Here is a 57,515-nt window from a genome sequence, read left to right on the forward strand (position 1 = left end):
CGAAAATGAAACCAGAAATTCGGCTCAAACCGCTCAAAAAGGACGTTGAATTGCATTGGGCTTGCACAATGCGAAAACCTCGCGGCGAAAGCCTTGTGATTGGAGCGAGGCCGCTTCAGCTCGAGTGTATTTCAGCGGCCTGCTAAGTGGTTCTATTTTGAATATTGAAATGGCTCCACATTGTAGAACCGTGGCGGTCTATAGTTATCGCAGGCAGTGGAAAAAATTTCCGGGCGTCGCAAGGCGTTCGGCAGCAACAGGGTTTTTCCGAAGGAGACACGGAAGATGAAATCCGATCAGGTGATCGTCAGCTTTCGCGGCGTTCGAAAGACGTACGACGGCGAAACGCTCGTCGTCAAATCGCTCGATCTCGACATCTATCAGGGCGAATTTCTCACGCTGCTCGGGCCGTCCGGCTCAGGCAAGACGACCTGCCTCATGATGCTCGCGGGCTTCGAGTTCCCGACCGGCGGCGAGATCTGGCTCGACGGCAAGCTGCTCAACAAGGTTCCGCCGCACAAGCGCGACATCGGCATGGTGTTTCAGAACTACGCGCTCTTTCCGCATCTGTCGGTGCAGCAGAACGTGGAATATCCGCTGACCGTGCGCAAGATGTCCGCCGAGGAACGCGCGCATCGCGTGAACAACGCACTCAAGATGGTGCGCATGGAAAGCTTCGCGAAGCGTTATCCGGCGCAGCTTTCCGGCGGCCAGCAGCAGCGCATCGCGCTCGCCCGCGCGCTCGTGTTCGAGCCCAAGCTCGTGCTGATGGACGAGCCGCTCGGCGCGCTCGACAAGCAGTTGCGCGAGCACATGCAGATCGAACTCAAGGCGCTGCACGAAAAGCTCGGCGTCACCTTCGTCTACGTCACGCACGATCAGGGCGAAGCGCTCACCATGTCGGACCGCGTCGCCGTATTTGACAAGGGCATCGTGCAGCAGCTCGACACCGTCGATCACCTGTACGAAGCGCCGTGCAACGAGTTCGTCGCGAACTTTATCGGCGACAGCAACCGGCTGCGCGGCACCGTGGAACAGATTCAGGGCGATTTCTGCGAGATCCGCCTGGCCGACGGCACGCGCGTCTCCGGGCTCAATGTCGCGAACGCGAAGCCGGGTGCGGCGGCCATCGCGTGCATTCGGCCTGAGCGCATGAAGCTCACGCAAGGCAACGGCCACGCGAACGGCAACATCAACGCGCTGTCCGGCGAAGCGAAAAGCCTCATCTATTTCGGCGATCACGTGCGCATGCGCTGCGGCGTGCGCGAGCAGGACGAATGCTTCGTCAAGGTGCCGCTCGGCACCGCTGCGCTCGATGGCTTCACGCCCGGCGCGCCCATCGCGCTTGAGTTCGCGCCCGAACATCTGCGCGTATTCGCCTGAGCTTCCAACCGTAGTCCACTGACAAAACCAAGTCGAAGAAGAGAGGAAACCATCATGAAGAAGTTCGCACTGTGTTCCGTGGCGGCTGCGCTCGCATGCGCGTCGGCGATGTCGGGCGCGGCGGAGATCACCGTCGTCAATTTCGGCGGCGCGAACGGCGACGCGCAGAAAGTCGCGTTCAATCAGCCGTTCGAGCAGTCGTCGAAGAACAAGGTCACCGCCGTCGAATACAACGGCGAGCAGGCCAAGGTCAAGGCGATGGTCGAAGCGAAGCACGTGAACTGGGACGTGGTCGAAGTCGAATCGGGCGATCTCGGCCGCGGCTGCGACGAAGGTCTCTATGAAAAGCTCGACTGGTCGAAGATCGCGAAGAAGTCCGATCTCGTGCCGGAATCGCCGCAAACCTGCGGCGTCGGTTTCTTCGTGTGGTCGACGGCGCTCGCCTACAACGGCGACAAGCTGAAGAGCGCGCCGGCAGGCTGGGCGGACTTCTGGGACACGAAGAAATTCCCCGGCAAGCGCGGCATGCGCAAGGGCGCGCGCTACAACCTCGAATTCGCGCTGATGGCCGACGGCGTCGCGCCGAAGGACGTCTACAAGGTGCTCGGCACGAAGGCGGGCGCGGACCGCGCGTTCAAGAAGCTCGACGAGCTGAAGCCGAATATCCAGTGGTGGGAAGCCGGCGCGCAACCGCCGCAGTTTCTCGTCGCGGGCGATGTCGTGATGTCCACCGCGTATAACGGCCGGATCGACGCGGCGCGCAAGGAAGGCAAGAACCTGAAGGTCGTGTGGAACGGCAGCATCTACGACCTCGACTACTGGGCGATTCCGAAGGGCTCGCCGAACAAGGACGTGGCGCAGCAGTTCATCGCGTATTCGGTGTCGCAGAAGCCGCAGGAAACCTACGCGAAGAACATCGCGTACGGCCCGGTGAACAAGGCCGCGATCTCCGCGCTCGACGCGAAGATCAAGGCCGACATGCCGAATTCGCCGGAGAACGCGAAGAACGCGGTGCTTCAGGACATGGCGTTCTGGACCGATCACGGCGACGAACTCGAGCAGCGTTTCACCGCGTGGGCGTCGAAGTAAGCACTGGGCAGGTCGACGGTCGCGCTTCGCTGCGAAGCGCGGCCGCAAAGAAGGAGACACAAGCGTGAACACCATGACGATCCCCGCGGAAGAATCGCGCGAATCGAGCGCCCGTCTGAAGCGCGAACTGAAGATCGCCGATGCGAAAAAACGCGCCATGGCGCTCGCGCTGATCGCGCCGCTCGCCATTTTCCTGTTTCTGATTTTCGTTGTGCCGATCGGCGCGCTGCTCACGCGCGCCATCGAAAATCCCGAAGTGGCGAACGCGCTGCCGCACACCGGCGCCGCGCTCGCGAAATGGGACCGCAAGACGCCGCCATCGGACGAAGCCTACGCCGCGCTCGCACAAGACCTGACAGCGATCTCCGACGGCGAATCGATGGGCGCCCTCGCCCGCCGGCTCAACACCGAGATTCCGGGCTACCGCTCGCTGGTCGCGAAAACCGCGCGCGCGATGCCGCTCGCCGGCGACGACGGCAAGCCGCTGCCCGCCGCGCAGGTCAAATCGAAGATCATCGAAATCGACGAACGCTGGAACGATCCTGCTTATTGGCAGGCAATCGCGAAAAACGCGGGCCGTTATTCGCCGTTTTATATCCTCGCGTCGCTCGATCACAAGCAGGACGGCTTCGGCAGTATCGTCCATTCGGACCCGGATCAATCGATCTATCTCAACGTTTTCGGCCGCACTTTCGTGATCGGCGTCGGCGTGACGCTGTTCGCCTTGCTGCTCGGCTATCCGCTCGCCTACTGGATCTCGACGCTGCCCGAGCGCCGCGCCAACCTCGTCATGGTGCTCGTGCTGATTCCGTTCTGGACGTCGGTGCTGGTGCGCGTCGCCGCGTGGATCGTGCTGCTGCAAAGCGAGGGGCTCGTGAACACGGCGCTGATCGGCGTGGGGCTGATCGGCTCGCCGCTCGCGCTGCTGTTCAACCGCGTGGGCGTCTACATATCGATGACGCACATTCTGCTGCCCTTCATGATCCTGCCGCTCTACAGCGTCATGAAATCCGTGCCGCCTACGTTTCAGCGCGCGGCCGTGTCGCTCGGCAGCCATCCGTTCGCCGCGTTCTGGCGCGTGTACGTGCCGCAGACGTATCCCGGCATCGGCGCGGGCGTGCTGCTCGTGTTCATTCTCGCGATCGGCTACTACATCACACCGGCGCTGCTCGGCGGCCCGAACGATCAGATGGTCAGCTATTACATCGCCTATTTCACCAACGTGACGATCAACTGGGGCATGGCCTGCGCGCTCGGTGCGCTGCTGCTCGCCGCGACGCTGCTGCTCTACATCGTCTACGGACGCTTCACGCGCTCGAACGTGAGCCTGGGGTAAAGAAAGATGAAACTCGCCAAACCGATGTTCGCGCCGCACACGTCCGCCATCGAGCGCATCTGGTATTTCGCGTTGCGCATCCTTTGCGTGCTGACGTTGCTGTATCTGATCCTGCCCGTGCTCGCGATCGTGCCGCTGTCGTTTTCGTCGAGCACGTTCCTCGTCTACCCCATTCCGGGCTGGTCGATGCGCTGGTATCACAACCTCGTCATGTCCGACGAGTGGCGCATGGCGGCAAAGAACAGCTTTATCGTTGCGCCGTCCGCGACGCTCGTCGCGGCGATCCTCGGCACGCTCGCGGCCGTCGGGCTCACGAAGGCGAATTTCATCGGCAAAAGCGTGCTGATGGCCGTGCTCATCTCGCCGATGATCGTGCCGGTGATCGTCGTGGGCGTCGGCATGTATCTGTTCTTCGCGCCGCTCGGCATCGCCAATACGTATTTCGGGCTGATTCTGGCGCACGCGGCGCTCGGCGTGCCCTTCGTGGTGACGACCGTCGGCGCGACGTTGCAGAACTTCAATCACAATCTCGTGCGCGCGAGTCAGTCGCTCGGCGCGAGCCCGCTCAGGACGTTCTTTCGCGTGACGCTGCNGGTCATCGCGCCGGGCGTGATTTCGGGTGCGCTGTTCGCGTTCGCCACGTCGTTCGATGAAGTCGTCGTCACGCTGTTTCTCGCCGGCGCCGATCAGACGACGCTGCCCCGGCAGATGTTTACCGGTATCCGCGAAAACATCAGCCCGACGATCGCGGCGCTCGCGACGATTCTCATCGTGTTCTCGACGAGTCTCCTGCTCGCGCTGGAGTGGTTGCGAGGCCGGGCGGCGGCGCGCGCGGTCGCGTAGTTTGAACCGACAAATCGCGAAAATCAGGAACAAATCCCTTGAGAACGCGGGTGATTGCGGTCAAAAGCGCGATCCCCGCCACGCCGCAACGACCTTACGAATGGCTTGACCGCCCGCCCATCAAGGCGCAGCCGAGGGGTTTGTGTGTTGCCGCCCGATTATTCGCGCGAACGGGATAGTGTATTCACTGATGCAGTATTTATCGGAATATGCTTAATGACGTACGTTCTAGGTCGAGTCAAAGCCTGGAACAATGCCATGACAGCTTTTTCGAAAAGAGCGGACCCGTGGTCACAGACGGTTCACCTGCTCGAGGCGATGCCCGTAGACATCGCCCGCACCGCACCATCCCAGAAAACCGCGCGCGCCGAGAGCGCGTTTCTCGAACGTTTGACCCGCGACTGGAATCGCACGCATCCGCATCATTCGGATGACCGGCTGCCGTTCCCGCAAGCCATCGTGCGCGTGATCGAGCGTCCGAGCAGCGCAACCGCGCTCGTCTACTGGTCCGATCCCGGCACGTGCCACTACGGCTATCAGGGCTGGCGCGCGACGACGGCGACGGCCGAAGGCGTCTGCTCGCTGTCAGGGATGCCGATTCATCGCGGCGACCAGATTTATCGGCCGTCGCAGCGCGATCCGAAGCCGCAAAATGCGTCGGCGATGATTCTCGCTGCCGCAATGCCTCAGAACGCCGAGGAAATGGAAGTCGACCTGCACGACTGACGGCATCGCGACAAGCAAATGGCGGCGGGACCGATGACGGTCCCGCCGCTCGCGTTCGGGCGCTCAATAACCGACTGTGATGCGCTGCCTGATATGCGCGTCGCGGTCGAATTGGTCGAGGAAGGCGATCGCGTAGTCGTCGAAGGAAATCCAGCTTCGGCCACTGTTGTCGACGAGCAGTTCATCCACGCCGATGCGGAATTTCTGGGTGCGCGCGCCCGGCACGAATTCGGCGGACGGAGAAACGAAGGTCCAGTCGATGTCGCGCTCGCGGCGTAAGGCATCGAGGAACGCCGCGCCCGCCGTGGCTTCCGGCTTGTAGGCGTCCGGAAAATCCGGCAAATCCAGCACGCGCTGACCGGGCGCCGCGTACAAACTGCCCGCGCCGCCCACGACCAGCAAGCGCCGCACGCCCGCGCGCTTCACCGGCTCGACGATCGCGGGCTCGGATACCGTGGCAAAGCGCGTTGCGCTGAACACGGCATCGTGGCCGGCGAGCGCGGCCGCGAGCGCGTCGGAATCCAGTACATCGACGTTTTGCGCACTGACGCCCTCGCGCGCCCCGAGCGCGGATGTGTCGCGCGCGATTGCGGTGACCGTGTGTCCGCGCCGCAACGCTTCTTCGAGCAGACGGCTGCCGACATGTCCCGTTGCCCCGATGATCGCAATCCTGCTCATTGGCAATCTCTCCTTTTCGTTCACGACTTTCCTGGCGATATCGACCGATCGTCCGGTTCATGATAAAGGGAAATAAACCGTGCCACAGCCGCCGCTTTCCATACAGTTTCTTTCCTGACAGGACGCAATCAGAGAATTCATTGGCGCACGGCAATTATTAAAAGCATACGTGGCATCGTATTGTCATGCAATTTTCGGGCCGATTTTCCGGCTTTGCAGCAATGTCGACATGCCTTTGTCATATTGAAAGAGCGCTTCCGAACGCGCGCGACGCCATTAAACTAGAGGCCCCGCACTCTTTCGAGTTGCGCGACAGCGGCGATTACCGGCGCGCCGCGCGCAGCAATTTCGGAGCGAGTTTTGAAAATCAAAGTCGCCAAAATGTCATGACATTGGTTTATATTGCAGTTCCTCGCCGCTCCATTACCGGAAGGAGTTAATCGTGAAGAATCCGCAATTGCAGGGTGCCATCGAAGGACGCGACAATCCGGCAGGCGAAACCGCCTACGAACCGATTCCGGTTCGCGCTGTCCCCAAGGAGTCCGCCGACGAACCCGGCTACTCCGATTCGCTGGACATTCCGCTCAATTACGGCATTGTGATGGACGCTGTTAGGGACGCCGTACGCGCGAATCCCTGAACGTTCAGGACATCATCTAAAGCGCCTCGATCGAGGCGCTTTTTTTTCGTCCATACGATTACCTTGCGACCGTTGCCTGCGAAAGGCAAATGCCTGCCCCAAGGCCGCTTTAATCAGATGAAACAAGGATTTAGGCGGATCGGCATTCGGACTGTTCCACCAAAAGTCAATCGGTGTGAATCAGAGCCAACGCCCCGCTGCTCTGCATTAACAGGATGGTACACTGCGCCTCCGTCAAGGCCCGGCGAGCCGCGCCCGAATGTTAAGACAAAAACGGTTGTCCAGATTTCGTCCATACAGCCACGCATCGAAAGCCCGAATTGGGCCGCCTGCAGTGTCCTGTTCGCCTGATTCGACGCAAAATCTCCTGCTAGTCTTTCCACTGGCGAAAATAATCGCATTGAAGTAAGTTCAGACGTGTAATAGCGCCTGGACAAGCGCCCGCATCGATGATCTCGGGTCGATAAATCCCGGCGCGGACGTACATTCGACCGATCAACCAGGCGCTGTGTCTCACGCGCTCCCGAACAAAACATGGCCGCTATTTTCGATTACCTGTTGGACAGTCAGATTTCCCGGCAGTGGCGTGGCCTTCTGGCCGCTCTCGCGGACGAGTTCGAAGCGCAGATCGGGCGCAATGAACTGCGCCAGTTGATGCACCGCGTAGGCAGCCGCTTCGCCGAAGCCCGGCCGCTGCCGGCCTGCGATTCGACGGCGGCCCTCGCCGACGCGCTGAACGCAGTGTGGCGCGACACCGACTGGGGCTTCGTCGAACTCTCTGACGAGCGCGACTATCTGAGCATCGTGCATTACTGCGCGCCGCTGCCCGCCTTCGGCGAAAGCGCCCTCGCGTGGACGCCCGCGTTCCTGGAAGGCGCGTATCAACAGTGGCTCGCCGCGCTCGGCGCGCAAGGACTCGCGATCCAGCAGGCGAGCGAGTTCGGCGACGACGCAGCCGTCGAATTCAGGCTCGCGCGCGTCGCGGCCTGAATCGGCTTCAGAAGTTTGCGACCGCCGCCTCGATGCGGCGGCACCGAGCGCCCCGGCGGGCGCCTCAACAACAAGCAGCACCGGCCAGGCATCAGGAATCGGCACGACGAGGAAGCGGCATCATGAATACTTCGCGCGACATCGAGAAGCTCTTCGATCATTTCGGCGGCAATGCAGGTGATTATCAGGAGATCGGCCGGGAGAACGAGGCCAGGACGGCCCGCACCCGCTGGCCGCTGCTCGCCACGCTCGATTTTGCCCAGCCCGCCATTCCCGAGATCGCACCGCGCCGCGACGTGCAGTTGAACGCGACGCGGCCGCATCCGGACGAGCCATCGGCCCAGCCGGCCGACAAGCCCACGCCGATTCATCGCGGCCGGCAGCCGCTGTTCACGCGGCCGCATCGCCGTACGATTCCGGCGGTCAATCCGCCTGCCGCCGAGTCGTTGAGCGCGTTGCGCTTTTCGGTGCTCGGTGAAGCGGCTTCGACCGAAACCGGAACGATTCCGGATTCGGCGAGCGTGCCCAAGGCAAGCGTGCCGCCGGTTCACACGCCGGTCGCGCCCGTCGAATCGAAACCCGTGGCGAACGACGCCAGCACGGCCGCTGCACAAGCCTCACGTCCGGCGGCCACGTTCGGATCGAGCCTTCTGGCGCGTCGCGCGCCCGCGCACGTTCCGCCGATGACGCCCGCTCCCCCGGCGCCCGCACCCGCGCCCGCCGCGCAGCAATCGATCCTCGGCAAGCTTTTCAAACCGCAAGCGCAGCACGCCCCGAGCGCGTCCGCGAACTCGCTCGACGCCATGTTCGAGCGCCTGCGCCACGCCCGTCCGCAAGCCGACGAACCCACGAACACGCCAGCTCGCGCGAGCCGCCTCTCACGCTCATGAAAGTCATCACGGTAGTTTCCGCGAAAGGCGGCGTCGGCAAGACAACGCTCGCCGCCAATCTGGCCTCGGTGCTCGCCGCGCGCCACCGTCGCGTGATCGTGCTCGATCTCGACCCGCAGAACGCGCTGCGCCTGCACTTCGGCATTCCGCTCGACAGCATCGACGGCATTTCGCGCGCGACGCTCGCCGGCGATCCGTGGCAAACCGTGATGTTCGACGGCGTCGACGGCGTGACCGTGCTGCCCTACGGCGCGGTGATCGAGGACGACCGCCGCCGCTTCGAGGCGCTCGTCGACAACGATCCCGCGTGGCTCGCGCATGCGCTGCAGTCGCTCGCGCTCGATGCCAACGACATCGTGATCGTCGACACGCCGCCGGGCTCGTCCGTCTACACGCGCACCGCGCTGACGGCGGCGAACTTCGCGCTGAACGTGGTGCTGGCCGATGCCGCGTCCTACGCCGCGATCCCCGGCATGGAGCGCATGATCGACGCCTACGCCGCGCCGCGCGCCGACTTCGCGGGTCAGGGTTACGTCGTGAATCAGGTCGATCAGTCGCGCCAGTTGAGCAAGGACGTGCTGAAAGTGCTGCGCAACATGCTCGGCACGAAGCTGTTCCCGGGCGTGATCCATCAGGACGAGGGCGTCTCCGAATCGCTCGCGTGCGACACGACGCTCATTCACTACGACCCGCTCTCGCAAGCCGCCGCCGATCTGCGCGCGTGCGGCGAGTGGCTGCTCTCGGCCGTCGATGCGATGGCCGCGTCGCCGAGGAAACTCGCATGAGTTCCGCCAAGATTCCCTCGCCCGAAACCGAGGTGAGCGTCGCAACCTCGCGTCTCGAACGTTTCGTCGATGCAGGCATCTGGGGCAGCCGGATCGTCGTGGTCCTGCTCACGCTCTTCGCCGTGTTCGCGCTGTACTTCGTCGTCACGGTGCCGCTCGCGTTCGGCCAGCAACTCGCTTTCGCGACGATCTGCTTCGTCTGCGCGCTCGGCTTTCGCCGCCTGCAAGGCCAGTACGCGACGCTCGTCATGATCATGCTGTCCGTGGTCGCGTCGGGCCGTTACATGTTCTGGCGTCTCACCGAAACGACCTACTGGGAACGTCCGCTCGACGCCGCCTGGGGGCTTCTGCTCGTCGCCGCCGAAGTCTATGCGGCCCTCGTGCTGTTGCTCGGCTACTTCCAGACCGCCTGGCCGCTGAAGCGCAAGCCGCTGCCGCTGCCGGCGGACCGCAGCCAGTGGCCGACCGTCGACGTCTTCATCCCGACGTACAACGAGCCGCTCTCGGTCGTGAAGCCGACGATCTACGCGGCGCTCGCGCTCGACTATCCGAGCGACAAACTCGCGATCCACGTGCTCGACGACGGCCGCCGTCCCGAGTTCAAGACGTTCTGCGAGGAAGTGGGCGTCAACTGGACGATCCGCACGCACAATCGTCACGCGAAGGCGGGCAACATCAACGAGGCGCTGAAGATCACCAAGGGCGAATTCCTCGCGATCTTCGACTGCGATCACATTCCCACGCGCTCCTTCCTGCAGATCTGCCTCGGCTGGTTCGTGCGCGACAAGCTGCTGTCGATGTTGCAGACGCCGCACCACTTTTTCTCGCCCGATCCGTTCGAGCGCAATCTCGGCACGTTCCGCAAGGTGCCGAACGAAGGCGAGCTGTTCTACGGCCTCGTGCAGGACGGCAACGACCTCTGGAACGCCACGTTCTTCTGCGGCTCGTGCGCGGTGCTGCGCCGCTCGATGGTCGAAGAGATCGGCGGCATCGCGGTCGAAACGGTCACGGAAGACGCGCATACCGCGCTCAAGCTGCATCGGCTGGGCTATACGACGGCGTATCTGGCGATTCCGCAAGCGGCGGGTCTCGCCACCGAAAGTCTCTCCGGTCACATCGGGCAGCGCATCCGCTGGGCGCGCGGCATGACGCAGATTTTTCGCATCGACAATCCGCTCACCGGCCGTGGCCTCAAGATCGGCCAGCGGCTGTGTTATCTCAACGGCATGCTGCACTTCTTCTACGGCGTGCCGCGTCTCGTGTTCCTGACCGCGCCGCTGTCGTATCTCTTCTTCGGCGCGCATGTGATCGAAGCGGCGGCGAGCACCATCGCGATCTTCGCGCTGCCGCATATGATGCACGCGAGCATCACCAATTCGCGCATGCAGCGCAGCTTCCGCCATTCGTTCTGGGCCGAAGTGTATGAATCGGTGCTCGCGTCGTACATCACCGCGCCGACGCTGCTCGCCGTCATCAACCCGAAGCTCGGCAAGTTCAACGTGACGGCCAAGGGCGGGCAGATCGCGAAGGACTATTTCGACTGGTACATCTCGCGGCCGTATCTGTTCCTGCTGCTCTTGAATCTGCTCGGCTTCGTCGCGGGTATCGTGCATATCGTCATCAACTGGCATATCCGCAGCGAAGTGAACACGACCATCCTCAACCTCTGCTGGACGGTCTACAACATGCTGATCCTGGGCGCATCGGTGGCGGCGGCGAGCGAGCGCAAGCAGGTGCGGGCGACGCATCGCGTGACGATGAAAATGCCCGTCATGCTCAAGTTCTCGACCGGCCGCACGCTCGCCTGCGAGACCATCGACTATTCGGAAGGCGGCGTCGGCGTCGCGCTGCCGAGCAAGATCGAAGTGCCGATGCACGAGCGCGTGACCGTCTCGCTCTTTCGGGGCGACGAGGAATATGCGTTCCCGGCGACGGTCGGTTATACCGAGCCGGGGCGCGTCGGCCTGCGCTTTTCGCAGCTCACGCGCGAACAGGAATACGACTTCGTCAAGACGACTTTCGCGCGCGCGGACGCCTGGACCGGATGGTCGGAGGGACGCCGTCCGGATACGCCGCTGCGCGGCCTGTCGCACGTGCTGCTGGTGGGCTCGCGCGGCATCGGGGGATTGTTCGAGCACTTGTACAGCGACCTTCGGACCTGGATGACCAAGCGCCCAGTCGACGTGAAGAAGCTGAAAACCAAAGACCAATAAAAATGGGCATCGGTATGTCGAAGTTGCGCGTTGAAAAAGAAACGGGCGAGCGCGCGCCACGTTTTTGCGAAAGACCCTTTGCACGCGCGCTGGCCGTCTTCGTGGCCTTGCAGACGGCGCTCGCGGCGCCGTTCGCGTCCATCGCGGCAGCGGCCACCGCCGACGGTCCCGCACCGCAGGCCACCGGCGTCGGCGCCGTGCCCGCGCCGAGCCCCGCCGTCGTCTACAACCCGGCAGCGATCCAGCAACCGCCGCTCGCGATGCCCGTGCCCGCGTTCTCCGGCAAGCCCGAGAAGCCGCTCACGTCGCGCATTCCGACGACCGCCGATCCCGGCACGCTCGTGCCCGACGGCCGCCGTCAGACGCTGACTTTCGCCGATTACGGCGCGCTCGATCCGCTGCAATTGCGCGGCACCGACGGCCAGAACGGCATCGCGTTTTCGGTGCGCGGCGACGAAGTCGTGACCGGCGCGATCCTGCATCTGATCTACAGCTATTCGCCGTCGCTGCTGCCGTCGATATCGCAACTGAAGGTGCTCATCAACGGCGAAGTGGCCGCGACGCTGCCCGTGCCGAAAGAGCAGGCCGGCACGCTGGTCGCGCGCGATGTGGCGATCGATCCGCGCTTCATCACCGAGTTCAATCACCTCAACGTGCAGTTGATCGGCCACTACACGCAGCAGTGCGAGGACCCGTCGAACTCGACGCTCTGGGCGACCGTCAGCAACGCGAGCTCGCTCGATCTCACGTATGCGTCGATCGCGAACAAGCCCGATCTCGCCGCGCTGCCGCAGCCGTTCTTCGATCGCCGCGACGTGCGCCGCCTCGAACTGCCCTTCGTGTTCGCCGGCAAGCCGAGCCTGCCGACGCTCGAAGCGGCCGGCACGGTCGCGTCGTACTTCGGCTCGCTCGCGGGCTATCGCGGCGCGATCTTCCCGGCGCAGACCGACAACGTGCCGCTCTCCGGCAATGCCATCGTGTTCGCCGTGGGCGATGCGAAGATCGCGGGCGTCGACATTCCGCCAGTTTCCGGTCCGACGATCGCGCTCGTCGAACGCGATGCGAACGCGCGCGGGCGGCTGCTCCTCGTGCTTGGCCGCGACGACAACGAGCTGAAGATCGCCGCGAAGGCGCTGGGCGTCGGCCAGAACACGCTGTCCGGCACGAGCGCGACGATCACGCAGTTCAACGACCTGCAGCCGCGCCGCCCGTACGATGCGCCGAACTGGCTGCCGACCGACCGCCCCGTGCGCTTCGGCGAGCTTGCGGAAGCGCGCGATCTGACCGCCTACGGCTACGACGCCGACGCCGTGCGCGTGAACCTGCGCGTGCCGCCCGATCTCTTCATGTGGCAGACGAAGGGCGTGCCGATCGACCTCGGCTATCGCTACACCGTGCGTCCCGCGCCGGACCGCTCGTCGCTCAATATCAGCGTGAACAACGGCTTCGTGCAGTCGCTGCGCATTCCGGCCGTATCGACGTCGACGTTCGATCTCGGCCACTACTTCAGCCGTGTGATGCCGGACAAGACCGTCGCCGCGCGCCGCGAGATCTATCTGCCGCCGCTGCTCATCACGCCGCGCGCGCAGCTGCGCCTGCACTTCTATTACGACATCCCGAAAACCGGTGAATGCCAGGGCCGCGTGCTCGATAACGTCGTCGGCGCGGTCGATCCGAATTCGACTATCGATCTGTCCGGTTTCCCGCACTACATGGCGCTGCCCGATCTGGCCGCGTTCGCCAACGGCGGCTTCCCGTTCACGCGCATGGCCGATCTGTCGCAGACGGCCGTGGTGCTGCCGAACGAGCCGAACTCGGCCGACTACAGCCTGTATCTGCTGGAGATGGGCCGCATGGGCGCATCGACGGGTTATCCGGTGACAGGCGTCACGGTCACGAGCGCGAACGATGTCGACCGTTTCGCCGACAAGGATCTGCTAATTCTCGGCTCGCCCGGACGTCAGCCGCTGCTGCAACGCTGGGCGAAGAGCATGCCCTTTTCCGGCGACGGCGACGCGCGCACCTTCCAGCTCTCCGATGTCGCGTTCAAGCTCGTCGACTGGTGGCATGGCGAGCAAGGTCCGGAACGCTCGCCCGCGCGCGCGGATCTGTCGCTCGTCAGCTCGAACGGCGACGCGCTCCTGACGGGCTTCGAATCGCCGCTGAAGAGCGGGCGCAGCGCAGTGGCGCTCATCAGCGCGGCGGGCCAGTCCGACGCCGATCTTTCCGCCGCCCTGCTCGACAACGATCTGCTGCCGTCGATTCAAGGCGCGATGGCCGTGATCCACGGCCGCACCGTGACGGTCACGTCGAACGGCGAGGCATATTACGTCGGCCATCTGTCGCCGATGCACTACATGCGCTGGGCGCTCTCGTCGCATCCGCTTCTGCTGGTGCTGGGCGGCGTGTTCGCCGCGCTCATCATCGCGGCTCTGTTCTACCGTACGTTGCGCTCGATCGCCGCGCGACGCCTGAGGGACTGATATGCGGGTATCCACCGCCAAGTTTTTCGCTGGTGCAATGATTGCCGCGTCCGCGGCGGGCGCGGATGCGGCGCAGCAATGCGACTGGACCGCGTATCGGCTGTTCGTAGAGCGCGTCGTTCAGGCCGATGGCCGCGTGGTCGACCGCTCGACCGACGCGCAGCAAACGACCTCCGAAGGCCAGTCCTATGCGATGTTCTTCGCGCTCGTCGCCAACGACCGCGCGACTTTCGACCGGCTGCTCGCGTGGACGCGCACGAATCTGTCGGCCAATCAGTTCGATTCGAGCAATCTGCGCCTGCCCGCGTGGCAATGGGGCAAGAAGCCGGACGGCTCGTTCGGCGTGATGGACCCGAATTCGGCATCGGACTCGGATCTGTGGATCGCCTACGATCTCTTCCAGGCCGGGCGGCTGTGGAAGGAGCCGGCCTACACGAAGCTCGCCTACGCGCTCGCGACGCAGATCGTGAAGCAGGAAATCGTCGATCTGCCGGGCCTCGGACCGATGCTTTTGCCGGGGCCGCAAGGCTTTCGCATTGGCGACGTGACGCGGCTGAACCCGAGCTATCTGCCGCTGCCGATTTTGCGCGGCCTCGCGCACGAGATGCCCGACGGCCCGTGGACGAAGCTCGCGCAGAGCGCCGCGAAGATGATCAGGGTGACGTCGCCGCGCGGCTATGCGCCCGACTGGGCGGCCTATCAAAACGGCCAGTTCGTCGTCGATCCGAAGAACGGCGATGCCGGCAGTTACGATGCGATCCGCGTCTATCTGTGGGCCGGCATGACATCGAGCGGCGATCCGATCGGGCACGCGTGGCTCGATGCGCTCGGCGGCATGCGCCAGAGCGTCGCGCAGACGGGCTTTCCGCCCGAAAAGGTCAACGTGACGACCGGCGCGGCCACGGGCGAAGGTCCGCTGTCCTACTGGGGCGCGCTCGCGCCGTATTTCAAGGCGCTCAACGACGAACGCGGGCTGGGCCTCGCGCGCACGCATCTCGAAGCGCTCGTCGCCCCGCCGGGCGCGGGACGCGAGCCAGTCTACTACGATCGCGTGCTCGGGCTCTTCGGCGGTGGTTTCGTCGATGGGCGCTATCGTTTCGACGACAACGGCCGCCTCGTGCCGAACTGGAGAAGCGCATGCTGATCCAGACCAGAAAACGCGTGATCGCGGCGCTGATCTGCGCCGCGCCGGTGCTGACATTCGCGCAGGCCGCCGCCGATCCGCTGACCGTGCTCATCGATCAGGGCAAATACTGGCAGGCGCACAAGCGCGGCGACCTCGCGGAACAGGCGTGGCAAAAGGTGCTGCGCATTAATCCGAAACAGCCCGACGCGCTCTTCGGCATGGGCATGGTGCTCGCCGATCGCAAGGACGGCAGCGGCGCGCAGCAGTATCTCGCGCAGTTGCGGCAGGTCGCGCCGAATTATCCGAACATCGACGAGCTGGGCCGGCGCCTCGGCGAAACCAGTTCGCGCGATCAGACCGTCAACGACGCACGGCGTCTCGCGCAAAGCGGGCAAAGCGCGTCGGCGGTGCAGGAATACAAGCGCGCGATCGAAGGCAAGCCCGCGACGCCCGGACTTCAGCTCGAGTACTACCAGGCGCTCGCCGCCACGCCGCAAGGCTGGGACGAAGCGCGGCGCGGCCTCGAACAACTGGCGCGCGAGAATCCCGACGAGCCGCGCTATCAGCTCGCCTACGCGCAGCATCTGACGTATCGCGATACGACGCGGCGCGACGGCATCGCACGGCTCGCGAAGCTTTCGGGCGACAGTTCCGTCGGCGCGGACGCGAAAAAGAGCTGGCGGCAGGCGCTTTTGTGGCTCGGCGCGCGCGCATCGGATGCGCCGCTGTATTAGGCGTATCTGCAAGTCGCACCCGACGACGCCGCCGTGAAGGCGCGCTTCGATTCGATGGTGCAGCAGGACAAATCCGCCCGCGAGCGCTCGCAGGCCGACGCCGCCGTCGACGCGCGCGGACGCACCGTCGCGGAAGGTTTCACCGCGCTCGATCGCGGCGATCTGGTGACGGCGCGCGCGCGCTTCTCGTCGGTGCTCGCGAGCAATCCGAACGACGCCGACGCGCTCGGTGGCATGGGCGTCGCGTCGCTCAAGCAGGAGCGTTTCGCGGAAGCGCGCACGTATCTTGAGCGCGCGTCGCGGGCGGGCAATCCGGCGCGCTGGAAGGACGCGCTCACGAGCGCCACGTACTGGACCTATACGAGCGATGCCATCGGCGCGCGCAGCAACGGGCAGATCGCGCAGGCGAAGGCGCTGTTCGAGCGCGCGATCGCCGTCGATCCGTCCGATGTCACCGCGCAAGTGCTGCTCGGCGAAATGCTGCTCGCGAACGGCGATCCGCGCGGCGCGGAAGCCGCGTATCGCATGGCGCTGCGCCGTCAGGCCGACAATCCCGATGCGATCCGCGGACTCGTCGGCGCACTGGCCGCGCAAGGCCGTGGCGACGAAGCGCTCGAATTCGCCAATCGGCTGAACACGGAACAGCAGGCGAAAGCCGGTGGCATCAACAAGCTGCGCGGCGAGGCGCAGGCGGCACAGGCGCGCGCGGCCGAAGCGCGCGGCGATCTGGGCGCGGCGCGCAGTCTCTTCGAAGACGCGCTGCTCAACAATCCCGACGATCCGTGGCTGCGGCTCGATCTCGCGCGCATCTACGTGCGTCAGGGCGCGGTCGGCAATGCACGCAGCATGATGGACGGCCTGCTCGCCACGCACCCCGACATGACCGATGCGCTCTATGCAAGCGCGTTGCTTTCCGCCGAGACGCAGGACTGGTCGGCGGGACTCGCGCAGCTCGAGCGCATTCCCGAGGCGCAGCGCACACCGGCGATGACCGCGCTCCAGCATCGGCTGTGGGTGCAGCAGCAGGCCGAACTCGCGACGCGCACCGCCGCCGCGGGCCAGCGTCAGCAGGCGTTCGCGATCCTGCGCCGCGCGGAACCCGTCGCCGCGGGCAATGCGGAACTGATGGGCGCGGTGGCATCGGCTTATGTGAAAGCGGGCGATCCGGCGCGGGCGTTGTCGCTCGTGCGCGGCGCGATGGCGCAGGCGCCGAACGATACCGGTCTGCTGCTGCAATACGCGGGCATTCTGTCGGCGACGCAGCAGGAAGCCGAACTCGGCTCGGTGATGCGCCGTCTTCAGTCGATGCCGCTCACCACGCAACAGCGCGCGGACTTCAACAATCTGAACGTGGGCATCGTCGTCGCGCGTGCGGATGTCGTGCGTCGACAAGGCGATCTCGCCGCCGCCTACGACGTGATCGCGCCGTGGCTCGCCGCAATGCCCGACAACGCCGATCTGCAAGCCGCGCTCGGACGCATGTACACATCGGCGGGCGATGACCGCAACGCGCTCACGTGCTACCAGAACGCGCTGTCGCGCCGTCCCGACGATATCGGTTTGCAGACCGCCGCGATGTCGGCGGCGAGCGGCGTGCGCGATTTCAAGCTGGCCGAAACCTACGCGAATCAGGCGTATGAAGCCGCGCCAAACGATCCGGGCGTGCTCGCCGCGATCGGCCGGATGTATCGCGCACAAGGCAAGCTCGACCTCGCAGCGCAATTCCTGCAGCGTTCGCTCGTCGCGGCCAACACGCCTGCGCCAGTGGCGTCGGCTCAAGGTCGCGGCAACGTCCCGCCGGGCTGGGAAACGGCGATGAGCCGCATCGGCTCGAATCCGCTGCCCGGCACCAATCCGTTCGCAGGCAAGACCGCCGTCGATACGGCGTCGAACCCGGCGCTCGCATCGGGCGCGTCTTATCGACAGGCCCTTCCTCAGAGTTATTCGCAGCCCGTGCCGAACTATCTGCCGCCTCCCCAGCCCGCGCCATACACCACGCCGTACGTCGCGCCGTCCTCCGCTCCCGCGACGATGCCCAATGCCGCGCCGCGCTCGGCGTCGGGCGGCGGTTATGGGCCCGACATGTACGGCTCGGGGCAATCGGGTGCGCCGTTGCAGCCGTACCCGGGACAGGACGCGGGGTATCAGCAGCAGCAGTATCAACAGCCGCCGTATCCGCAGCAGCCGTATCAGCAGCAACCTTATCCGCAGCAGCAGCCCTACGCCGCGCAAGACCCGTATTCGGCGCCTTGGCCGATGTCGCCCGGCGCGCGCGAGGCGCAATCGAACGCGTACACGCAGCCCCCGCCCGTGGCGAGCACGAAGAAGAAGCCGGCGTCATCGCGCAAGGCCACGGCGGCGCGTCCCGTCGATCCGTACGCGTACGGCGCGCCCCCGCAGCAACAGCAGCAGTACGCGCAGGCGCCGTACGGCCAGCAGCAGCCTTATTACCCGCAGCCGCAACAATACGCGCCGCCGCAGTACGCACCGCAGCCGTACGCACCGCAGCAGTACATTCCGCAGCCGCCCGCGGGCTATGCGCAGCCGTACTATCCGTCGCAGGCGCAGCCCGCGCAGCGCGCCGCCGCCGCCGCGACGATGAGTACCGGCGGCGTGCCCGCGCCGGTCGCGAACTCGCAGACGGCGGGCGTCGCGGAAGAGCTCGCGCAGATCAACCGCGAGCAGGCGAGCACGATTTCGGGCGGCCTCATCTTCCGCAGCCGCGACGGCGAAGACGGCCTCTCTAACCTGACCGATATCGAAGCGCCCATCGAAGGCCGCATCAAGGCGGGCAACGGCCACGTGATCGTGCGCGCGACGCCCGTCACGCTCGATGCCGGCACCGCGAGCAGCGAGCCGAACACGCTCGCGCGCTTCGGCTCCGGCCTCGGCGCAACCGCGACGCCGCCGACCAACAACTACGGCTCGCAGACGGCGACGGGCGTGGGACTGTCGCTCGGCTACGAGAATCGCAACTTCAAGGGCGATGTCGGCACGACGCCGCTCGGCTTTCGCGAAACGAATGTCGTCGGCGGGCTGCAGTATCAGAACGCGATCACCGACAAGGTGTCGTATTCGCTCGCCGTCGCCCGCCGCGCCGTCACCGACAGCCTGCTCTCCTACGCCGGCACGCGCGATCAGGGCGCGAACCTCGAATGGGGCGGCGTGACATCGACGGGCGCGCGCGCCGACCTCGGCTGGGACGACGGCACGAGCGGCGTCTACGTGATCGCCGCGTATCAGTTCCTCGACGGCAATCAGGTCGCGACGAACAACGCGGTGAAGGGCGGCGGCGGCATCTACACGCGCATCATCAAGGATCCGGACCAGACGCTGACCGTCGGCGCGAACACCACGCTGATGCACTACGACAAGAACCTGTCGTACTTCACGTACGGCCAAGGCGGCTATTTCAGCCCGCAGCAGTATGTGATCCTGAACTTCCCGGTCGAATACATGGGCCGCACGGGGCTGTTCACGTACGACCTGAAGGGCTCGATCGGCGTGCAGCATTATCGACAGGATGCGTCGGACTATTTCCCGACGAACGCCACGTATCAATCGAGAGCCGCAAGCTCCGGCGCGACGCCGGACGCGGGCGCGGTCTATCCCGGCCAGAGCAAGACGGGCGTGTCGTACTCGCTGAGCGCGACGGGCGAGTACCAGCTCGCGCCGCAGCTCGCTTTTGGCGCGACGGCGTCGTTCGGCAACGCGTATCAGTATCGCGAGTGGCTCGCCGCCGTGTACGTGCGCTACAGCTTCACGCGCCAAGGCAGCGCGCAGCCGATCTTCCCGCCGCAGGCGTTCAGCTCGCCGTATCTGTCGCTGTCGAACTGATGTTCTTGCACGCGTGCGCCGCTTGCGGCTAGGCTTGAGGCCACTGCCGCAAGCGGGCGCACCCGCAAGACCCATCGATGAAAACGCAAAGCGCGCTCGTCGCGAACAACGACCAATTCCTGCGCGACTTGCAGTTGTTCTGCATCGTCGCGCGGCGTTCGAGCTTCATCGCCGCCGCCACGGAAACCGGCATCTCGCCGGCGCACGTCAGCAAGCGCATCGCGATGCTGGAGACGAGTCTCGGCGTCAGGCTCTTCACGCGCACGACGCGCCGCGTCTCCATCACGAGCGACGGCGAAGCGGCCTTCCAGTGGGCGCAGAAAATTCTCGACGACGTGCAAGGCATGGCCGATGCCTTCGCCGGCCTCGACGATCCGCGCGGCCTGCTGCGCATCGGCACGAGTCTGCGGCTTGGGCGCGAGCACGTTTCGCCCGCGCTCACGCTGCTGCGGCGCCGGCATCCGGGGCTGGAAATCTGGCTCGAACTGCTTGATCGGCGCGTGGATCTCGTCGGTGAAAACTTCGATATCGATATTCGCGTCGGCGAAGTGCTGGAGCCGCATCTGATCGCGCACAAGATCGTCGAAAGTTTTCGCGTGCTCGCCGCCGCGCCCGCGTATCTCGAACGGCGCGGCATGCCGAAAACGCTCGCGGAACTCGCGCATCACGATTGCCTGCTTTTTCGCGGACGCGATCAGCGTTTCGGCGTCTGGCGGCTCGCCGGACCGAACGGCGAGGAAAGCGTGAAGGTGACGGGGCCGATCGCATCGAATCACAGCGACATCGTGCGGCAATGGGCCGAGGAAGGCTTCGGCATCGTGATGTGCTCGATCTGGGACGCCGCCGCGAGTCTTCAGAACGGCAGTCTCGTGCCCGTGCTGCCGGCGTATCGGCAGCGCGCGGACGTGTGGGCGGTGACCTCGGCGCGCTCGTCGCATTCGGCGAAGATCCGCGTGTGCATCGAATTTCTCAGGCAGCAGTTGACGAGCGGTCCTTATGCGCTCGTGACATCGGGCGTCGCGGGTTTCTGACGCATCTTCCGAACGGTAAAAAGACCGTTCCGGCACGGTCCGTAATCTTTTTCGATCCTCTCGCTGCTGCGCCGGCTCGCGCCCTGCACGCCAAAGCCTTTGCGAAGCAAGCAGACCGTTGCGCCGACGTCACAAAGGCGGCAAAAAGACCCGTCTCGGAACTAGGACATTTCCAAATGTTTCTGAGACATGTAATGATACTGATTCGCATTTAACCAATCGCAACGATAGGCGTCATCAATAGCGTCTGTCGCGCATAACGGGCGCTTTCACGGCGCCGCCGCCGGATCTTTCTCGACGACGTCGCCCGCTCTCGCCTCGATCTCGGTTCGATCAGCTTCGGCAGATGAAAACCCGCTTCGCTGCCGATTTGAATTTCACTAACAAGTATCGGGAACACGACATGTTGAGAAAGACGCCGCTTGCCGCGGCATTGGTGACTATTGCCGTCGCGCCCATGGCCGCGCCGCTTTACGCCCAAACCGCGCAGCAATCCGCGCAGCAGTCCGCACCGCAGTCCGCACAACCGGCATCGCAAGATGCGCCTTCCACTTCACCCGAAACCGCCGCCCTGCCCGCCGTGAAGGTGACCGGCCAGGCGGACGCGCCCGACTTCCAGCCGGATATGTCGAGCGTCGGCGCGAAGGTGCCGACCGCGCTGCGCGACATTCCGCAAGCCGTCGTCGTCGTGCCGAAGGCGGTGCTGCAATCGCAGGCAGTGAGTTCGTTCTCCGATGCGCTGCGCAACGTGCCCGGCGTCACGCTCGGCGCGGCGGAAGGCGGTCAGATCGGCAACAACATCAACTTGCGCGGCTTCTCGGCGCGCACCGACATTTATCTCGATGGCTTCCGCGATCGCGGCCAGTACTATCGCGACACGTTCAATCTCGATTCGATCGATGTGCTGTACGGCCCGTCGTCGCTGTACTTCGGGCGCGGCTCGACGGGCGGCGTCATCAACCAGGTCAGCAAGCAGCCGACGCTGAAACCGCGCGCCGATGTCTCGCTGCAGGCCGGCACGCACGACCGCTTCCGCACGACGGTGGACATCGATCAGCCGATGACCGATACGTCCGCGTTCCGCATCAACGCGTTCGGCCAGTCGCTCGGCTCGACGCGCGACGAGATGCACAACAAGGATTACGGCGTGGCGCCCGAAGTGAAGTTCGGCATCGGCACGCCGACGCAGGTGACCTTGTCCGCGCTGATCCAGCACAACCGCGATCAGCCCGACTACGGCATTCCGCCGCTGAACGGCCATCCCGCGCCCGTCGACACGAAAACCTTCTACGGCTTCACCGACGACCGCACGATCCAGGACGTGCAGACGGTGAACGCGCGCATCGAGCATCGTTTCGACGACATGTTCACGCTGCGCAACCAGACGCAGTTCAGCCATTACAGCACCGAGGCGCGCGCGACCAACGCGGCGGCCGTGCTGACCGGACCGCTCGGCACGTCGCCGGCGCTCTCGAACGGCAACTACACGACGTTGCCGCTTTCGTCGCTCTTCGTGCGTCTGCAAGGCAAGGACCGCAACATCAACGATCACTCGGTCTATAACTCCACCGACCTGCAAGGCAAGTTCGCGACCGGCTTCCTCAAGCACGACATGCTCGCGGGCGTCGATCTGAGCCACGAAACCTATAGCAACCAGAGCTTCACCGCGACCACACCGGGGCTGCCGTCGAACACGCTCGCGATCGTGCCGCTCGTGAATCCGCCTTACGTGCCGCGTCCGTCCAACTATCGCGAAGTGGCGACCAATCTCGCGGAGTCGAGCGCGAACGGCATCGGCCTCTATTTGAACGACACCATTTCGATCGGCGAACACTGGAAGTGGATCGGCGGCGTGCGCTGGGATCGCTACGAGGCGTCCATCAACAATTCGATCAACGCGCCGGGCTACGCGACCCAGACGAACTTCTTCACGAGCGTGCGCACGGGCGTCGTGTGGCAGCCGGCGGACTGGCAGTCGTATTACGTTTCATACGGCACGTCGTTCGATCCGTCGCTCGAAGCGCTCACGCTCACCAACGGTCAGCAGAACCTGCCGCCCGAGCACAACAAGTCCTATGAAATCGGCTCGAAGTGGGATCTGCTGAACGGCGGACTGTCGATCACGCAATCGCTCTTCAACATCGAGAAGACCAACGCGCGCACGCTCGCTTCGGACGGCAGCTATTCGCTCGATGGCAATGTCCGCGTGCGCGGCTATCAACTCGGCATCGCGGGCCACATCACGAAGCAGTGGCAGATGTTCGGCGGTTACACGTACATGGACGGCACGATCCTGCAAGCCTTCGACGGCACGCAAGGCAATGTGCCTGCCAACACGCCGAAGCACATGCTCACGCTGTGGACGACCTACGACTTCACGCCCGTCTGGCAGATCGGCGGCGGGCCTTCGTATGTGTCGTCGCGCTATGCGGCGAACAACAATCTCGTCGAAGTGGGCGGCTACGTACGCTGGGACGTGATGGCCGCGTATCATCAGAAACGCTACGATATCCAGTTCAACGTGCAGAATCTGTTCGACAAGAAGTATTACGATGCCCTGATTCCGTCGGATGGCGGACGCGCGGTGCCGGGTCTCGGCCGCACGTTCATCGCGACGTTGAATTACCGCTTCCGTTGATGTGAATGCGCGCGCGCCGTTTCGATACGGCGCGCGTTCGTGAAGGCAAACAACAATGATCCTCTCGATACCGAACGTGCTCTCCCCCGAAGACGCCGCCGCGATGCGCACACGGCTGGAGGCGAGCGACGCATGGGTCGATGGCCGCGCGACCGCCGGCTATCAGGGCGCGCCGGTCAAGCGCAACATGCAGATCGCGGAAGGTTCGCCGATCGCACTCGAACTCGGCGATGCGCTCGTCGGCGTGCTCGAACGTCATCCGCTATTCATCAGCGCGGTGCTGCCCAATCGCGTGTATCCGCCGCTCTTCAATCGCTATGAAGGCGGCATGCATTTCGGCAGTCATGTCGATGGCGCGATCCGCATCGTGCCCGGTCACGGCGCGCGCGTGCGCACCGATGTCTCCATTACGCTCTTCCTCACGCCGCCCGATGAATACGACGGCGGCGAACTCATCATCGAAGATACGTATGGCGTGCAGGAAGTGAAGCTGCCCGCGGGACATGCGATCGTCTATCCTGCGACGAGTCTTCATCAGGTGCGGCCCGTCACGCGCGGCGCGCGCGTATCGAGCTTCTTCTGGGCGCAAAGCCTCGTGCGCGACGATGCGCAACGCGCGCTGCTCTTCGATCTCGACAACTCCATCCAGCGCCTGAACGCGACCAACGGCGACGAAGCCGCGAAACGCACGCTCGTCGGCTGCTATCACAACCTGCTGCGCATGTGGAGCGAAACGTGACTTACGCCGCGCGCAGCACGTTCGCGCGCGTGCGGTCCACGTCCGCGAGCAAGGCTTCGTCGCGCGCGATCACGTCCGGCAAATGCGCGCGCAGAAATTCGACCCACGTACGCGTTTTCGCATCGACGAACTTGCGCGACGCATAGAGCGCATAGAGATTCGTGCGCTGCAACGTGTGATGCGGCAGCACGCGCACGAGCGAACCGTTGCGCAGGCCTTCGATCGCCGCATAGAGCGGCAACATGCCGATGCCCATGCCTTCGCGAATCGCCACGACCAGCGACTCCGCGATATTCACCTGCACCGTTCCGCTGATCTGCAAGGTCTCGCGGCCTTCGGGTCCGTCGAGCGTCCATTCGCGCGCGGGAAACGCGGGCGTCTGCAAGGTGAGACAGTCGTGCTGCGCGAGATCGGCGGGCACGTCGGGCGTGCCGCGCAAACGGATATATTCGGGCGATGCACACAGAATGCTGAAGGTCTCGCCGAGCTTGTGCGAGATGACTTCCGAATCCGACAGCGCGCCCGCCGATACCACGGCCACATCGCTGCTGCCTTCGAAGAGATCGGGCATGCGTTGCGACAAGGTCAGCTCGACTTTCACATCGGGATACAGCGCGCGATATCGCGCAATCGCCGGCAGGATGTAGTGCTGCCCGACGCTCGCGAAGCTGGACATGCGCAACGTGCCCGTCGGATGTTCATGCGCACAGCTCGCTTCTTCTTCGGCGCCGTCGATGTCGGCGAGAATCTGCCGCACGCGTTTCAGATAGCGCTCGCCCGCTGATGTCAGCGCGAGACGCCGCGTCGAGCGGTTCATCAGGCGCGTGCGCAAATGGGCTTCGAGTTCGGAGACGGCGCGCGACATCGCGCCGGTGGTCGAGTTCATCGACTGTGCCGCAGCCGTGAAGCTGCCGGCTTCGATCACGCGGGTAAAGACCCGCATGTTCTGTAGGGTATCCATCGAACCGTCACAAACACTTCGGAAGCGCTATTGTCCGCCTTTGCGCGCGATCGATTGTTGTTGAATCAGGAAAGAATGTTCCCTGATTTGCACATTAATCCGGAAAGTCCGTTTGCCTACAATCGGCGCCTTCATGACGAGAGGGATATCGGCGGACCGCATGTCGTTCCTGGAAGCACGCTTGTCGATGCGCGACTGGTGCGCCACCGATGGCCACGTCTGGCTGCATCTCGCGAAGACATTGCTGGCCGCGTTCATCGCGATGGGCATCGCGATGCGCCTGGAATTGCCGCAGCCGCGCGTCGCGATGACGACCACATTCGTGCTGATGCAGCCCTTTTCCGGCATGGTGCTCGCGAAGAGCGTGTACCGGTTCGCGGGCACTGCCCTCGGCATGCTGGCCGCGCTCGTGCTAGGCGCCGTGTTCGTGCAGCAGGCTGAACTCTACGCGCTCGCGTTGACGATATGGGTCGCGGCCTGCACCGCGCTCGCGGTGCGTTACCGGCAGTTCCGCTGGTACGGCTTCGTGCTCGCGGGATACACGGCGGCGCTGATCGGCATTCCCGCCGTCACCGATCCGAACAGCCTGCTTATCGCAACGCTCACGCGCGGCGCGGAAGTGATGCTCGGCATCGTGTGTTCGAGCGTGGTGAGTGCGCTCGTCTTTCCGCGCCATGCGAGCGCGACGCTCGCGCAATCGCTCGATGCGCGCCGCACGCGTTTCGCCGCATTCGCCGCCGATGTCTTGCGTGGCCGTCTCTCGCGCATCGCACGTGAACGCCGCTTCGCCGATTTCGTCGATGAGATCGTCGGCTTCGAAGCGACGCGCGGTTTCGCCGCGTACGAGTCGCCTGCGATGCGTCAGCACAACGGCAAGCTCGCACGCCTGAACAGCGCGTTCATGGACGCATGCGCGCGCCTGCACGCGCTCGATCAGTCGATGAAGCGTCTGCGCACGAACGACGCCACGCACTGCGCGCACGACGCGCTCATGCCTTTTTTCGAAGAACTCGCGCACATCTTCGAGCGCGAATCGCTGAAGGTGCATCTCGAACGCTACAAGACGACGCTGCCTAAACGTCTGCGCGATGTGCAACGCAGCCTCGCGCATGCCGATCACCCGACGCAACTCGATTTCACGACGTCGGCGGAACTGCTCTATCGCTTCATCACCGATACGATCCGCTATGTCGCCATTCCGGACGATCGTGCAGCGCCGCGCTATGAAGCAAGGACCAATCACTTCGTCATCGGCGCGACCTTCGTGCGCACAAGCATCGTGATTACGGCCGCCGCATGGTTCTGGATCGACACGGCGTGGCCGAGCGGCGGTTATGCCGTGATTGGCGCGACGCTCGCGTGCGCGTTGTCGTCGGCGTTGGCCAGGCCGTCGAAGTTCATCGCCCAGATGGCGGCCGGCGCGGCGCTCGCGGTCGTCACCGGCTACGTGTATCTGTGTCACGTGTATCCGGCCATCGACGGCATCGTGCTTCTGTGCGCGATGCTCGCGCCACCGCTCGCGGCAGGCGCGTTTCTCGCGATGCGTCCGTCGAGCGCGGGATACGGCATCGGCTTTTGCGTGTTCTTCTGCCTGCTCGCCGCGCCCGATAACCGCATCGTCTACGATCCGGGCCTGCTGTTGAACAATGGCCTCGCCGTGATCGTCGCGATGCTCGGCGCGGCCATCGCCTGCGCGGTCGTCGTGCCGCCGCGCGCTGCGTGGCTCGTCGGCAAGACGCTCGAACAATTGCGCGCGCAAGTCGCACTCGCTTGCGAAGGCAGGCTCGCGGGACTCGGCGAGCGCTTCCATTCGGGCACACACGATCTGATGTCGCAATTGCGCGCGTTGCATACGCGACGATCGCGCGAACATCGGCATGCGCTTGCGTGGATGCTCGTCACGCTCGAAGTCGGACAGGCGATGATCGATTTACGGCACGAAGCGCGCGCATTGCATGCGCAGTGCTTTCCCGATGCATTGCGCATCGCATGGAGCACATCGCTTGCATGCGTGCTGCGCGATATCGCCGTGCTGTTTCGCGCGCCGGATAGCGAGACGCTGCGCCGCGCGATCGGTTCGGTGGTCGCGTCGATCGTGATCGCGCAAAGCATGCTCGAAGTCGCGGGCGCGGACCGCGGCATGCGCCACGAGATGCAGCGCGTGCTCGCGTGCCTGCACTTCGTCCGCACCGCGCTCGTCGATCCGGATGCGCCGTTCGATGCGCATCGCTAGAAGCATCTTTCTTCCGCATGGAAGGAAGCCTTCCTGTTCCGCCAGTTAATTCACGGCGATACGCGCCTTATAGTGGAATCGCTTCATCGCCAGCGCGCTCATTTGCCGCACCTTCCTATGTGCATCGAATTGGACAAAGCGCAATGTCGCACGGCATTGGAACAATGTCTTTCAACGTTGCGATTTCGACTGCAAACCGCGCTACCTATAATCGCCTTCGTTTTAACGAAGCTCTTGAAGATAGACGTCGATGTACGAAGACCGTATTCGCTGTGCCGCGCTGCGCGGAAAGATCACCTCGGCCGCTGAAGCGGCTCAACTCGTTCGCGATGGCATGATCGTCGGCGCGAGCGGCTTCACGCGTGCTGGCGACGCGAAAGCCGTGCCGCTCGAAATCGCGCGCCGCGCCCGTGAGGAAAACGAACCGTTGCGCATCACGCTCATGACGGGCGCATCGCTCGGACATGACACCGACCGCATCCTGACCGAAGCCGGCGCAATCGCGCGACGGCTGCCGTTTCAGGTCGATACGACGCTGCGCCGCGCGATCAATCGCGGCGATGTGATGTTCGTCGATCAGCATTTGTCGGAGACGGTCGAGCTGTTGCGCGCGAATCGCCTCGGCAAGCTCGATCTCGCGATCATCGAGGCCGCCGCGATCACCGAGACGGGCGGCATCGTCCCGACGACATCGGTCGGCAATTCGGCGAGCTTCGCGATACTTGCCGAACGCGTGATCGTCGAAATCAATCTGGCGCAGCCGGCCGCGCTCGAAGGCCTGCACGACATCTGGATTCCCGAGCGCCGCCCCGCACGCGAGCCGCTGCCGATCGTGCGTCCGCATGACAGGATCGGCGCGGCGGCGATCGAGATTCCGCTCGAGAAGATCGCCGCAATCGTCATTACCGACACGCCGGACAGCTCGTCCACCGTCTTGCCCGCCGACGACGACACCGCGCTGATCGCCGGTCATCTGATCGAATTCTTCCAGCATGAAGTTTCGCGCGGGCGCTTGCCGAAACAATTGCCGCCGTTGCAGGCGGGCATCGGCACGATCGCGAATGCGGTGCTGTCGGGATTCGCCGCATCGCCGTTCGAAGCACTCACGATCTATTCCGAAGTGCTGCAAGACTCCACCTTCGATCTGCTCGATACCGGCAAGGCGACATTCGCATCGGGGGCATCGATCACGTTGTCGGCGCAGCGGCAGGAGAAAGTATTCAACGATATCGAACGTTATCGTGACCGGCTCGTATTGCGGCCGCAGGAAGTGAGCAATCATCCCGAAGTGATTCGCCGCCTCGGACTCATCGCGATCAACACGGCGCTCGAAGCCGACATCTACGGCAACGTGAATTCGACGCATGTCGGCGGCACGCACATGATGAACGGCATCGGCGGTTCGGGCGATTTCGCGCGCAATGCGGCCTATTCCGTGTTCGCGACGAAATCAGTCGCGAAGGACGGCCGCATCTCCAGCATCGTGCCGATGGTGCCCCATTGCGATCACAACGAACACGATGTCGATATCATCGTGACCGAGCGCGGGCTCGCCAACCTCACCGGTCTCGCGCCACGCGAACGCGCGATGAGCGTGATCCAGCACTGCGCGCACCCGCTGTATCGCGATCTTTTGCGCGAGTATTACCGCGATGCAGCAGCGCTGGGCGGCCACACGCCGCATCGTCTGGATCAGGCGTTTTCGTTCCACACGCGCTTTGCCGCCAACGGTTCGATGCTGCCCTGATGCATGATCGCGCGCGTCATGCTGCGCCGCGAAAACGAATGGCGCGCGCGAACGAAGCCATTACGCGAAGTTTGAGCGCACAATGGCGGGAGCCTCTTTGGGCTGGCGCACAGGAGGAGCACCATGACCGCCATCACCTGGGTTCTCGCCGCCGACGGCAGCCGTGCCCGGATCTTCGAGACGCAAGGATTGAAGCTGGATTTGCGGCAGGTCGAGGACCTCAGGAATCCCGCACCGCGCGCAGCGGAAACGGCAGAGAAGGATCGTGAGAAGTTCGCGCGAACGGTGGCCGACTATCTCGAACGAAGCCGCATGCATCAGCGATTCGACCGCCTGCGGCTCGCGGTCGAGCCCAAGTTTCTCGGCCTGTTGCGTGCGCATCTGAGCAGCGAGACGTGCAAGCTCGTCTACGAGGAAGCCGACAGCGACGTGTCGAACATGAACACGCGTGATATCGGCCGGCGTCTCGACCGGCCGTGAACATCGCATGAAGCGCGCCGTGTTTCATCGCGAAACACGGCGCGCCGCTTATCACGCTGCGGGCGTGATGTTCTGATTGCTGCGGAAGAGATTGTCCGGATCGTAACGCCGCTTCGCTTCGGCGAGCCGCTCGTAATTCGGACCATACGCCGCCTTCACGCGATCACCTTCTTCCCCCGTCATGAAGTTCACATAAACGCTGCCGATGGCATGCGGCGTCATCGCGGCGAACATGTCGCGTGCCCACTTCGTGCACTTCTCGTCGTCGGCGGCGTCGCTCCATCGGCCGTGAATATTGATCGTGTAGATCGAATCACGATTCGCGTAGGCGGTCGCGTCGACAGGCACGCGGTTCGTCTGCCCGCCCATCGCGCCGATGAAGACCTCGCACTGCGTCGACGGAAGCGACTTCACTGCATTCGTCAGGATGCCGAATGTTTCGTCGTTGAGACTCGCGAAGTTATGCGACTTCCAGTAGTTGCGCTCGCCGGGCGTGAGCAGCGGATCGAATGCCTTCTGCCATGCGGCGAACGGCATCGCGCCGAGATGTTCGCCGTAAGGCGTGCCGAAGCTGCGCACCGGCGCAAGCGCCCTTTCGCCGTTCTCGACCGGCCCGACATAACAACTCGCCAGCACGACGACCGGCTTGCCGTGCGCGTCTTCGGGTAGGAACGGCAGCGGCGGCGCGAGACGCAGCACGGCCCATACCGTCAGCTCGTCCGGACACTGCGCGACGAACTCGCGATACTTCGGCAGCACTGCATCCGCCTGTTCGAGCGGATAAACGACGAGACCGCCATAGATCTGCGGACCGACGTCGTGCAACTGATATTCGAACAGCGTCACGACGCCGAAGTTGCCGCCGCCGCCGCGCAATGCCCAGAAGAGGTCCGGCTCGCTCTCGGCGCTTACGCGGCGCCAGGTGCCGTCGGCGGTGACGATTTCCGCCGCGACGAGATTGTCGACCGTCACGCCGAACTTGCGGCTGATCCAGCCGAAGCCGCCGCCGAGCGTGAGACCGGCGACGCCCGTCGTCGAGTTGATGCCGAGCGGCGTCGCGAGACCGAACGCCTGCGCTTCGTGATCGAAGTCGGAGAGCAACGCGCCCGGCTCGACATACGCGCGCTTCGCCTGCGGATCGATGCGCACGGACTTCAGCGCGGAGAGATCGATCATCAAGGCGTTGTCGCTGACCGCGCTGCCCGCGATATTGTGCGACCCGCCGCGAATCGAGACGAGCACGCCGTGTTCGCGCGCGAACGCGAGCGCGGCGATCACATCCGCCGCGCCGGCGCAACGAACGATGAGCGCGGGCCGCCTGTCGATGGTCGCGTTCCAGACCTTGCGTGCTTCGTCGTAGTCGGTATCCGACGGTGAGATGATCCTGCCTCTCACCGACGCCTTGAGGGTGTCGATCGCTTCGCCTGAGATGTTGCTCATTGTGAGACCTCGCTGCTATATGGCGCGCTGCGACGTTTCCGACCCTGCCAGTTGGTACGCGAAAGCGCAAGGAACCCGCCATCGGATCGTGCGTGGCATGTCGACCGGATGCGCATCGGAGAGATCACGAGAACGGGGATGATTTTCGACACGCGGGCGCATCGGCCCGCTTGTTGATTTAATGCCTTGAATTACGCGATGTAAAGTGCCCGACCAGTGAAATCCTGCATGCGATCTAGCATGTATCGGACAAAGTTGCCGATGCGGATGATTAGCGAATTGAGTGCTTAAATTGGCCGCTGATCATTAAACATGTACTCCTTATCGTCCTGCATGCTCTTATAAAATTTGCGAAGAAGTGTTGAATGTGCTTACAACGAAGTTTCAGTGGTCAACGTCGATGGCGCAGCGGCGTTCTAGCGGCTGAACGGATCGTTTGTCCGCTCATTCATCCACGGAGCATTACATGAACAAGAAGATTTTCGCCGCTGCGGTCATTGCATGCCTGACGACCGGTGCTTTCGCCAAGCCGCATCATGACAAGCACGAGCATCGCAAGAACTACGAGCACGGCTATCAGCACAAGGAGCGCTTCGAGCACGGCGAACGCGGCGAGCGCCGCGACACGTTCAACCGCCCCGAACAACATGCGCGCGATAACAGCCGGGCCGATTACGACCAATATCGTGGCGATATCGACAAGAACCGGCCGTACGGCAACTAATCCGGCTGGCTGCCGATACCGCATGCCGCCAGGCGCGGCACACGGTATCGGCGTACGAAGAGACGAGACGAAACGAAAGGCGTCTACGCCCGCTCCAGCACCGCCATCTCTCTCACGACCACGAGCAGCATCGACAGACTCGCCCCGCCGCTCGCCCGCAATTCCGCCAGCAGTCGCGTATAGCGATCCAGCGCGTCCTGCCGCTTAGCCCGCCAGCTTTCGACGATCACATCCGGCGCATCGATGCCGCGCGATTGTTCGAGCGCACTCACCGTCAGCGCACGCTTCAGTCGCGCAAGTTCCTCCAGTGCCGCCGCGCGCGCGAGCAGGTCCCAGTGCGTCGTGATCGGCAGCGCCATCGCGCGTTCGGCAATCCCGCGATAGTCGAGCAACGTGCCGATACCGAAGTACACGCTTGCCACAAGCTCCAGACTGCGCCCGGAGCACGCCGCCACTTCCGCGCTGTCGAGCACGGCGGTCGCGATCTCGCCGCTCGCCACGCGCGCCGCGAGACTGCTCTCGACGCCCGCATCCTCCAGATCGCGCCGGCGCGCGTACCACGCGTCGAGTTGCGTCGCGGGCAGAAGCGCCGGCAGTTGCGGCGCGAGACGTTGCGCGGCCTCGCGGCAACGCGCGAGCACGCCCTTCGCCTCGTGCGTGCCGGTACCGTTGTGCTTCAGATGACGCAGGAACCAGAGCGACGTATCGTCGAGCAGACGCACGACATCGACGAACATGCGCGCCTGCACTTCATCGGCGACGATATTGTCGAGACGATCGATGCTGCGCCACAGATCGTCGAGATCGAAGACATCGCGCGACATCAGCGCCGCGCGCACGATGTCGCTCGGGCGCGCATCCGTCTCTTCCATCAGCCGATGCACGAACGTGCAGCCCACGCGATTCACGAGCGCATTCGTCAGATGCGTCGCGAGGATTTCGCGCTTCAGCGGATGGCGCTGCATCGTCTCGCTATAGCGTTGCTGCAAAGGCTTCGGGAAGTATTCGGGCAGCATGTCGGCGACGAGCGCGTCCTCGGGCACGTCCGATTCGAGCAGCTCGTCGTAGAGCCACATCTTGCCGTACGCGAGCAACACCGCACGTTCAGGCGATGTGAGCCCGGACTTCGACGCCGCGCGCTCGGTGATGTCGTCATCGTTCGGCAGGAACTCGATGCGGCGCTTCAGACGCCCCGCGCGTTCCAAGAATCGCATCATGCGCGCTTCGGCGTCGAGCGTTTCGGCTTCATGGCGCTTCGCAATCGACAGTGCCTGCGTCTGCGCGTAGTTGTCCTTCAGCACGAGCAGCCCGACTTCATCGGTCATCTCGGCGAGCAGCGCGTTGCGTTGCTTCTCGGTCATCTCGCCATCGGCGACGACGAGGCCGAGCAGAATCTTGATGTTGACCTCGTGATCCGAGCAATCGACGCCCGCGGAGTTATCGATCGCATCCGTGTTGATGCGCCCGCCCTTCTGCGCGAACTCGATGCGACCCAGTTGCGTCAGCCCGAGATTGCCGCCCTCCGCGACCACCTTCACGCGCAACTCCGCGCCGTTCACGCGCACGGCGTCATTGGTGCGATCGCCGACTTGCTGATGCGTCTCCGTGCTCGACTTCACATACGTGCCGACGCCGCCGTTATAAAGCAGATCGGCTTCGGCGAGCAGGATCGCGCGAATGAGTTCGTTCGGCGCGAGCACCGATACGCCGATGCCGAGCGCCGCCTGCACTTGCGGCGAAATCGGAATCGACTTCGCCGTGCGCGGATAGACGCCGCCGCCCGTCGAGATCAGCGCGGGATCGTAGTCGGCCCAACTGGAACGCGGCAGCGCGAAAAGACGCGCGCGTTCTTCGAAGCTCGTCGCCGCATCGGGCGTCGGATCGAGAAACACATGCCGATGATCGAACGCCGCGATCAGCCTGATATGACGCGACAGCAGCATGCCGTTGCCGAACACGTCGCCCGACATGTCGCCGACGCCGACCACGGTGAAGTCCGTCGTCTGCGTATCGAAGTTCATCTCGCGGAAATGGCGCTTCACCGATTCCCACGCGCCGCGCGCGGTGATACCCATTTTCTTGTGGTCGTAGCCGACCGAGCCGCCGGACGCGAAGGCATCGTCGAGCCAGAAGCCGTATTCGTGCGCGATCGCGTTCGCGTAATCGGAGAACGTGGCCGTGCCTTTGTCGGCGGCGACGACGAGATACGGATCGTCGGGATCGTGGCGCACGACATCCGGCGGCGGCACGATGCCATCGGGCGTGCGGTTGTCGGTCACATCGAGCAGGCCGCGCAGGAACATCTGATAGCACGCGACGCCTTCATTCAGGAATGCTTCACGATCCGATACCGGCGGCGGATTCTTCACGACGAAGCCGCCCTTCGATCCCACCGGCACGATCACCGTGTTCTTCACCATCTGCGCTTTCATCAGGCCGAGCACTTCGGTGCGGAAATCCTCGCGCCGGTCCGACCAGCGCAGCCCGCCGCGCGCGACGCGCCCGCCGCGCAAATGCACACCTTCGACACGCGGCGCATAGACCCAGATTTCGAACATCGGCTTAGGCTCGGGCAGGCCCGGCACTTTCGATGGATCAAGCTTGAACGACACATACGGGCGCGGCTGCCCTTGCGCGTCGCGATGAAAATGATTCGTGCGGACCGTCGCCGTGATGACGCCGAGAAACTGGCGCAGGATGCGGTCTTCGTCGAGATTGGGCACTTTGTCGAGCGCCGCTTCGATATCGGCGAGCACGCGTTCCGCGGCCTTTTCACGCTCTTCCGCCGTGCCGCCACGCGCCGGATCGAAGCGCACCATGAAGAGCTGCAGCAGCTTCTTCGCGATCACCGGATTGCCGATCAGCGCGCGCTCGATATACGCATCGCTGAACGTCGAGCCGACTTGCCGCAGGTATTTCGCGTAGGCGCGCATGATGGTCACGTCGCGCGCGCCGAATTCCGCGCGCAGCACGAGACGGTTGTAGTCGTCGTTCTCGATCTCGCCCGACCACACGCTCGCGAACGCATTCTCGAAGAGCGGCTTCACGCGGTCGATATCGAACTCGACATCGTCCTGCAATTCGAGGCCGAAATCGTGAATCCATGCGTTCGGCGCACCGGTCGGCTCGATCAGATACGGACGCTCTTCATCCACGCGCACGCCGAGATGTTCGAGCATCGGCAGGCTGTGCGACAGCGCGATCGGATCGCCCACGCGATACACCTTGAAACGGAACGCACGGCGTGACGCTTCGATCGGCCGGTACAGGCTCATCGACAAACCGCCCGGGCGCGTATGCGTCGCCTCGATCAGCTCGATGTCGCGCACCGCCGTGCGCGCCGGATAGTCCTCGCGATAACCGGCGGGAAACGAATCGGCATAACGCTGCAAGAGGCGGTTGCCGGCTTCCTCGCCGTGACTGTCGATGAGCGCATCGGCGAGATCGTCCTGCCAGCGGCGCGCGACCTGCACGATGCGCGCTTCGAGTTCGCGCGGGTCGACTTCCGGCATCGTGCCTCTGTCCGCACGCACGACGATATGAATCCGCGCGAGCGGCGACTCGGACAAGAGCGGCGTGAACTCGATGCTCTTGCCGTTGTACGCCTCCATCAACACCTTGCTGATGCGGCGGCGCAGGTCGGTGTTGAACTTGTCGCGCGGCACAAAGACGAGGCACGACACGAAGCGGTCGAAGCGGTCGCGCCGCACGAAAAGGCGCGTGCGCTGATGTTCCTGCAGACGCAGCACGCCGATGGCGATATCGAAGAGCACGTCTTCATCGGCCTGAAACAGCTCGTCGCGCGGATACTGCTCCAGCACCGTGATGAGCGATTTCGCCAGATGTCCTTTCTCGAGAAAGCCCGCGCGCCGCACGATGTTCGCGCACTTGCGCCGCACGATCGGAATCTCGGAGGTCGGCACGAGATACGCCGTCGACGTGTACAGGCCGAGAAAGCGCCGCTCGCCGATCACCTTGCCATCGGGCGACGTGCGCTTCACGCCGACATAGTCGAGATAGCCCGGCCGATGCACCGTCGCGCGCGAATTCGCCTTCGTCAGAAAGATCGGCGCCGCGCCTTCGATGATCGCGGCTGCGCCCGGCGGCAGCGGCGTCACGTCGCCGGCAGAGGGCGCGCGCAAGGTTTCGCGCAGAATGCCGAGACCGGAACCCGGCACGCCGCGCAACGCGAAGCCGCCTTCGTGCTCGACCAGCTCGTAATCGCGGCAGCCGAGAAAGGTGAAATGATCCGCGACCATCCATTCGAGGAACGCGCGGGACTCGATGCCGTCGGGCGTCGTGTCGCGTGTTTTCAGATCGCCGATCGCAACGCGCGCCGACTCGGTCACCTTCGGCCAGTCCTCGACCGCCGCGCGCACATCGCCAAGCACACGCGCGATGTTGTCGCGCACTTCGTCGAGACGCTCGCCGTCGCCGCAGCGATTCACTTCGAAATGGATGAACGATTCGAGCTCGGAGTTGCCGTCGCCCGCTTCGGCATGACCCTGCCCGATGCGCTCGATCTCGCCGCCATGCGCCCCCTTGCCCGTGCGCCAGACGCGAAACACCGGATGAATCGCCGAGTGCAGCGCAAGCCCCAGACGATTGAGCTCCATCGTCACCGAATCGACGAGAAACGGCATGTCGTCGTTGACGATCTCGACGACCGTGTGATCCGAGTGCCAGCCATGCTGTTCGAGATTCGGGTTGTAGACGCGCAGCACCTCGCGCCCGGGCACGAACTTCTGCGCCGTCTGCCAGTGCGCCATCGCGGCGCCGTAGAGATCGGCGACGTCGCGGCTCGCGATATCTTCGACATCGACCTGCTCGTAGTAATAGCGAAGAAGCGGCTCGATGACCTTGAAACTGGCTTCCGGCAATCGTCCTCGCGCAAACTCGAGGAGATCGTTGATGAGGTGTTCGACCCGCGCTTCGTTCTTGACCAGCATGGTGTCCTCCCGAGGCTTTCGGTTGCGGTGCGGTTGCGGCACGCTCTTCGAATCAAGGAGATTATGCGCCGCCCCGGGCCTATGCTCGTGGCTCGGGCATGTGCGGGTGCACAAAGACGGTGCGTGCGCACGTTACGTTAGACGCATCGCGTGACCTTTGCGCGACATCGGCTTTCGGCTATCGTCGATATCGGCGCAACGGCCGACGGAGGAATCGCCATGCAGGACTTCACTGAAGAGTCAGCGCAACAGACGGTCGTCACCGTGCGGCCGAAGGAGAAACTCGCGACGGTGCAGCATCTGCCGTATTTCATCGGATTGTCGGCCGCGACGGCGGGCACGCGCGGCCTCGCGATGCATCTCGTCGTCGTGCCGCCGGGCGGGCACGGCGAGCCGCATGTGCATGTCGGCTACGAGACGGGCATCTACATACTCGAAGGACGCATCGAGACGCGCTATGGGCCGGGGCTGGCGGAATCGGTCATCAACGAGCCGGGCGACTTCGTGTTCATTCCGCCCGGCGTGCCGCATCAGCCGGTCAATCTGAGTGCGACGGAGCCGGCGCGCGCCGTGATCGCCCGTAACGACGCCAACGAGGCGGATCGCGTCGTGCCCTACGATCCGCGGGATGGGGCCGCGTCCTAGTAGCCGGATGCGCCCATGCCGGGAAGATCGACGTAGCCGCTGTCGGTGAAACGCGCGCCGCCGAATGCGCCGCCCGCGAGTTTGCCGCGCACCGTGTACGAGACCTTGCTGACGGTGTCGCCGCTGGCGAAGCCGAACGCCTGGCGCGCGACCGAGAACGCCGAGACCGTCACCGGCACGGACAGCACCGTCTCGCCGTAGCGCGGCACCGTGCCGCGCTGATCGCTCACGCCGCTCGCGAATGCGCGGCCGTTCAGGTCGAGATCGAGCGCGACGCCGTCGAAGTCGAGCGGCGCGTCGTTCGGATTCTGCACGCGCAGCTTCACGGCGAAACGCATTTCGAGCCCCTGTCCTTCGAGCGGCTCGATGCCCGCGACGCTCACGCGCATCGCGTCGCGATTGAAGAAACCCGCGCAGCCGCCGAGCGCGAGCATCGCGAGGAAAGCGGCGAAGAAGAAAACGAAGCGATGACGCGTGTAATTCGATTGCATGAGAACGTGACTCCTCGTGATGCCGTCAGATGCGCAGCGCATTCAGCAGCATGCGGCCATAGGCATGATGAAACCAGACATCGTCGATGACGAAAAGCGCCGCAGCCCACGAAGCCGCGACGATGATCAGATCGCAACGCCCGCTTCGCCACAGATTGAGCGAGTGGCGCGCGACGATCCACGGCACGCCGAGCGGATTGGGCCAGTCCGCGAACAGATGCATGAGCCCGCCGCACGCGAAACCGAACGCGATGGGCGCTGCCGGATGCCGCCCGAGAAAATGATACGAAAGCGCGAGCAGCGCCGCCCAGCCGACGCCCCAATGCGTGAGCGTCCGATGCGTGATCCACAGCTTGCGCGCGCGCGTCCACCATGCGACCTCGAGCCAGTCGGGCGCGGTCGCGCCGACGACACCCGCGAGCAGCGCAAGGACGCCGGCGAGCATGTTCGCGCCTGCGGTGACCGGATGCGTCACGATCGCCGCCGCGATGATGCCTGCCGCCCATCCCGTCGCATGATGAGCCTTGCTCGATGCCATGAAAAAACCTGCCTTCTTGCCCATGTCCGGAAAGCGCGCATGTTCGCACGGCGCTCGGGGTCGGAACCGGTCTGAAACATAAACTTACGCAATTGCGCTGCCCGAAACACGCTTATGCGCGCGGCGTCGGCGAGGCGGCGCGGCGTTGTCTAAAATGATTTCTGGATTGCTGCGCAACACACGCTGCGGACGCTCACCGACGCGCCCCACGCCCGCTTGCGCTGCACGCATCGAATGAATCTATTGAATCCGGCCGTCATGCAACACCTGAAATACCTGAGCGCTTATCCAAACGTGCTGCAGGACAAGGTGCGCCGACTGATCGCCCAGCAACAACTGGGCGCTTATCTCGACGCGCGCTATCCGAGCAAGCACGCCGTCCAGTCCGACCGCGCGCTCTATGAATATTGCTCTGATCTGAAGCAGGAATTCCTGCGCGTCGCGCCCGCGATCGACAAGGTTTTCTACGACAGCAAGCTCGATGTGCTACGTCACGCACTCGGGTTGCATACCGCGATTTCCCGCGTGCAAGGCGCGAAGCTCAAGGCGAAGAAGGAAATCCGCATCGCGTCGCTCTTCAGGGACACCGCGCCCGAGTTTCTTCGGATGATCGTCGTGCACGAGCTTGCGCATCTGAAGGAAAGCGACCACAACAAGGCGTTTTACCGGCTGTGTGAGCTGATGCAGCCGGGCTACCATCAGATCGAATTCGACCTGCGGCTCTATCTCACGCATCGCGACCTGCTGCGCACGAAGGCGGCGTGAGCGCCGTTGCACTGCATCAATATGACCACGCGAGCGCGGCGGCGTATTCCTTCGGCGCGGCAAGCGGAACGGCCTCGAATGCGCCTGCGTTGCGTGTGACCGTATAGCGGACGTCGTCGCGCGGCAGCACGGAAAAGCCGTGCATCGGAATCTCCGTGCCGCCGATGCCGTCGCCATGCGCCTTCAGCAACGCTTCCTTCGCGGTCCAGCAGTCGAAGAAGGCGTGACTTCGGACGGTTTCTTCGGACATCGCTTCGATCTCTTGGCGATCGATGTCCGCGAGCACCGCGGGCGCCAGATCGCGCCACTGAAACGTCGCACGCGCTTCCTCGATATCCACGCCCACGCGTCTCCCCCGCGATATCGCGATCAGGCCGTACTCGCCCGAGTGCGACACGTTGAAATCCGGCGCGTCCGCGTGCGCGAGAAACGGCCGGCCACGGTCGCCGGCATCGAACACGAGGTTCGCGGGATCGTCGCCCGTCTCGACGGCGAGCAGATGCCGCAACGCGCAACGCACCGCGCCGAACCGGGATGCATCCGCGTGACGCAAGAAGCGCGCGGCGCGGGCGCGTTCATCGGCGTTCATCGTGGCGTAGGCGGCGCTGTCGAGCGGCTCCGAAAAATCGATATGAAGCAGCCACACGCGCACGTCGTCCGGTGCGTGGGCGGGAAGCGGCATCGGCCGAAGGTCGAACGGAATCGTCGTTACGGTCATTTGGGTGCGTACTGCGCCTCGCCGTTGCCGAAGGACCAGTTCTCCTTCTTCACTTCGACGAGACTGATGAAAACGTCTTCGCGCCGCAGCTTGAGCCTTTCATACAGGCCATCGGCGACGGCCTTGTAGAACGCGCTTTTCTTCGCGACGTCACGGCCTTCGTTGAGCGTCACCTGAATCACGACGCAATCGTCCGTGCGGTGGATGCCGAGATACGTGCGGTCGACGATGAAATCCGTCGCGCCATGCTCCGCGACGATCTGGAAGCGATCGTTCTCGGGCACGTCGAGCGTGGTGCGCATCGCGTCGTACACGACATCGCCGATGGTCGTGCGATACGCGTTGTCTTTCCCTTTAAGCAGATCGATGCGAACGAGCGGCATGAGCTTCTCCTGGTGGATGATGTCAGCGATAGTCCGGATGCAGCAGCAGCTGCGGCAGGCCCGAACCATCGACATAGATGACGGCGTTTTGCTCGAACGACGTCATCAGCGTATCGGCCGTCTCGCGGGTCGCGCCGGGCACGAAGAGGCTCGCCTCGGCTATCCAGACGTTCATCGGATCGATGCCCGCGCCCGGCAGCGCGCGCAGTCCCATCTCTGCGACGCGCCCGGTCAGCGCGCGCTGGCGTGCTGCGTTCTCCGCGGGCGTAAGCACGCGCCCGAACGGGTTGAACGCCGTGACGAACACCGCGCTTTCGACGCCTTGCTCCGCCAGCAACGACTCAACCGCCGCATTCGCGGCCCCGATTTTCATGTCGATGGGCGGCTGCGCTTCGATACGATAAATCGCCGCATGATACGCATCGAGCGTCGCGGCAGGCAATTCGTGCGTGCGTTTCAGGACGATCGGCTGGCCGTGCGGCGTGCCGCGCGCGGCCTCGTCCCATTCGATGCGCCGCCGCGCGAGCGTCGCCTCGCTCACGCAACCTTTCTCGGCCGTGAGACGCTCCAGCGCGTTCAGCCAGTGCGCGTAGTAGGTATCGCCGTGATCGGGATCGCCCGCTGCCTGCGCGTCCTTGATCGCGACGCTCAATGCGTGCGCCCACTCCTTCCACGTGAACACGCCGCGCTCGTGCAACGCGAGCGTCATCGCGAACGCCTGCGCTTCCCAAGGCGCGCGAAATACCGGGCCGTCGTCGCCGAAAGGCAATTCGGGCAAGGCTTCGCGCAATGCGTGCAACGCCGGTTTATCGTCGTTCGATGTCATGTCACGCGCTTGCGGCATCGATATAAGGCTCCCAGCAATCCACGCACACCGACGACGCGGTGGTGTCCGCGCCCCACAGATCCTTCGCGTCGAACCGCACGGTGTAGAGCCACTGCGGATGCTCGCCGTGGCCGAGCGCGTTTTCATCGGGAAAGACATGCGTGCCGCGCACCGCGACGATGCGCCCCGCCTTGCCCCGGCAATAGCGCGGCAGACGCGTGTGCGTCGGCGGATTCATCAGCTTCGTGCGCACTTCGTCGCCGACCGCAAAGCGCGCCGCCGACGTCGCGGGCCGGTCGACCGGCGCACCGCGCAGAAGCGCCGCGCTCACATCGGCCGCCTTGAGCACGCGCACGTTCGGCTTCGGCGCGGACTCGGCACGGCCGCTCGCGATTTCTCCGGCGCTCGCGAGCCCTTTCGCCATCAGCAGCTTCTTCAAGCCTTCGAACCAGATTTCGTAGTAGCTGCTGCCGAGATACTGCGCGGGCGGCAGGCTTTCGCGCGCCGCGCGCGATGTGTCGATGTTCCATTGGCCCGTCGCGCCCATCGCGAGCGTGACGGCCAGCACGCGCCGCTCCCATTCCGCGTGAAAAGGCGATGCGCCCGGCGCGTCGCAGGCATCGATTTCGACGGGCCCGAACGCCTGCATGCCGCCCATGTCGTGCGCCGCGTTCATGCCGATGCTCCCGTTGCCTGCGATGGCGCGAGCGCGAGGCCCGTGCCGATCATCGAATCGCGCGTGACGAGCCCGGCGAGCGCGTCTTCGTCGAGATCATCCGTGCCGGCGGGACGCATCGGCACGACGAGATAGCGCACTTCGGCAGTCGAATCCCATACGCGCAAGTCGACCGTTTCCGGCAATTCGACGCCGAAGTCCTTCAGCACGCCGCGCGGATCGATCACTGCGCGCGAGCGATACGGCGCCGACTTGTACCAGACCGGCGGCAGCCCGAGCACCGACCACGGATAGCACGAGCACAACGTGCAGACGACCATGTTATGTACGTCCTCCGTGTTCTCGAGCGCGACCATGTGCTCGCCTTGCCGTCCGGTGAAACCGAGCGACGCGATCGCGGCGGTGGCGTCGTCGAAAAGCCATTGGCGGAAGGCCGGATCGCGCCACGCTTTCGCGACGACGCGCGCGCCGTTGCGCGGCCCGACCTTGTGCTCGTACATTTCGACGAAGATATCGAGCGCTTGCGGATCGATATAGCCTTTCTCGACCAGCAGCGATTCGAGCGCGCGCACGCGCAGATCCATTTCCGGCAATGCGCTGCCGGCGTGATCGTGGTCTTCGTCGTGATCGTGATGATGCGGATGATCGTGGCTCATGAACGGGCTCGCGAGTGGCGCAGACGTCACACGTTACCGGAGTGCGCGGACGCGTGCAAACGTCGCCACGGTCGCACGGCGCGCCGCCTATACTGGGATCAGCGTCTCATGCGAGGAGGATGCCATGACACGCAAGTACATCGATTGCCGCGAGTGCCCGAGCGATGTGAAGTGCAGCGTCGCTCTGTCCGCCGATACCGAGGATGAACTGATGGAAGCGGCCGTGCAGCACGCCGTCGCCGTCCATCAGCACACGGATTCGCCGGAGTTGCGCTCGCAACTGAAGACGTTCTTCCACGAAGGCACGCCGCCGGCCTGAGCGAATCGTCCGGGCTTAGTCAGCCGAGCTCGAACGTCGTCACGCCGAACACATGCGCAAGCGGCACGTCCGGGGCCGCCTGCGTGTACATGCGCGCGGTTTCGAAGACGCTCAGCATGTCGTGCTCGACGGCGAGCGCGACCGCGGCGGGATTGATTTCGGGCACATCCAGAAAGATCGTCTCGCCCGGCAGGGCGGACACGAGCGCACGATACAGCGCGCGCGCCGTGCTCAGGTCGTCGGCGAAGAGCGGACCGATCTTGTGGCCCGTGCCGCAACGCCGGATCACGGCGAGGCCGCTGACCGCATCGCCATCGATTGCGGCGACGGCGCGCGCGTGCGCTTGCGGCTGCGACAACCACGCGCGCAGGAACGCGGCGCGCTCGCAAGTGAAGATGCGCGTGTCGTAGCTGAGCAGGCGATCGAAGGGAATGTTGAGCGCATCGGTGATCGTGACGCCATCGACGTGATCTTCATCCGCCGACGCAACGCCCTCATACCGCACATTGCGATACGCGAGCGCGAAGCCGGATTTCCGATAGTTGGGCTGCTGCGCGAGCACGCCGTCGAGCCCGATATTGCGCGCGCCCAGATACGCCATGCCTTCGTTCCACACGCGCAGGCCGAACCCCTTGCCGCGCCATTCCGGCCGCACGATATACAGGCCGATGAAACCGAACGCATCGCCATACGCGACCGCGGACATGCAGCCGATGAGCGCGCCTTCCCACGTGCCGACGAAGAATCCGTGCGGATCGGCGGCGTAGAACGAGCGGGCATCGTCGAGGCCGGGATTCCACCCTTCGGTCGCGGCCCAGTCGAGCGCGACGTCGGCATCGCGCGGCGTCATGCGGCGTATCTCGAATCGAGGATCGTCGGGTGATGCGTGAGGCGGACAGGGAACGGACGGCATGGGGCGCGCCTGGTCTGAATGCGGATGCGTTCAGTGTCGCGCGTTTCTGGTGCAGGGGAAAGATGCGGTGAGGCGTGGGTGCAACGTGGGATACGAGAACGGCGGAACGATATCGGGGCGAACGTGCGCCGCGCCGGTCAGGAGTATCCCTGGCGCCGCTCGCTGCGGCTGAAGCTCTGGCGCGAGCGCCAGTCTTCCGAGCGCAGGACATGCTCGCCGTCCTCGCGCGCTTCTTCTTCGGAATCGAAGCCCTCGTCGCTATATGCGACGACCTTCATTCCGCCTCCCGCCGCCCGTTCGACGGTAATGCCCCAGTGCCACCCGCCTTCCTGAAGAAAGACGTGCAGCGTCGGTTGCGACGATGTATTCAGTTCCATAAATGCGGCTCCCTCAAGCAAACCCGTAATGCTTACCGGACCGCCCGATGAAACGCTCTGTGCTTGCCGGCGTTTGATTATTCCTGTCGATGCTCTCGATGCATGAAGAGGCGGCCCTTGCCGCCCGCCAGAAACAGCATACGCAATGGGATGCTGCGTTGCAACACGAGATTTCCCCTAGGCGTGGCCCGTACGGCACACGTCGGGCCGCGATCGACACGAAAGTCGTGGCTGCTGTGTGCAACGGCAGCGAAATGCACGGCAACGACGGGCATTCGCCATCGCCGGGCCCGCGCTATTCGCCGTCCCAGTAGCCGAGCGAATCGCTCGCGCGAAACACGGCGCGCAGGCCCTTCACGCCGGGTTCATCGACGACGAGCACGGCCTGGCGGCCCGTATCGGGATATTCGACGACTTCCGGCGATTGCATCGTGCTGATCGCGAGATAGCGCAGCGGCTGCGTGCCGGTATTGGCGATCTGATGCGCCGTATCGGCATCGCCCGGCGGACACGCGATGACATCGCCCGCGCGAATCGCATGCGTCTCGCGGCCGATACGCACCTCGCCCTCGCCTTCGATGACGAAGAACATCTCCTCGTTCACGCGATGATGATGAAACGGAAACGCCCGTTTGCCCGGTTCGAGCACGATGAGGCTATAGCCGAGTTTCTTCGCGCCGAGCTTCCCGCCGATACGCGCGATGCGTGGCGCAAAGCGTTCGGCGGCGGCGCCCGTTGGCGCGAATTCGGGCGGCAACGGTTGCGGATCGAGCGAATCGAGATTGACGATGGGCGGTTTCATGTTGGCCTCGAAGATCGATGAATGTCATGCGTTGGTCACGCGAATGTCACGCGTGCGTTCATATTCGCCGAGCCACGTTGCGATGGCTTCGCACGTCCAGCGCGGATCGTCGTGCGGCAGGTCGTGGCCTGCCCACGGATGCACCGCATGCGACGCGCCCCATTGTTTCGCGATGCGCTCGGAACACACCGGATCGACGAGCCGATCCGCCGCCGACGATACCAGCAGCACAGGACAGCGCGGCGCATCGCGGCCCGCGCGAAAACGCGCCGCCGCCGCGAGTTGCCGCAGCGCGTTGGCCGCGCTTGCGCCATGCGTGCGCCGCAGCCGTGCCCACTGCGCGATATCCGCGTCGCGCGTGTCGATGCGATTGCATGTGAGGCCATGAATCAGCGCTTCGCATCGTTCGGGCTGCGTCCATGTCGTCGCGACGCGAGCGAGCGCCGGCCATGCCGCGGGACGCAAACGTTCGGGCATGCGCGCGAACGGGCGCATGCTGGTATTGATCAGCACGAGCCGCTCGATGTCATCGGGATGACGCTCGGCCCACGCGGTGGCGACCATCGCGCCGAGCGACATCGCGAGCACGCGGCACGGCATGCGCACGTTCAGCGCGACGGCGCGCGCGCGCACGAAGTCCATCATCGCGATGACGGAAAGCGGCGCCGCATGCGTCTGCTCGACGCCATTGCCCGGCAGATCGATGCACGTCACACGCTCGCCCTCGCCGACGAGCCCATGCGCGGCAAGTGCTTCATCGAACGCGCCCCAGTGACGCGCTTCACGCGTGAGGCCGCGCAGAAGAATCCATTGGCTCATCACACGCCCGTGCGCTGCCAGTGCTCGCGCGCGCGTCGCAAAACGTCCTCGCGGAACTCGCCGCTCGGCAACCAGCGGCGCGACGAAAACGCGGCGCGCGTGAGGAAATCGAAAAAGTTCGGGTGACGCCGCAACACGCGGCGCGTGCGATGCGCCTTGATCGGATTGAAGATGCCGAGGCGCGAGAACAGTTGCATCGGATTCTTTCGAATCCAGCGCCAGGAACCGAGTTCGAGCGTCATCGGCAGAAAGATGTTCGGTGCGCGCGAGCGGTCGTATGCGAAATCCCACAGATCGCCGTGCAGCAGATATTGATGGCTTTGCGGCTCGAACGCGTAACCGTGATGCGGATACGATTCCTCGAACATTGTCTTCAGCAGAAACATTTCCGGCAGATGCGCCATTTGCCGCTCGGTGCGCGCGTACGGAAACCAGATGCTGTCGTCCCAGCCGAAGCCCGAATGACAGTCGAGCGCGAAGCTCAACGGGCGCGACATCAACTGTTCCTCGACGACCGACAGCAGCGCCGCGCTTTCCACTTCCATGCGGCCATCCACGGGTCCGCGATACCACGGCAGCCACGGCCCGATACGCTGCCCGCCTGCGAGAAACGGCACGCGGCCTTCGGCGCTTTGCGGCGCGTTGCGCATCAGATCGACGCCGTTCGGATTCGCCCGGGTGCGCGCGAACATGCCGCCGGGATTGACGATCGGCATGAAGATGAGGCGGATCGCGCGCAATTGATGATGCAGCGTGTCGTCCCATTCGAGACGGCGCAACAGCGCGCGCATGTATTCCAGAACGAGTTGCGTGCCGATGCATTCAAGTCCGTGCACGCCGCCGAAAAACCCGATGGCGGGCGCGTGCGGATCGTCCGAACCGATCGATGCGGTCAGGATCGGAAACGAGTGCTCGCGCGCGCGCACTTCGCCGATGGTGCGCCACGCGAAGCGCGCACCGCCCGCGATGCGAATCGCGTTTAGTTCGTCCATCTCCGGAAAACTGCTCGTGACGGCAACGCCCGACGTGCTCATGACTGCGGCCTGTTTGTCGTGTATTCGTTGGCTCAGGCTACGGTTCTGCGCTGCGCCGAATCTCCCCGCCCGAAAAATCGAGTATAGGGCGGATGATCAGTACACGACATATCGAATATCACGCCACGCAACACATGTGGAACGCGATATGCGGCAAACGCGCAAACGTCTTCTGCGCGTTTTCGTTCTGTCACCTAGAATGAATTGACCGTGCTACGCGGTATGAGGTATTCGTCATGACATCCATTCCCCGCATTATCATCGGCGCATTGACTCTCTGTTGCGCCGCGTCCGCGCTCGCGCAACCGCAGCCGGGCGATCCCAACGCGCCCAAAACCCGCGCCCAGGTTCGCCAGGAATTTCTGCTGTGGCGCTCGGTCGGCTACGATCCGAACGACTGGCTGAACTACCCCGAAAACGCGATGCGCGCGAGCCGCATCATCGCGCAGCGGCAGGCTCGGGGCGACACCACCGTGCAATGAGCTGACTGACTGCACGCATCCGTCAGGCCGATTCGGCGCGCGGCTTCGGCCCGCGCAGAATGCGCCGCGCGATGCTCCAGCGATGCACTTCCGACGGACCGTCGTAGATGCGGAACGCGCGCATGTCCGCGAAAATCCGCGCGACGACGGTTTCGTGCGTGACGCCCTGCCCGCCCAGCACCTGCACGCTTCGGTCGACGACGCGCCACAGCGCCTCCGACGACACCACTTTCGCGACGCTCGACTCGTGCTTGCCGAGGACGCCCTGATCGAGCACCCACGCGCAGTGCCAGATGGCGAGGCGCGTCACGTGCAGATCCATTTCGTTGTCCGCGAGCATGAAGCCGACGCCTTCGTGCTCGCCGAGCGCACGGCCGAACGCCTGACGTTCTCGCGCGTATGCCGTGGCGACATCGTGTGCGCGCCGCGCGGCGCCGAGCCAGCGCATGCAGTGCGTGAGGCGCGCGGGCGATAGCCGCACCTGCGCATAGCGAAAGCCTTCGCCCGGTTCGCCCAGCACGTTTTCCTTCGGCACGCGCAAGCCTTCGAAGCGCACGACGCCGTGACCGCCGGGGAAACACGTGTCGAGCGAATCCATCGCGCGCTCGATGACGATGCCGGGGCTCGACATGTCGGCGAGGAACATCGTCGCGGGGCCGTCGGCGAACTTCGCCATGATGATCGCGACCGAAGCGCCCTCGGCGCCCGTGATGAACCATTTGCGTCCATCGATCACGTAGTCGTCGCCGTCCTGCACCGCGAGGGTCTGCAGCATCGCGGGATCGGCGCCCGCACCCGGCGAAGGCTCGGTCATGCAGAAGCACGAGCGGATCTGGCCCGCCGCGAGCGGACGCAGCCACCGCTCCTTCTGCTGCGGCGTCGCGACGGCTTCGAGCAGATGCATGTTGCCTTCATCGGGCGCGGCAATGTTCAGCGCGACAGGACCGAGCGGCGAATAGCCCGCCTCTTCGAACAGAATCGCCTTGGCGACATGATTCAGGCCCAGCCCGCCGAACTCGGGCGATACGTGACTCGACAACAGCTTCGCCGCGCGCCCTTTTGCGATCAGTTCGGCACGCAGCGCCTCGTTCGGGCCATGCGGCGTGCAACGCGGATCGCGCTCGAAGGGCATGATCTCTTCAGCGATGAAAGCGCGCACGCGCGCCTGCAGATCGGTCAACTCCGGAGAAAGCGAAAAGTCCATCGACAATCCTCTAAGGGAACGGGCTGAACACCAAGCTTAACCGCGCGGACGCATGGCGCGCCAGTGGCGTTGTTCCGTGGTTCAGTCGTCGTAATCGGTGTATTTGCGCGCGTCGCCCTTCACTTTGTGCGCCGGATACTTCGATCGATTCAACACCATCTTTTCGATCAGTGCGCGATGCAGATCGACATCGAGCGAGTCGGCGAGCATCACAAGATAGGCGAGCACGTCCGCCATCTCGTGCCGGATCGCTTGCAGCCTGGCTTCGTCGAGTTCGGTTTTGTCGCCGGTAGAAAGCCACGTGAACGGCTCGAGCAGCTCGCTCGCTTCGACCGACAACGCCGCCGCCAGATTCTTCGGCGAATGAAAACGGCTCCAGTCCCGCTCGCGCACGAATTCGCGCAGCATGTCGCGCATTTGCGCGAGTTCGCTCGCGCCTTCCGGCTGATTCTGCTGCTCCATGTTCTTCCTCTGATGTTTCGTTGACGCACCGCGTAGCTTAACGCGACGGACGCGCGCCTCCCACAACTACGCCTCGTTTGATCTCAGATTGGTTTTGCGATGTCCGAAATTCGCGTCTCTCCGACCGGATTCAGCGAATTCGCGACAATGTGTGACATGTCAGGTAATTTTCTTGCGCGATTTAACTCCGACTCATAGAATCGCAGTTAAGCAATGACAACGACGACCGTTCGTCGAGCGACCCCAATCGTGAATTCCAAGGAGCATCGAAATGTCCAAGCGCATTCTGGTAGTCGGAGCCGGTTTTGCCGGCATGTGGAGCGCCCTGTCCGCGGCGCGTCTCATCGATCAGCACGGCCGGACGGATATCGAAGTCGCGCTTATTGCGCCGGAGCCGCATCTGCACGTGCGTCCGCGTCTGTATGAGGAAAAGGCCGCTGGCATGAGGGCGCCGCTCCTCGATATCTTCGCGTCAACGGGCGTGAAGTTCATTCAGGGCACGGTCGAGCGCATTCATGTCGAGCGAAACGAGGTCGATGTGCTCGACTCCCACGGCACGCCGTCGAAGCTGAACTACGACCGTCTCGTTCTGGCGACCGGCAGCCGCCTGTTCCGCCCGCAGATTCCGGGGCTCGCCGAGCACACATTCAGCGTCGATCAGGTCGATGAAGCCGCCACGCTCGAAGCGCATATCAAGCACCTCGCCACGCAGCCCGATACCCGCGCGCGCAACACGGTGGTCGTCGCCGGCGGCGGCTTCACCGGTATCGAAACGGCGGCGGAAATGCCAGCGCGCCTGCGTGCGGCGCTCGGCGCGAACGCGGATGTGCGCGTGGTCATCGTCGAGCGTAATGAGGAGATCGGGCCGGACCTGGGCGCGGGTCCGCGTCCGGTCATCGTCGAGGCGCTCGAGTCGCTCGGCGTCGAGTGGCGGCTCGGCGCGGCGGTGACGTCCGTCGATGCGAACGGCCTCACCACGTCGGATGGCGAACGCATCGAAGCGAACACGGTGATCTGGACCGCCGGCGTGCGTGCGAGCGCGCTGACCGCGCAGATTCCCGCGGAGCGCGACGCGCTGGGCCGCCTGCATGTGGATCGCAATCTGCGCGTGATCGGCGTCGATACAGTCTATGCGACGGGCGATGTCGCCTACGCCGCCACCGACGACGAAGGCAACCACGCGATGATGTCCTGCCAGCACGCGATGAACCTCGGCCGCTCGGCGGGCCACAACGTCGCGGCGGACTTGCTGGGCGACGCGCCGATCGCGTATAGCCAGCCGAAGTACGTGACGTGTCTCGATCTCGGTCCGTGGGGCGCGGTCTATACGGAAGGCTGGGAACGTGAAGTGAAGATGTCGGGCGCGCAAGCGAAGGCATTGAAGACGCGCATCAACACCGAGTGGATATATCCGCCGAGCGCGGAGCGGGCTGAAGCGTTCGCGGCTGCGGACCCGCTGCGTATTGTCGTGGCCTGAGTCGCGGCCTGAGTCGTGGCCTGAGTCGCGGCCTGAGCCGTAGCCCAATGAAGGCTCACGCCGCCGGATAAAGCCCCAGCGTGCGCGCGTGCAGGCGCGCGAGTCCGAGCAGGGCATCGGTGAACGGCGTCGGTACGCCGGTCATCGCGCCCAGTTCGCGCACCGACGCGACGAGCGCATCGAGTTCGACCGCCTTGCCCGCCTGAACGTCCTGCAGCATCGACGTTTTCATTGCGCCGAGCTTGAGCGTGACGGCGTGACGATCCTCGGGTTCCTGTTCGATGGGAATGCCGAAGCGTGCGCCGATTTCCTTCGCTTCGAGCATCACGTTTGTGACGAAGCCGCGCACGAGATCGTCGCTCAGGATGCGGTCGGTGGTCGAGCCGGTGATCGCGCTGATGGGGTTCATCGTCATGTTGCCCCACAGCTTGAACCAGACATCGCGTTGAATGTGCGGAGAGAGCGTGGCGTCGAAGCCCGCTTTCGAGAAGAGCGATACGAGCGATTCGGTGCGTGCGGTCGGCGCGCCCGTCGCCTCGCCGAGAATCAGCCCCTTGCCCTGATGATGCCGGATGACGCCCGGCGCTTCGACGAAGCAGCTCGCATGCACGACGCATCCGACCGTCTGCGCGCCTGGAATCGCAGCGGCGATCTCGCCGTTCGGATCGACGGACGAAAGCCGCTTGCCCGTGAACGGTTCATCGAGGCCGTCGCAGAACCACCAGGGCACGCCGTTCATCGCGGTCAGCACGGTAGTTTCTTTCGACAGCAGCGGCGCGATATGCGCGGCGACGGACTGCATCGCGGGCGCCTTCACCGCCACGACGACGAGATCCTGCACGCCGAGATCTTCCGGTTCGGCGCTCGCCGCGACTTTCACGGTATGCGTCGCATCTTTCTCGACGAGCCGCAGCCCTTCCCGTTTCAGCGCATCGAGTGTCGCGCCGCGCGCGACCACGCTGACATCGCAGCCCGCCTGCGCGAGCTTCACGCCGATCCATCCGCCGATGGCGCCCGCGCCATACACGCATACTTTCATCGTCCCGATCCTCGCTCGTGCCAAACAGTCCGTTCGCCATTGTAAGAGCGGGACGCGATGCGCGTCGCGATCAGTGCGCGATGCCCGTGGCGAGCTTCGCGACCGTCAGCAGCGTCAAGCCGAATGCGCCCGCGAGCATCACGGCGATAACCGGCAAGAGCGGCAGCTTCACCTGCGCGAAATCGGCGTTGTGCGACGCGCGCTTGCGCACGCCGAAAAAGCTCCAAAGCACGATGCGCATCATCTTCAAGAATTCCATGAGCGGCTCCTTCACCTGAATCCGTATCGATCTTTCACGGGTTCATGATGCGGCTCGCGCCGGAAGAAAAACAGCAGCAGTTGCGAAGTATTCGGCGGTAGCAGAATGGGCGCGCATTCGGACCGATATAAGCGCGCCCCGCCTTCTTTCAAGATCCGCCGCGCGAAAATAAATCGCGCTTGAAACATAGCACTTCGGTATTGAAACGATAGCCATCGCACCTACCTTGGATGCAAGGGCAGCAGCACCCGCGCTGTCGATTCAACTTCCTGTTGCAGGCCTCGTCGGCCGCACTATCGGAGACTGGACCATGAGTGACTTTTATTTTGGCGGCGACGTTTTCTCTGAGCTGGACCGGATGCAACGGCAGGTGTCCTCGCTCTTCGGCAACATACCTTCCAGCATTCGTTCGAGCCGCGCAGATGCTTTCCCGCGCCTGAACATCGGCAGCACGGATGACGCGATTCATATCGTCGCATTCGCGCCGGGCGTCGAGCCTGCTTCGCTCGATGTGACCGTTGACAAAGGCACGCTCACGATCAGCGGCGAGCGCAAGGGGCAAGCAACGGCGGAAGGCGCGCGCACTTATGCGAAAGAGCGCTTCACCGGCAGCTTCCGCCGTGTGATCGAACTGCCGCAGAACGCGGACGCGGACAAGGTCGAAGCGCGCTATGAGAACGGCGTGCTGTCCATCACCATCGGCAAGCGCGAAGCATCCAAGCCGCGCGCGATCACCATTCAGTAAGAGGATGCACATCATGACCGACAACACTCAAGTCGCCGCGCAAAACACGAACGACGTGACGCGCAAGAACGAAGACACGGTGCGCCGCGCAACGGTGACGCCCGCCGTCGATATCGTCGAGGATAGCCACGGCATCACGCTGTGGGCGGATCTGCCCGGCGTATCGCGCGAGAAGCTCGACGTGAAGGTGCACGATGCGCGCCTCACCATCGAAGCCGAAGCCGAGTTGCCCGTGCAAGGCGCGATGCGTGTGCATCACGCTGAATTGCGTGCACCGCGTTTCGCGCGCGCCTTCACGGTCAGCGATGACTTCGACACCGCGAAGATCGACGCCAATCTCAGCAATGGCGTGCTCAAGCTGACGATTCCGCGTCGCGAAGAAGCGCGTCCGCGCCGCGTGGAAGTGCGTGCGGGCTAAAACGCCGGTAAAAGCTATCAGTTCTGACGGGAACGGCCGCGATCTTTCGCGGCCGTTTTTCTTTTTGGCCGCGCGCACGCCTCTATAATCTTCAACGGCGGCTTAAATCGCCACCATTCAAATACTCATAGAAAGAAAGGGACTATCGTGAAGAGGCTGTTGACGGTGTTGTTGGGTTCGATGCTGGCCGTGTCGATCGGAGCGCATGCAAAAGAATGGTCGACTATCCGATTCGGTGTCGATGCGAGTTATCCGCCTTTCGAATCGAAAGCGCCCGACGGCACGCTCGTCGGCTTCGATATCGACGTCGGCAATGAATTGTGCCGGCGTCTCAACGCGAAATGCGTGTGGGTCGAAAATGCATTCGACGGCATGATCCCGGGCCTCAAATCGCGCAAGTTCGACGGCGTGCTCTCCACGATGTCGATGACCCCCGCGCGCGTCAAGCAGATCGGCTTCTCCAGCAAGCTCTTTCACGTGCCCACGCGTCTCGTCGCCAAGCGCGATTCGAACATTCAGCCGACGGCGGAATCGCTCGCGGGCAAGTCGGTCGGCGTCGAACAGGGTTCGATGCAGGAAGCCTATGCGAAGGCGCACTGGGGCGCGAAGGGCGTGAAGGTCGTGTCCTATGCGGATCAGGATCAGGTCTATCAGGATCTGCTCGCCGGACGTCTCGATGCATCGCTGCAAAACGCCGTGCAAGCCGAACGCGGCTTTCTCGATACGCCGCGCGGCAAGCCCTACGGCTTCGCGGGCGGTGCACTGGAAGACAGCGCGATCTTCGGACCGGGCACGGCAATCGGCTTGCGCAAGGAAGACACCGACCTGAAGGAAAAGCTCGACGGCGCCATCGCCGCGATGATCAAGGACGGCACGTATAAGCGCATCGAGCAGAAGTATTTCGACTTCGATATCTACGGCGAATAAGAGCGATGACGCCGCCCGCGAACGATAACACCGTGCGCGGGCGATCACGCAATCAGCAGCAAAGCGCATTGGCACAGTAGAATGAATGCGGCCGCACGAGCGACGAGGCCGCGCACGAAACGCGATGTGATCCGCACGATGTAATGCTTTCCCGTGAGGAGAGTCCATGAAAGTGCTAGCCGTTCATCCCAGCGGTCTGATGTACACCCGCGTATTCCTCCGACTCGAGCCGCTCGGTCTCGAAACAGTCGCGGCGGCCATGCGCCACGCCGGGCACGATGTCCGGCTGATCGATCTGCAAGTCGAATCGCATCGTGACCTTCATCGTCTCGTGCGCAGATGGCGCCCCGACGCGCTCTGCTTCTCCGGCAACTATCTCGCCAACATCCCCGAAATCATCGATCTCGCCAAAGCAGTGAAGACGCTGCTGCCGCATTGTTTCGTATTTATTGGCGGACATAGCGCATCGTTCACTGCAAGCGACATGCTGCGTCATGCCGAAGGCGCAATCGATTGCGTGCTGAAGGGCGAAGGCGAGGCTTCCGTGAATGAGCTCCTTCATGCAGTGGACGAAAAAAGCGACTTGCGCGTCGTTCCCGGCGCGGTGACGAGCGACGGTTCGGGACCGCCGCCCCGCTTCGTCGAAAGCCTCGATGAGATGCTTCCCGCGCGCGATCTGCTGCGGCATAGGCGCAAGTATTTCATCGGCACGCTGGACCCGTGCGCATCGATCGAATTCGCGCGCGGCTGTCCGTGGGATTGCACGTTCTGCAGTGCGTGGACGTTCTATGGACGAAGTTATCGATCGCGCAGTCCTGATGTTATTGCCAATGAACTTGCGTCGATACGCGAGCCGGGCGTGTTCATCGTCGATGACGTCGCGTTCGTGCACGCGGAACACGGCATGGCGATCGGCCACGCAATCGAGCGGCGCGGCATCCGCAAGCAGTATTACCTCGAAACGCGCGGCGACGTGCTCTTGCGCAATAAGGAAGTCTTTCGTTTCTGGCGCACGCTCGGCCTGAAATACATGTTCATCGGCATGGAAGCAATCGACGCTGAAGGGCTGAAAGCATTTCGCAAACGCATCACGCTCGACAAGAATTTCGAAGCGCTCGAATTTGCGCGCTCGCTCGGCATCACGGTTGCGATCAATCTTATCGCCGATCCCGAATGGGACCGCGAGCGCTTCGAAACCGTGCGTCAATGGTGCCTCGACATTCCAGAGATCGTGAACATCAGCGTGAACACGCCCTATCCCGGCACTGAAATCTGGCTGCGCGAAGAGCGGCGTCTCACGAGTCTCGATTACCGTCTCTACGACATTCAGCATGCGGTCTTGCCCACGCGTTTGCCATTGCCCGAGTTCTATGCCGAACTCGTACGCACGCAGCAAGTGCTCAATCGCAAACATATGGGCTGGGCCGCATTGCGCGGTGCCGCAGGCCAGGCCATGCATTTGCTGATGCGTGGACAAACGAATTTCATTCGCATGCTTTGGCGGTTTAATTCGGTATTCGATCCGCGCCTGCAATTGAGCGATCATGCGCGCAAGGTCGACTATGAGATGACGCCACCGCCCGCACCCAATACAGCCGCGAACGTCAAAGCTGTCTATGTGCATGGTCCCTCGGGACGCAAGTCGCGCCGCATCGACGATGCGACTGAGAAGTTCGTCGACGAAACGAGAATGGGCGCCGGTTAGCGCCTTGATCAAAACGCAGAACCAACAAAAACGGAGACGGCAATGGCGACACTCAAGCAGATGCAGGCGAAGCTCAAGAAGCTTCAGGCGCAGACCGAGCAACTGATCGCGAAGCGCGCGCAAGCGGTGCTCGACGATATTCGCGCGATGATGGAAAGGCACGGCCTCACGACCGCGGATATCGACCGGCACGGCAAGAAGGTCAAACGCGCCGCGAAACCACAGGTCGCTTATCCGGCGCCGGCCGGCCGTCATGAAGCGATGACCAAGCTCGCGAAGAAAGGCAAGCTGCCCGCGAAGTATCGCAATCCGAAGACGGGCGAGACATGGAGCGGCTGGGCACGCCCGCCTGCGTGGATCGCGAACGTGAAGGATCGCAGCAAGTTTCTGATCGATGCGGAAAGCGCGGACAACGCGGCCAAACCGAAAACAGCGGCAAAAAAGGCCGCGGCAAAAAAAGCATCGGCGAAGAAGGCCAACGCGACGCAAGCGAGCGCGCCGGCGGCGAAGAAGAAAGCAGCGACGAAGGTCGCAAAGAAAGCCGTTGCGGCCAAAACCGCGGAAAAGCGCAGCGCGCCACGCAAACGCGCAGCGAAGGCTGCACCACAATCGGTGTCGAGTGAAACGACATCGACGCCAACGAGCGATGCATCCGCGCCAGGCACGGCGTAATCCCATTGTTTGAGATCGACGAAAACTCAATTGGCTTTTCGTGCGATTAAAAAACGGCTCAGTCCTTCTACACTGCGTTCACATGTCGGGGGCGTTTCGTTGCGAAACGATTCGCTTCCCCGATTGCAGTTGTCAATTCAGACAACCGCATCTCCTCATATCTTCGTTGGAGCAATCTCGTGAACAAGCGACTCGTAGTGGGCTTTGCTATTGCATTGAGTTCTCTTTTCGCCGGTTCGGCGTTTGCAAGCGGTTATGGTCCGGCGCCGCATTATCGTCCCGATGTCGGCGCGCCTGCTTCACAACATGGCGTTAGCGCGCAAACCTTCGCGGCGGAAGAAGCCGGGCAAGGACGCAGCAATTTCAGCAATACGGAACGCACGGCGCAGATTCAGCGCGGACAAGTTTCGGCTTCTGCAAACTCACAAGTCTCGCAATAACGATTCGGGTAAAGGACACGATGATTTTATTTATCGTGTCCGCTTTAATTTGCTTTGATCGTTTTCTCCAGAAATGCCCAAAGCGCATCGTCCACGGAATAAGGGACGTTGAATCGAAAGCATGCGCTTTCCGCATCGTCCGGACGGAAATAGGAACCCGGCGCGAGCCAGATGCCGTGTTGCAATGCGCGTGTCGCGACGGCGCTGCCATCGGCCGGATCGATCGGCAATGCGCCCCACAGAAACAATCCCGCGCGCGGACGCCGGAACAACTCGACGCCCAGTGCGTCCATGCGCTCCTCGACGAGCGCGTGCGCATCCTTCAGCTTGTCCACGACGAATTCGACATGCCGCGCGTAGCGCCCTTCCGTCAGCACTTTTTCGACGATGCGCTCCGTCGCCTCCGATGACGTCAGCCCCACGGCCATTTTCGTGCGCGCCAGCTCGCGCAACACATCGCGTTCCGCGACGACATAGCCGCAGCGCAGCGCGGGCGTGATCGTCTTCGCGAAACCGCCGACATACACCACGCGGTTCAGCCCTTCCATCGCCGCGAGCAAAGGCGCGCCGGGCGGCGCGAGCTCGCGGTTCACATCGTCCTCGACGACCCACAGGCCGTGACGCTCCGCGATCTGCATCAGCCGAAACGCCGACGCCATGCCGAAGGTCGCGCCCGTCGGATTCTGCAATGTGGTGTTGAGAAAGACCGCTTTCGGCCGATGCTCGATGACGATGCGCTCGAACACATCGGTGTCGATGCCCGCGGCGGTGCGCGGCACGCCATGCGCCTGCAAGCCCGCGAGCCGCAGAATCTGCAGCAGATTGCAGTAGCCCGGATCTTCGACGACGACCGCATCGCCCGGACGCAGCAACGTGCGCACGATGAGATCGAGCGCCTGCGTCGCGCCCGCGGTCAGGAGCACGTTCGACGCGGCGTCGACCGGCAAGCCGTGACGGTCCATTTGCTCGGCGATCCGCTCGCGCAGCGGCGCGAAGCCATACGGATGCCCGTAATCCGCGATCCGCGC

The 57,515-nt window shown here is 63.8% G+C and carries 52 protein-coding genes and 1 pseudogene (1 of these 53 running past the window's edge); 32 read left to right on the plus strand and 21 right to left on the minus strand.

Features of this window, described 5'->3' with window-relative positions; all coding sequences use genetic code 11:
• Positions 1–285: 285 nt before the first annotated feature.
• The 5 genes from AWB76_RS09280 (at position 286) to AWB76_RS09300 (ending at position 5,377) form a co-directional block, all read left to right on the plus strand.
• Positions 286–1,383, plus strand: a complete 1,098-nt coding sequence (locus AWB76_RS09280; protein WP_061160151.1) for an ABC transporter ATP-binding protein — start codon at positions 286–288, stop codon at positions 1,381–1,383.
• Between the two features lie 54 nt (positions 1,384–1,437).
• Complete coding sequence (locus AWB76_RS09285) at positions 1,438–2,472, plus strand: ABC transporter substrate-binding protein (protein WP_061159871.1); 1,035 nt, start codon at positions 1,438–1,440, stop codon at positions 2,470–2,472.
• A gap of 64 nt (positions 2,473–2,536) precedes the next feature.
• Entirely contained in the window at positions 2,537–3,808 is a 1,272-nt protein-coding gene (locus AWB76_RS09290; RefSeq protein ID WP_061159872.1) for an ABC transporter permease, read from the plus strand.
• Between the two features lie 6 nt (positions 3,809–3,814).
• A complete protein-coding gene (locus AWB76_RS09295; RefSeq protein WP_061159873.1) occupies positions 3,815–4,651 on the plus strand; it encodes an ABC transporter permease in 837 nt (278 codons plus the stop codon).
• Positions 4,652–4,909: 258 nt separating this feature from the next.
• On the plus strand, positions 4,910–5,377 hold the full coding sequence (locus tag AWB76_RS09300; protein WP_244173286.1) for a DUF3331 domain-containing protein: 468 nt from the start codon (positions 4,910–4,912) through the stop codon (positions 5,375–5,377).
• 63 nt (positions 5,378–5,440) lie between these two features.
• On the opposite strand, the gene AWB76_RS09305 is transcribed toward AWB76_RS09300, so the two are convergent.
• Positions 5,441–6,055 carry an NAD(P)-dependent oxidoreductase gene (locus AWB76_RS09305; protein ID WP_061159875.1) on the minus strand — a complete coding sequence of 205 codons (615 nt, stop codon included), beginning with the start codon at positions 6,053–6,055 and terminating at the stop codon, positions 5,441–5,443.
• A 185-nt stretch (positions 6,056–6,240) separates the two neighbouring features.
• Between AWB76_RS09305 and AWB76_RS41545 the strand changes: the two genes are divergently transcribed.
• The 12 genes and pseudogenes from AWB76_RS41545 to AWB76_RS09360 all read left to right on the plus strand — a co-directional run bounded on the left by AWB76_RS41545 (position 6,241) and on the right by AWB76_RS09360 (position 24,161).
• A complete protein-coding gene (locus AWB76_RS41545; RefSeq protein WP_167357742.1) occupies positions 6,241–6,495 on the plus strand; it encodes a hypothetical protein in 255 nt (84 codons plus the stop codon).
• A gap of 2 nt (positions 6,496–6,497) precedes the next feature.
• Positions 6,498–6,695 carry a hypothetical protein gene (locus AWB76_RS09310; RefSeq protein ID WP_061159876.1) on the plus strand — a complete coding sequence of 66 codons (198 nt, stop codon included), beginning with the start codon at positions 6,498–6,500 and terminating at the stop codon, positions 6,693–6,695.
• A 534-nt stretch (positions 6,696–7,229) separates the two neighbouring features.
• Positions 7,230–7,685, plus strand: coding sequence for a cellulose biosynthesis protein BcsD (gene bcsD, locus AWB76_RS09315; protein WP_061159877.1), 456 nt, complete (start codon positions 7,230–7,232; stop codon positions 7,683–7,685).
• A gap of 122 nt (positions 7,686–7,807) precedes the next feature.
• Positions 7,808–8,575, plus strand: a complete 768-nt coding sequence (gene bcsP, locus AWB76_RS09320) for a cellulose biosynthesis protein BcsP (protein WP_061159878.1) — start codon at positions 7,808–7,810, stop codon at positions 8,573–8,575.
• Entirely contained in the window at positions 8,572–9,360 is a 789-nt protein-coding gene (bcsQ, locus tag AWB76_RS09325; RefSeq protein WP_061159879.1) for a cellulose biosynthesis protein BcsQ, read from the plus strand. Before bcsP ends, bcsQ begins: the two co-directional genes overlap by 4 nt.
• Complete coding sequence (gene bcsA / locus AWB76_RS09330) at positions 9,357–11,573, plus strand: UDP-forming cellulose synthase catalytic subunit (protein WP_061159880.1); 2,217 nt, start codon at positions 9,357–9,359, stop codon at positions 11,571–11,573. The genes bcsQ and bcsA overlap by 4 nt, the downstream gene beginning before the upstream one ends.
• Positions 11,574–11,575: 2 nt before the next feature.
• A complete protein-coding gene (bcsB, locus tag AWB76_RS09335; protein ID WP_096031272.1) occupies positions 11,576–14,056 on the plus strand; it encodes a cellulose biosynthesis cyclic di-GMP-binding regulatory protein BcsB in 2,481 nt (826 codons plus the stop codon).
• A 37-nt stretch (positions 14,057–14,093) separates the two neighbouring features.
• The gene (gene bcsZ, locus AWB76_RS09340; protein ID WP_244173287.1) at positions 14,094–15,200 is read left to right on the plus strand and encodes a cellulose synthase complex periplasmic endoglucanase BcsZ; all 1,107 of its coding nucleotides are present in this window, start codon (positions 14,094–14,096) and stop codon (positions 15,198–15,200) included.
• Positions 15,194–19,753 (plus strand): annotated as a pseudogene (locus AWB76_RS09345) (cellulose biosynthesis protein BcsC). Before bcsZ ends, AWB76_RS09345 begins: the two are co-directional and overlap by 7 nt.
• A 77-nt stretch (positions 19,754–19,830) precedes the next feature.
• Entirely contained in the window at positions 19,831–20,784 is a 954-nt protein-coding gene (locus AWB76_RS09350; protein WP_061159882.1) for a LysR family transcriptional regulator, read from the plus strand.
• 403 nt (positions 20,785–21,187) lie between these two features.
• On the plus strand, positions 21,188–23,422 hold the full coding sequence (locus AWB76_RS09355) for a TonB-dependent receptor (protein ID WP_061160153.1): 2,235 nt from the start codon (positions 21,188–21,190) through the stop codon (positions 23,420–23,422).
• A gap of 55 nt (positions 23,423–23,477) precedes the next feature.
• Complete coding sequence (locus AWB76_RS09360; protein WP_061159883.1) at positions 23,478–24,161, plus strand: Fe2+-dependent dioxygenase; 684 nt, start codon at positions 23,478–23,480, stop codon at positions 24,159–24,161.
• Position 24,162: 1 nt separating this feature from the next.
• On the opposite strand, the gene AWB76_RS09365 is transcribed toward AWB76_RS09360, so the two are convergent.
• Positions 24,163–25,122, minus strand: a complete 960-nt coding sequence (locus AWB76_RS09365; protein WP_061159884.1) for a LysR family transcriptional regulator — start codon at positions 25,120–25,122, stop codon at positions 24,163–24,165.
• A gap of 133 nt (positions 25,123–25,255) precedes the next feature.
• Here AWB76_RS09365 and AWB76_RS09370 point away from each other — a divergent pair, with 133 nt between their 5' ends.
• The 3 genes from AWB76_RS09370 to AWB76_RS09380 all read left to right on the plus strand — a co-directional run bounded on the left by AWB76_RS09370 (position 25,256) and on the right by AWB76_RS09380 (position 29,582).
• Positions 25,256–27,355, plus strand: coding sequence for an FUSC family protein (locus AWB76_RS09370; RefSeq protein WP_244173288.1), 2,100 nt, complete (start codon positions 25,256–25,258; stop codon positions 27,353–27,355).
• Positions 27,356–27,605: 250 nt separating this feature from the next.
• On the plus strand, positions 27,606–29,102 hold the full coding sequence (gene scpC / locus AWB76_RS09375) for a succinyl-CoA:acetate CoA-transferase ScpC (RefSeq protein WP_061159886.1): 1,497 nt from the start codon (positions 27,606–27,608) through the stop codon (positions 29,100–29,102).
• A gap of 123 nt (positions 29,103–29,225) precedes the next feature.
• Positions 29,226–29,582, plus strand: coding sequence for a host attachment protein (locus AWB76_RS09380; protein WP_061159887.1), 357 nt, complete (start codon positions 29,226–29,228; stop codon positions 29,580–29,582).
• Positions 29,583–29,633: 51 nt separating this feature from the next.
• Here AWB76_RS09380 and AWB76_RS09385 read toward each other — a convergent pair whose 3' ends face one another.
• On the minus strand, positions 29,634–31,022 hold the full coding sequence (locus AWB76_RS09385; protein ID WP_061159888.1) for an FAD-binding oxidoreductase: 1,389 nt from the start codon (positions 31,020–31,022) through the stop codon (positions 29,634–29,636).
• 466 nt (positions 31,023–31,488) lie between these two features.
• On the opposite strand from AWB76_RS09385, the gene AWB76_RS09390 reads away from it, so the two are divergent.
• On the plus strand, positions 31,489–31,746 hold the full coding sequence (locus AWB76_RS09390; protein ID WP_061159889.1) for a hypothetical protein: 258 nt from the start codon (positions 31,489–31,491) through the stop codon (positions 31,744–31,746).
• Between the two features lie 83 nt (positions 31,747–31,829).
• Here the strand turns inward: AWB76_RS09390 and AWB76_RS09395 are convergent, their stop codons facing one another.
• Positions 31,830–36,695: an NAD-glutamate dehydrogenase gene (locus AWB76_RS09395; RefSeq protein ID WP_061159890.1), complete on the minus strand. Its 4,866-nt coding sequence runs from the start codon at positions 36,693–36,695 to the stop codon at positions 31,830–31,832.
• Between the two features lie 219 nt (positions 36,696–36,914).
• Here AWB76_RS09395 and AWB76_RS09400 point away from each other — a divergent pair, with 219 nt between their 5' ends.
• Positions 36,915–37,340, plus strand: coding sequence for a cupin domain-containing protein (locus tag AWB76_RS09400; protein WP_061160154.1), 426 nt, complete (start codon positions 36,915–36,917; stop codon positions 37,338–37,340).
• On the opposite strand, the gene AWB76_RS09405 is transcribed toward AWB76_RS09400, so the two are convergent.
• Positions 37,337–37,831 (minus strand): LEA/WHy family protein, encoded by a 495-nt coding sequence (locus AWB76_RS09405; protein WP_061159891.1) that lies wholly within the window; start codon positions 37,829–37,831, stop codon positions 37,337–37,339. The two genes, AWB76_RS09400 and AWB76_RS09405, sit on opposite strands and share 4 nt — an antisense overlap.
• Positions 37,832–37,856: 25 nt before the next feature.
• Positions 37,857–38,369, minus strand: coding sequence for a metal-dependent hydrolase (locus AWB76_RS09410; RefSeq protein ID WP_061160155.1), 513 nt, complete (start codon positions 38,367–38,369; stop codon positions 37,857–37,859).
• Positions 38,370–38,627: 258 nt separating this feature from the next.
• On the opposite strand from AWB76_RS09410, the gene AWB76_RS09415 reads away from it, so the two are divergent.
• Complete coding sequence (locus tag AWB76_RS09415; protein ID WP_061160156.1) at positions 38,628–39,134, plus strand: M48 metallopeptidase family protein; 507 nt, start codon at positions 38,628–38,630, stop codon at positions 39,132–39,134.
• A 16-nt stretch (positions 39,135–39,150) separates the two neighbouring features.
• Here the strand turns inward: AWB76_RS09415 and AWB76_RS09420 are convergent, their stop codons facing one another.
• Genes AWB76_RS09420 through nthA form a run of 5 tightly spaced genes read right to left on the minus strand, consistent with a single transcriptional unit; the run spans position 39,151 to position 42,393 of the window.
• Positions 39,151–39,852, minus strand: a complete 702-nt coding sequence (locus tag AWB76_RS09420; RefSeq protein ID WP_061159892.1) for a 4'-phosphopantetheinyl transferase family protein — start codon at positions 39,850–39,852, stop codon at positions 39,151–39,153.
• A complete protein-coding gene (locus tag AWB76_RS09425) occupies positions 39,849–40,235 on the minus strand; it encodes a tautomerase family protein (protein WP_061159893.1) in 387 nt (128 codons plus the stop codon). The genes AWB76_RS09420 and AWB76_RS09425 overlap by 4 nt, the downstream gene beginning before the upstream one ends.
• 22 nt (positions 40,236–40,257) lie before the next feature.
• Positions 40,258–41,061, minus strand: coding sequence for a nitrile hydratase accessory protein (locus AWB76_RS09430; protein WP_061159894.1), 804 nt, complete (start codon positions 41,059–41,061; stop codon positions 40,258–40,260).
• A 1-nt stretch (position 41,062) separates the two neighbouring features.
• A complete protein-coding gene (gene nthB / locus AWB76_RS09435) occupies positions 41,063–41,737 on the minus strand; it encodes a nitrile hydratase subunit beta (RefSeq protein ID WP_061159895.1) in 675 nt (224 codons plus the stop codon).
• Positions 41,734–42,393, minus strand: a complete 660-nt coding sequence (gene nthA, locus AWB76_RS09440) for a nitrile hydratase subunit alpha (protein WP_061159896.1) — start codon at positions 42,391–42,393, stop codon at positions 41,734–41,736. The genes nthB and nthA overlap by 4 nt, the downstream gene beginning before the upstream one ends.
• 124 nt (positions 42,394–42,517) lie before the next feature.
• Between nthA and AWB76_RS09445 the strand changes: the two genes are divergently transcribed.
• Positions 42,518–42,712: a DUF1059 domain-containing protein gene (locus AWB76_RS09445; RefSeq protein ID WP_061160157.1), complete on the plus strand. Its 195-nt coding sequence runs from the start codon at positions 42,518–42,520 to the stop codon at positions 42,710–42,712.
• A gap of 19 nt (positions 42,713–42,731) precedes the next feature.
• Here the strand turns inward: AWB76_RS09445 and AWB76_RS09450 are convergent, their stop codons facing one another.
• The 5 genes from AWB76_RS09450 to AWB76_RS09470 all read right to left on the minus strand — a co-directional run bounded on the left by AWB76_RS09450 (position 42,732) and on the right by AWB76_RS09470 (position 46,657).
• Positions 42,732–43,562 carry a GNAT family N-acetyltransferase gene (locus AWB76_RS09450; RefSeq protein ID WP_082864395.1) on the minus strand — a complete coding sequence of 277 codons (831 nt, stop codon included), beginning with the start codon at positions 43,560–43,562 and terminating at the stop codon, positions 42,732–42,734.
• 200 nt (positions 43,563–43,762) lie between these two features.
• Positions 43,763–44,002, minus strand: coding sequence for a hypothetical protein (locus AWB76_RS09455; RefSeq protein WP_061159898.1), 240 nt, complete (start codon positions 44,000–44,002; stop codon positions 43,763–43,765).
• A 295-nt stretch (positions 44,003–44,297) separates the two neighbouring features.
• Positions 44,298–44,804, minus strand: coding sequence for a cupin domain-containing protein (locus tag AWB76_RS09460; protein WP_061159899.1), 507 nt, complete (start codon positions 44,802–44,804; stop codon positions 44,298–44,300).
• 24 nt (positions 44,805–44,828) lie between these two features.
• On the minus strand, positions 44,829–45,623 hold the full coding sequence (locus tag AWB76_RS09465) for an alpha/beta fold hydrolase (RefSeq protein ID WP_061160158.1): 795 nt from the start codon (positions 45,621–45,623) through the stop codon (positions 44,829–44,831).
• A complete protein-coding gene (locus tag AWB76_RS09470) occupies positions 45,623–46,657 on the minus strand; it encodes a M14 family zinc carboxypeptidase (RefSeq protein ID WP_061159900.1) in 1,035 nt (344 codons plus the stop codon). Before AWB76_RS09470 ends, AWB76_RS09465 begins: the two co-directional genes overlap by 1 nt.
• Before the next feature lie 236 nt (positions 46,658–46,893).
• Here AWB76_RS09470 and AWB76_RS09475 point away from each other — a divergent pair, with 236 nt between their 5' ends.
• On the plus strand, positions 46,894–47,139 hold the full coding sequence (locus AWB76_RS09475) for a DUF4148 domain-containing protein (RefSeq protein ID WP_061159901.1): 246 nt from the start codon (positions 46,894–46,896) through the stop codon (positions 47,137–47,139).
• A 22-nt stretch (positions 47,140–47,161) separates the two neighbouring features.
• On the opposite strand, the gene AWB76_RS09480 is transcribed toward AWB76_RS09475, so the two are convergent.
• Both AWB76_RS09480 and AWB76_RS09485 read right to left on the minus strand, forming a co-directional pair.
• Complete coding sequence (locus AWB76_RS09480) at positions 47,162–48,343, minus strand: acyl-CoA dehydrogenase family protein (protein WP_061159902.1); 1,182 nt, start codon at positions 48,341–48,343, stop codon at positions 47,162–47,164.
• A gap of 81 nt (positions 48,344–48,424) precedes the next feature.
• On the minus strand, positions 48,425–48,805 hold the full coding sequence (locus AWB76_RS09485; RefSeq protein ID WP_061159903.1) for a nucleotide pyrophosphohydrolase: 381 nt from the start codon (positions 48,803–48,805) through the stop codon (positions 48,425–48,427).
• A gap of 271 nt (positions 48,806–49,076) precedes the next feature.
• Between AWB76_RS09485 and AWB76_RS09490 the strand changes: the two genes are divergently transcribed.
• A complete protein-coding gene (locus tag AWB76_RS09490) occupies positions 49,077–50,282 on the plus strand; it encodes an NAD(P)/FAD-dependent oxidoreductase (protein WP_061159904.1) in 1,206 nt (401 codons plus the stop codon).
• Between the two features lie 55 nt (positions 50,283–50,337).
• Here AWB76_RS09490 and AWB76_RS09495 read toward each other — a convergent pair whose 3' ends face one another.
• Positions 50,338–51,321, minus strand: coding sequence for a 2-dehydropantoate 2-reductase (locus AWB76_RS09495; RefSeq protein ID WP_061159905.1), 984 nt, complete (start codon positions 51,319–51,321; stop codon positions 50,338–50,340).
• Positions 51,322–51,391: 70 nt separating this feature from the next.
• Positions 51,392–51,580 (minus strand): DUF2970 domain-containing protein, encoded by a 189-nt coding sequence (locus tag AWB76_RS09500; RefSeq protein ID WP_061160159.1) that lies wholly within the window; start codon positions 51,578–51,580, stop codon positions 51,392–51,394.
• Between the two features lie 310 nt (positions 51,581–51,890).
• On the opposite strand from AWB76_RS09500, the gene AWB76_RS09505 reads away from it, so the two are divergent.
• From AWB76_RS09505 to AWB76_RS38995, 6 genes are all read left to right on the plus strand, one after another.
• Positions 51,891–52,325 (plus strand): Hsp20/alpha crystallin family protein, encoded by a 435-nt coding sequence (locus tag AWB76_RS09505; protein ID WP_061159906.1) that lies wholly within the window; start codon positions 51,891–51,893, stop codon positions 52,323–52,325.
• A 13-nt stretch (positions 52,326–52,338) separates the two neighbouring features.
• Positions 52,339–52,743 (plus strand): Hsp20/alpha crystallin family protein, encoded by a 405-nt coding sequence (locus tag AWB76_RS09510; RefSeq protein ID WP_061160160.1) that lies wholly within the window; start codon positions 52,339–52,341, stop codon positions 52,741–52,743.
• A gap of 147 nt (positions 52,744–52,890) precedes the next feature.
• Entirely contained in the window at positions 52,891–53,670 is a 780-nt protein-coding gene (locus AWB76_RS09515; RefSeq protein WP_061159907.1) for an ABC transporter substrate-binding protein, read from the plus strand.
• Positions 53,671–53,836: 166 nt separating this feature from the next.
• Positions 53,837–55,375, plus strand: coding sequence for a hopanoid C-3 methylase HpnR (gene hpnR, locus AWB76_RS09520; protein WP_061159908.1), 1,539 nt, complete (start codon positions 53,837–53,839; stop codon positions 55,373–55,375).
• 42 nt (positions 55,376–55,417) lie between these two features.
• A complete protein-coding gene (locus AWB76_RS09525; protein ID WP_061159909.1) occupies positions 55,418–56,047 on the plus strand; it encodes an H-NS histone family protein in 630 nt (209 codons plus the stop codon).
• Between the two features lie 179 nt (positions 56,048–56,226).
• Positions 56,227–56,487, plus strand: a complete 261-nt coding sequence (locus tag AWB76_RS38995) for a hypothetical protein (RefSeq protein ID WP_074171311.1) — start codon at positions 56,227–56,229, stop codon at positions 56,485–56,487.
• Positions 56,488–56,531: 44 nt separating this feature from the next.
• Here AWB76_RS38995 and AWB76_RS09530 read toward each other — a convergent pair whose 3' ends face one another.
• Positions 56,532–57,515 carry the 3' portion of an aminotransferase-like domain-containing protein gene (locus AWB76_RS09530; protein WP_061160161.1) on the minus strand. Its footprint extends 432 nt past the window's final position, so 984 of the gene's 1,416 nt are visible here — the last part of the coding sequence; its start codon lies off the right edge, out of view; it ends in the stop codon at positions 56,532–56,534.

It is taken from the genome of Caballeronia temeraria (assembly GCF_001544795.2).
GTDB lineage: Bacteria > Pseudomonadota > Gammaproteobacteria > Burkholderiales > Burkholderiaceae > Caballeronia > Caballeronia temeraria.

Bases quoted from the DNA above. Each gene is read 5' to 3' on its own strand.
- AWB76_RS09305 (WP_061159875.1), bottom strand. From the start codon at position 6,055: ATGAGCAGGATTGCGATCATCGGGGCAACGGGACATGTCGGCAGCCGT.
- AWB76_RS09420 (WP_061159892.1), bottom strand. From the start codon at position 39,852: ATGACCGTAACGACGATTCCGTTCGACCTTCGGCCGATGCCGCTTCCC.
- bcsA (WP_061159880.1), top strand. From the start codon at position 9,357: ATGAGTTCCGCCAAGATTCCCTCGCCCGAAACCGAGGTGAGCGTCGCA.
- AWB76_RS09380 (WP_061159887.1), top strand. From the start codon at position 29,226: ATGACCGCCATCACCTGGGTTCTCGCCGCCGACGGCAGCCGTGCCCGG.
- AWB76_RS09355 (WP_061160153.1), top strand. From the start codon at position 21,188: ATGTTGAGAAAGACGCCGCTTGCCGCGGCATTGGTGACTATTGCCGTC.
- AWB76_RS09445 (WP_061160157.1), top strand. From the start codon at position 42,518: ATGACACGCAAGTACATCGATTGCCGCGAGTGCCCGAGCGATGTGAAG.
- AWB76_RS09485 (WP_061159903.1), bottom strand. From the start codon at position 48,805: ATGGAGCAGCAGAATCAGCCGGAAGGCGCGAGCGAACTCGCGCAAATG.
- AWB76_RS09365 (WP_061159884.1), bottom strand. From the start codon at position 25,122: ATGGATACCCTACAGAACATGCGGGTCTTTACCCGCGTGATCGAAGCC.
- bcsQ (WP_061159879.1), top strand. From the start codon at position 8,572: ATGAAAGTCATCACGGTAGTTTCCGCGAAAGGCGGCGTCGGCAAGACA.
- nthA (WP_061159896.1), bottom strand. From the start codon at position 42,393: ATGAGCCACGATCATCCGCATCATCACGATCACGACGAAGACCACGAT.
- AWB76_RS09425 (WP_061159893.1), bottom strand. From the start codon at position 40,235: ATGCCGCTCGTTCGCATCGATCTGCTTAAAGGGAAAGACAACGCGTAT.
- AWB76_RS09505 (WP_061159906.1), top strand. From the start codon at position 51,891: ATGAGTGACTTTTATTTTGGCGGCGACGTTTTCTCTGAGCTGGACCGG.
- AWB76_RS09385 (WP_061159888.1), bottom strand. From the start codon at position 31,022: ATGAGCAACATCTCAGGCGAAGCGATCGACACCCTCAAGGCGTCGGTG.
- AWB76_RS09510 (WP_061160160.1), top strand. From the start codon at position 52,339: ATGACCGACAACACTCAAGTCGCCGCGCAAAACACGAACGACGTGACG.
- AWB76_RS09370 (WP_244173288.1), top strand. From the start codon at position 25,256: ATGACGAGAGGGATATCGGCGGACCGCATGTCGTTCCTGGAAGCACGC.
- scpC (WP_061159886.1), top strand. From the start codon at position 27,606: ATGTACGAAGACCGTATTCGCTGTGCCGCGCTGCGCGGAAAGATCACC.
- hpnR (WP_061159908.1), top strand. From the start codon at position 53,837: ATGAAAGTGCTAGCCGTTCATCCCAGCGGTCTGATGTACACCCGCGTA.
- AWB76_RS09495 (WP_061159905.1), bottom strand. From the start codon at position 51,321: ATGAAAGTATGCGTGTATGGCGCGGGCGCCATCGGCGGATGGATCGGC.
- AWB76_RS09525 (WP_061159909.1), top strand. From the start codon at position 55,418: ATGGCGACACTCAAGCAGATGCAGGCGAAGCTCAAGAAGCTTCAGGCG.
- AWB76_RS09360 (WP_061159883.1), top strand. From the start codon at position 23,478: ATGATCCTCTCGATACCGAACGTGCTCTCCCCCGAAGACGCCGCCGCG.
- AWB76_RS09395 (WP_061159890.1), bottom strand. From the start codon at position 36,695: ATGCTGGTCAAGAACGAAGCGCGGGTCGAACACCTCATCAACGATCTC.
- AWB76_RS09500 (WP_061160159.1), bottom strand. From the start codon at position 51,580: ATGGAATTCTTGAAGATGATGCGCATCGTGCTTTGGAGCTTTTTCGGC.
- AWB76_RS09490 (WP_061159904.1), top strand. From the start codon at position 49,077: ATGTCCAAGCGCATTCTGGTAGTCGGAGCCGGTTTTGCCGGCATGTGG.
- AWB76_RS09480 (WP_061159902.1), bottom strand. From the start codon at position 48,343: ATGGACTTTTCGCTTTCTCCGGAGTTGACCGATCTGCAGGCGCGCGTG.
- AWB76_RS09470 (WP_061159900.1), bottom strand. From the start codon at position 46,657: ATGAGCACGTCGGGCGTTGCCGTCACGAGCAGTTTTCCGGAGATGGAC.
- AWB76_RS09350 (WP_061159882.1), top strand. From the start codon at position 19,831: ATGAAAACGCAAAGCGCGCTCGTCGCGAACAACGACCAATTCCTGCGC.
- AWB76_RS09415 (WP_061160156.1), top strand. From the start codon at position 38,628: ATGCAACACCTGAAATACCTGAGCGCTTATCCAAACGTGCTGCAGGAC.
- AWB76_RS09410 (WP_061160155.1), bottom strand. From the start codon at position 38,369: ATGGCATCGAGCAAGGCTCATCATGCGACGGGATGGGCGGCAGGCATC.
- AWB76_RS09460 (WP_061159899.1), bottom strand. From the start codon at position 44,804: ATGAAACCGCCCATCGTCAATCTCGATTCGCTCGATCCGCAACCGTTG.
- AWB76_RS09455 (WP_061159898.1), bottom strand. From the start codon at position 44,002: ATGGAACTGAATACATCGTCGCAACCGACGCTGCACGTCTTTCTTCAG.
- bcsB (WP_096031272.1), top strand. From the start codon at position 11,576: ATGGGCATCGGTATGTCGAAGTTGCGCGTTGAAAAAGAAACGGGCGAG.
- AWB76_RS09430 (WP_061159894.1), bottom strand. From the start codon at position 41,061: ATGACATCGAACGACGATAAACCGGCGTTGCACGCATTGCGCGAAGCC.
- AWB76_RS09450 (WP_082864395.1), bottom strand. From the start codon at position 43,562: ATGACGCCGCGCGATGCCGACGTCGCGCTCGACTGGGCCGCGACCGAA.
- nthB (WP_061159895.1), bottom strand. From the start codon at position 41,737: ATGAACGCGGCGCACGACATGGGCGGCATGCAGGCGTTCGGGCCCGTC.
- AWB76_RS09300 (WP_244173286.1), top strand. From the start codon at position 4,910: ATGACAGCTTTTTCGAAAAGAGCGGACCCGTGGTCACAGACGGTTCAC.
- AWB76_RS09405 (WP_061159891.1), bottom strand. From the start codon at position 37,831: ATGCAATCGAATTACACGCGTCATCGCTTCGTTTTCTTCTTCGCCGCT.
- AWB76_RS09390 (WP_061159889.1), top strand. From the start codon at position 31,489: ATGAACAAGAAGATTTTCGCCGCTGCGGTCATTGCATGCCTGACGACC.
- AWB76_RS41545 (WP_167357742.1), top strand. From the start codon at position 6,241: ATGCAATTTTCGGGCCGATTTTCCGGCTTTGCAGCAATGTCGACATGC.
- AWB76_RS09280 (WP_061160151.1), top strand. From the start codon at position 286: ATGAAATCCGATCAGGTGATCGTCAGCTTTCGCGGCGTTCGAAAGACG.
- bcsD (WP_061159877.1), top strand. From the start codon at position 7,230: ATGGCCGCTATTTTCGATTACCTGTTGGACAGTCAGATTTCCCGGCAG.
- AWB76_RS09475 (WP_061159901.1), top strand. From the start codon at position 46,894: ATGACATCCATTCCCCGCATTATCATCGGCGCATTGACTCTCTGTTGC.
- bcsP (WP_061159878.1), top strand. From the start codon at position 7,808: ATGAATACTTCGCGCGACATCGAGAAGCTCTTCGATCATTTCGGCGGC.
- bcsZ (WP_244173287.1), top strand. From the start codon at position 14,094: ATGATTGCCGCGTCCGCGGCGGGCGCGGATGCGGCGCAGCAATGCGAC.
- AWB76_RS09400 (WP_061160154.1), top strand. From the start codon at position 36,915: ATGCAGGACTTCACTGAAGAGTCAGCGCAACAGACGGTCGTCACCGTG.
- AWB76_RS09285 (WP_061159871.1), top strand. From the start codon at position 1,438: ATGAAGAAGTTCGCACTGTGTTCCGTGGCGGCTGCGCTCGCATGCGCG.
- AWB76_RS09465 (WP_061160158.1), bottom strand. From the start codon at position 45,623: ATGAGCCAATGGATTCTTCTGCGCGGCCTCACGCGTGAAGCGCGTCAC.